Source organism: Streptomyces sp. HPF1205 (assembly GCF_020400825.1).
GTDB lineage: Bacteria > Actinomycetota > Actinomycetes > Streptomycetales > Streptomycetaceae > Actinacidiphila.
Genome location: NZ_JAINVH010000028.1, coordinates 1 through 57,135 on the forward strand (window position 1 = coordinate 1; position 57,135 = coordinate 57,135).

Below are 57,135 nucleotides of genomic sequence, written 5' to 3' on the forward strand. Positions count from 1 at the left end.
CACCACCAGCGGCAGCACTGGCGGGACGACGACGGGCGGGACCACCGGCGGCACGGGCGGCGGCTCCCTGGACGGCAACTACCAGATCACCAACAAGAACAGCGGTCTGGCGCTCGACACCCAGAACGAGGCCACCGCTCAGGGCACGTTGGCCGACCAGGCCACCGGGAACAGCTCGGCCACCCAGACCTGGTCGCTGGTGTCCGCCGGATCCGGCCTGTACAAGATCCGCAACCAGGCGAGCGGTCTGGTGCTGGGCATCACCAACGAGAGCACCTCGGACGGCGGCACCGCGCTGATCTGGGGTGACAACGGCACGCCCGACCACCTGTGGCAGGTGGTGGCGGACGGCACCGGCTACTACAAGATCATCAACAACAACAGCCATCTGCTGCTGGGCGTGCAGAACATGAGCACCGCAGGCGGCGCCCAGGTCCTGCAGTGGGACGACAACGGCACTGCCGACCACCTCTGGAAGCTCAACCCGCGCTGAGCCCCCATGGACGCGCCGCCGGTTGCCTCCCTGGGCGCGGGGAGGCAGCCGGCGGCGCCACGCGTCACGGCCGGGGCGAGGGGCGGCGGGTCCGGCCGGGGCCGGGTCCGGGCCCGATCGGGGGACGGGGAATCCGGCTGCGCCGAGGCCGACGGGTCCGGCCGGGGCGGCGCCCGGTCCGGCCGGCCGCGCCCTGCCGCGCGGACGATCGGGCGGCAGGGGCGACCGGTTCCCTTCCCGCGGACCGGCGTGTCCGGCGGCACTACGCTGGGTCGCGGCGCGGAAGCAAACGGACATTCGGATGGACGGGGATGGCGGCGACTTCACGAGGCGGACCCGGCCCGGCCGTTCGCGGTCCGGCCGGCGACGGCAGGACCAAGGTGACGATCAGGGACGTCGCCGGCCGGGCCGGCGTCTCGGTCGCCACCGTCTCGCGGGTGCTGGCCGGGAACCACCCCACGTCCGCGGCGGCCCGCGCCAAGGTGCTGCGGGCGGTCAAGGACCTGGACTACGTCGTCGACGGGCGCGCCCGCGCGCTGGCCGGCACCGGGCCCAGGACGATCGCCGTGATCGTGCGGTCCGTCGACAGCCCCTTCCACGCCACCGTCGCCCAGGGCGTGGAGCAGGAGGCGGCGGCGCGCGGCCGGTTGTGCATGGTCTGCGGCCACGGCGGCGACGAGGCCCGCGAACTCGCGCTGGTCCAGATGATGCGCGAGCAGCGCGCCGAGTTCGTCGTCCTGGTCGACGGGGTCGTCGAGGACGAGCGCTACCGGGCCAGGCTGACCGAGTACGCCCGCGGGCTGGCCGCCGTCGGCTCCCGGCTGGTGCTGTGCGGACGCCCGGCCCCCGGCCCGCGGACGCCCGTCCTCGTGGTGGAGTACGACAACGAGGCCGGTGCGCACGCGGTGGTCAGCCACCTGCTGGCGGCCGGTCACCGTGACATCCTCTACCTCGGCCGGATGCCCGGCCACACCACGGTCGAGCAGCGCATCGCCGGCTACCGGCGGGCGCTGGCCGACCACGGCCTCGGCCCCGCGGCGGTCAGGACCGCCGGCCTCGGCCTGGGCCGCGCGCCCGGCTACAACGCCATGCGCGAGATACTGGCGGGCTGCGGCGGCCGGCCCGACTTCACCGCCGTGTTCGCCGGCGACGACCTGGCCGCGGCGGGCGCGATCGCCGCGATGCGCGAGGCCGGGCTGCGGGTGCCCGACGACGTCTCGGTCGTGGGCTACAACGACGACTGCGTCGCCCAGGACCTCAACCCCCCGCTGACCACCGTCAGCATCCCCGCCCACGAACTCGGCCGCGAGTCGGTCCGGCTCGCCCTGGCCGAGGAGGAGGCGGGCGGCGCGCGCGGCACCGTCCAGAACCGCCACCTGCTGGGCACGCACATCGTCGTCCGCTCGTCCGTGCGTCCCGTTCGCTGACCGCCGGCGTCGGCGGGCGCCGGCCGAAGCGGGCGCGGGCCGAGGCGGGCGCGGGCCGCCCGACCCGGCCGGGCGGGCATGTGCGCGTTCCGTGCTGATCCTGTGCCGTCGCGGTGACGGCCTGGGGGAACGCCGCGGTCATGTGACAGAGGCACATGCCGAAGTCGCGGCCGGGCGGCGAAGGCGGGGCGGGGGAGGGGCCGGTACCGGGGCCGGTGGCGGGGCGCTTTCTGCGGCTTGCTGACGCTTCGCCCCCCGACCGCACGCGAACGCCCGTGTGCGCACCGCAAATTGATCGAAATTGTGCTGACACTCCGTCTCACGCCGCTGCTGTCCGTGGCTAGGATGACGGGCACTCCCTGCCCATGGCGGGCACGGCGTCCGGTGACTTCTGGTGTCCGCACGCCGTGTTCCGGACCGGTCTGCCGGAAGGCGCGGGCTGCCCGATCGGCGCCGCCCGGGTGTCTCCTCCCTTGCGCCGGAGGCTTCGCCCCGCCCCGGCGCGGTCGCCGTTCTGCGTTCACGAGGATCCGATGACACGACACATACCGGAGGCGGTGTCCTGGTGTATTGCCGCCGGGGCGCTCGCGTGCCTGGTTCTGCTCATCCGTCAGCACCGGATAACCGCCGGCCTGCGCAAACGCCTCGCGGTCGCGGAGGCGGGCCTGCGCGACCGTGACGCCGAGGCCCGGCACCTGGTGGAGGCGCGGCTGACCGCGGTGACGGAGGGCCCCTACCAGCCGGTGCCCGGCCCGCTGGACGAGCGGCTGGCGCGAACGCCCTTCGGGCACAGCATGCAGCAGGCGGTGGACCTGTTCACCGGCGCCGCGCAGGCCGCGCGGACCCGCGCGGACCATTCCGCGAAGGCCGCGCTGAAGTCCTCGATGCGCGCGCTCCAGGCCCTGGCGAACGAGCAGCAGCTGTCCATCTCGGACATGCAGGACCGGCACGACAACCCCCACGTCCTGCAGGACCTGCTGGAGATCGACCACGCCAACGCGCAGTTCGGCCGCCGCGCCCAGGCCATCGCGGTCCTGTGCGGATCGTGGCCGGGCCGGCAGCGCGCCGCCTCCCCGCTGGTCGACGTGGTACGCGGGGCCACGTCGCGCATCCGCGACTACCGGCGGGTGGAGATCCAGCCCGGGCCCGAGGTCGACGTGGTCAGCCGGGCGGTGGAGCCGGTGGTGCTCGCGGTCGCCGAGCTGCTGGACAACGCGGCGCGCCACTCGCAGCCCAACACCACGGTGGAGGTGGGCTTCCGGCCCGCGCACAACGGGATGTCCGTGGTCATCGACGACGCCGGCGTCGGCATGGACGCCGGCGAGATCGAGGAGGCCGGGCGGCGCCTGTCCGGCGACGAGGACGTCGACATCAACCGGCTCGGCGACCCGCCGCAGTTCGGGTTCGCCGTCATCGGGGTGCTCGCCGCCCGGTACGGGTTCGGTGTCACCGTCGACTCCCGCTCGCCGTACGGGGGCGTACGGGCCGTGGTGTTCCTGCCGAAGTCGCTGCTGACGACGGCTTCCGCCCCGGCCGCCGCGGGGGCCGGGCGGCGGCGGGAGACCGCACCGGCCGCGGTGAGCAGCACCGCGTCCCTCGCGTCCGCCGCGCCGGTCGCCTCCGCCGCCTCCGCCGCGTCCCTCGCGTCCGAGTCCACCGCCTCCGCCGCGGCCCCCGAGGTCCCCGCCGAGGCCGCGGCCGGCGGCGTCACGGGGGCGACGGCCGGCGGGCTGCCCAGACGCCGCCGCCGGGCCGCAGCCGAGCCCGCGGCCGCCGCCGTACGGGAACGGGAACCGGCCGCGGCCGCGGGCGAGGCCCAGCAGGCCCGCCCGGCGTACGAGACGGCCACCCGCATGGGCGCGTTCGCCCGCGGCACGCGGAGCGGGCGCGCCGCAACCGATGACGACGAAGGGATCCCCCAGGAATGAACGACCACATGACCAACGAGCTGGGCTGGATGCTCGACGAGGTCCTGAAGGTCCCCGAGGCGCGCCACGCGATCCTGCTGTCCGCGGACGGGATGCTCCGGTCCCACTCGCAGGGCATCTCCCGCGACGAGGCCGAGCGGCAGGCGGCCGCGCTGTCGGGGCTGCAGTCGATCAGCCGCAGCACCGCCGAGTTCTGCGGCGAGGAGTCCTCGCCGTGGCAGCAGACCCTGGTGGAGTTCACCGACGGATACGTGTTCCTGGTCGCCGCGGGCACCGGCGCGTACCTGGCCGTGTCCGCGACCCAGCACGTCGACATGGAGACCGTCACCTACCGCATGCAGAAGCTGGTCGACCGGCTGGGCAAGGAACTGACCAGCCCGCCGCGCCACGACGCCGGCCACGGCCGGCCGGGTGCCGGCGTCTCGTCATGACCCCGCCGTACCGGCGCGAGCGCGGACTGGTCCGGCCGTACGTCGTCACCGACGGCCGGGCGCACCCGACGCGCAACACACTCGACCTGGTGACGCTCGTGACGTCGGCGGGCAGCCGCCCGGTGCACGGGCTCAGCCCGGAAAAGCGCAGGGTCGTGGAGCTGTGCCGGGGAGGCGCCCTGTCGCTCGCCGAGGTGGCCGGGCACCTGGCCCTGCCGATCAGCGTCACCAAGGTGCTGATCAGCGACCTGATCGACAGCAGCCACCTCACCGCCAGGGCCCCCGCCCCGCCGGCCCGACTCCCCGATCCCCGGATCCTGCAGGAGGTACTCGATGGGCTCCGCTCCCGTCTCTGATTCGCGTTATGTCCCGGACACCGTCAGGACCGCCGTGAAGATCCTGGTCGTCGGGCACTTCGCGGTCGGCAAGACGACGTTCGTCGGGACCCTGTCCGAGATCAGGCCGCTGCGCACCGAGGAGGTCATGACGCAGGCCGGGGCGCTCGTGGACGACCTGGCCGGCAGCCCGGACAAGACGACGACCACCGTTGCCATGGACTTCGGCCGCCTCACCCTCAGCCCGAGCCTGGTGCTCTACCTGTTCGGCGCCCCCGGCCAGAAGCGCTTCACCCAGCTGTGGAAGGACATGATGTACGGCGCGCTGGGCGCGCTGGTGCTCGCCGACACCCGGCGGCTCGACCAGTCCTTCGAGATCATGGGCCTGCTGGAGGAGTACGGCATGCCCTACGCGGTGGCCGTCAACCAGTTCGAGGGGGCGCCGGTCTTCCCCGAGGCCGAGATCCGCGAGGCCCTCGACCTGCTCCCGGAGACCCCCCTGGTCACCTGCGACGCCCGCGACGCCGGCTCGTCCACGAAGGCGCTGATCGCCCTCGTGGAGAACATCGGCACCCGAACCCGTACCGCACTCGCACAGGAGCACGCATGAGCACGACCCAGCCGGTCCAGGGCGCGGTGCCGCCCCCGGGATGCCCCGCGCACGAAGGCCACGCCGGCGGCTCCGGCCCGGAACCGCTGTACGGGCCCGCGTTCGCCGCCGACCCCGCGCGTACCTACGCCTCCTTGCGCCGGCAGGGGTCGATCGCCCGGGTGGAACTGGCCCCCGGCGTGCCGGCGTCGCTCGTCATCGGGTACGACACCGCGCTGGAGGTGCTGCGCAGCCCGGAGCGGTTCGCCAAGGACCCGCGCCGGTGGAAGGCGCTCGCCGACGGCACCGTGCCGCCGGACAGCCCCGTCGTACCGATGATGATGTACCGGCCGAACGCCCTGTTCACCGACGGCGACGAGCACGCCCGGCTGCGCGGCGCCATCACCGACAGCCTCGCCCGGATCGACCCCAACGCCCTGCGCGGCTACGTCGAGCACAGCGCGGACTCCCTCATCGACGAGTTCGGCCCGACGGGCGAGGCCGACCTGCGCGGCCAGTACGGCAGCGTGCTGCCGCTGCTGGTGTTCTGCCGGATGTACGGGTGCCCGCCGGACATCGGCGAGAAGCTGGTCGTCGGCATGTCGGGGATCTTCGCCGCCGACGAGAACTCGGAGGCCGCGAACGCGGTGCTCGCCGAGGGCATCGCCGAACTGGTCGCGCTCAAGCGGGCCAAGCCCAAGGCCGACGTGACCTCGTGGCTGATGGCGCACCCCGCGAAGCTGACCGACGAGGAGATGGGCCAGCAGCTCACCCTGCTGATGGGCGCGGGCACCGAGCCGCAGCAGAACCTCATCTGCAACACCCTGCGGCTGCTGCTGTCCGACGACCGGTTCGCCGGCGACCTGGCCGGCGGCAGCATGCCGGTCGAGGACGCGCTGGACGAGGTGCTGTGGAGCGAGTCGCCGATGGCGAACTACGCCGTCCACTACCCGGTGCACGACCTGGAGCTCGACGGCACGCGGCTGCGCGAGGGCGAGCCGGTCGTGATCAGCCTCGCGGCGGCCAACGCCGACCCCCGCCTGGCCGAGGAGCGGCACCGCGGCGGCAACCGCGCCCACCTGGCGTGGAGCGCGGGCCCGCACGCCTGCCCGGCCAAGAGCCCGGCCCGGCTGATCGCCGCGGTCGCCGTGGAGAAACTCCTGGACCGGCTGCCGGATGTGGAACTCGCCGTCGGGGTAGAGCAGTTGGAGTGGCGGCAGGGACCCTTCCACCGGGCACTGGCCGCCCTGCCGGTGCGCTTCCCCCCGGCCACCGTGCCCGCCGCCGCGACCGAGCCCTCTGGAGCCAGCTCATGGAACCCCAGCACCAGCCCGTCGTCATCGACCCCTCCGGTCGGGACATCCACGCAGAAGCAGCCCGTATCCGCGCCCTCGGACCCGCGGCACTGGTGGAGCTTCCTGGCAAGGTGGTGGCGTGGGCGGTAAGCGACCCGGGCCTGCTCAGGAAACTGCTCACCGACCCGCGGGTGTCCAAGGACCCCCGGCAGCACTGGGCCGCGTGGGCGAACGGCGAGATCACCCCTGACTGGCCGCTGTTCACCTGGGTCGCGGTCACCAACATGTTCACCGCGTACGGGGGCGACCACCGGCGGCTGCGCAAGCTCGTCGCCCCCGCCTTCTCCGCGCGCCGCATCGAGGCGCTGCGGCCGCGGATCGAGGCCATGGCGGCCGAACTCCTCGACGGCCTCGCCGCCTCGCCCGCGGGCGAGGCGGTGGACCTGCGCGAGGAGTACTGCTACCCGATACCGATCCAGGTGATCTGTGAGCTGTTCGGCGTCCACGACGAGGACACCCGGGCCGAACTGCGCGAACTGGTGGACAACATCTTCAACACCGCCATCACGCCCGAGGAGGCCGCGGCCACCTTCGCGCGGGTGCACGCCCTGCTGGTCGGCCTCGTCGAGCTCAAGCGCCGCAGCCCCGGCGACGACATGACCACCGAGCTGATCGCGGCAAGGGAGGAGGACGGCTCGCGGCTGTCGGAGCAGGAACTGGTCGACACCCTGCTGCTGATGATCAGCGCCGGCCACGAGACCACCGTCAACCTGCTGGACAACGCTGTCCACGCCCTGCTCACCCACCCGGACCAGCTCGACCTGGTCCGGGCCGGGAAGGCGTCCTGGAACGACGTGATCGAGGAGACGCTGCGGGTCGAGGCGCCGGTGGCCAGCCTGCCGCTGCGGTACGCGGTGGAGGACATCGAGAGCGACGGGGTGCGCATCGCCAAGGGCGAGGCGATCCTCGCCGCCTATGCCGCGGCCGGGCGCCACCCGGGGTTCCACGGCGAGGACGCCGACCGGTTCGACGTCCTGCGCGTCAACAAGGAGCACCTCGCCTTCGGGCACGGCGTCCACTTCTGCCTCGGCGCCCCCCTGGCCCGCATGGAGGCGGCCATCGCCCTGCCGGCCCTGTTCGCCCGCTTCCCCGGCCTGGCACTCGCCGCCCCGGCGGAGGGCCTGCGGCCGGTGGAGTCCTTCATCTCCAACGGCCACCGCGGCCTGCCGGTGCGCCTTTCCTGACCGCGCCGCCGCCGCCCGGTCCTGAAGGGCTGTCAGGACCGGGCGGCGAGGCCCCCGGGGATCAGGCCGGCGGCGGTACGGGCCGGCGCTCCGCCGTCTCCGGTCGCGCGTGGCCCGCCGCTGCGGCGGTGCCGGCCACTTCCGCGTCGACGTCGATGCGGCGGGTCAGCGCCCAGTAGAGCGCCGCCGAGACCGGCAGGCCGACGAACATCGAGATGTCGGCGCCGTGCAGCTTGTGCGCGAGGACACCGGTGTAGAGGGTGCCCACCGAGAAGAACGGCACCATGGCGCCGAATCCCACGAGGTAGGCGACGATGCCGTGCGCGCCCCACCGGCCGTAGATCCCGTGCGGCTTGAAGATCTCCTCGATGACGTACCGGCCGCGCCGGACCACGTAGTAGTCCATGAGGTTGACGGCCGTCCACGGGATGAAGAGGTAGAGCACCAGCAGCAGGAAGTCGTTGAAGTGGGTCAGGAAGTGGGAGGTGGAGGCGAGGGCGCCCACCAGGGACAGCGCGGCGGTGGCGCCGATCGTCACCGCCCGCAGCGGCAGGGTGGGCCGCACCCGGCGCAGCGAGTCGGCGGCGCTGATCAGGGTGAGCGAGCCGCCGTACATGTTGAGCGCCGTCACCGAGACCAGGCCGAGGGCGGCGAAGACCAGCACCACCGCGCCGAATCCGCTGAACACCTTGTCGCCGGCCGCGTTGATCGAGGTGATGGCGTCGAAGTCCTTGCCGCCCGCCCACGCGGCGAGCGCCGCGCCGAGCGTCATCAGCCAGATCCCGCCGACCGCCGAGCCGGCGTAGGTCCAGTAGAAGGTCTTGCGGACGGTGACGTCCGGCGGCAGGTAACGCGAGTAGTCCGAGACGTAGATGGCCCAGCTGATCTGGTAGCCCGCCACCACCCCGAACTGGCCCAGGAACGGCGTCCACTTGAAGGCGCCGAGGTCGAAGGAACCCGCCGGGTAGTGCAGCGTGACCAGGGCCCCGACCGTGAAGAGGCCGAAGACGGCGAGGAACGCGTAGGTCAGCACCTGCTCGGCCCGGTGGATCAGGTCGTAGCCGAACAGCGCGACCACGAAGGCCAGGGCGGTGGCCAGCACCACCCACCACTTCACCGGGCCGTGCGCGGTCTGCCGCATGGCCTGGCCGGCGAGGATGGTGTTGAAGACATTGAAGCCGGCGTACTGGACGTAGGCGAACAGCCACACCATCAGGGCGCCCACGTACCCGAACTGCGGCCGGGACTGGATCATCTGCGGCAGGCCGAGCTGCGGGCCCTGCGCGGAGTGGAAGGCCATGAAGAACGTGCCGGTGAGGGTGCCGGCCACGATGGCGATCAGCGACCAGATCAGGTTGCCGCCGCCGGTGATGCTGATCAGGCCGACGGCCAGGGTGGCGATCTGGGCGTTGGACATGAACCACAGGGGGCCGAGCTGCCACAGTCTGCCGTGGCGTTCGTCCAGGGGCACGTAGTCGATGGAGCGGACCTCGATGCCGGGCACTTTCGCATCTGTCGTCGCCATGACAAGACGATTTCCCCTCCGTCCACCTGGCCGAAACGCGCCGGTCGGCATCGTTTCGGCAAGGCCGGCGGCCGGATCGTGACGGCCCGTCACTCGTACGAGTGAACGGCGGCGTACGACGGGCTCGGCGACCGGCCCGGGACTAGCATGGGACGCCCTTGCGGCGGGCCGGCCGACGGTCCGCGGCACGGGAAGGCCGCAGGGGAGACCCGGGTACGGGTGGGGGAGGCAGTGCGATGGCGCACGGGACGGCGGGGGCCGCACGCGCACGGGGCTCATCGGCCGGGACGGGAGGAGCCGGAGCGGCCGGCTGACCGATGGGGCAGTGGGTGGCACGGCAGCCGGGCGACGACCGGGCGCCGGCCGAACAGGACTTCTGGTCCCTCCTGGACGAGCCCGCACGGCAGCGGGTGCGGGACGCCGCACACATACGGACCTTCGCCGCGCGCACGCACCTGGTGCGCCAGGACGAGGTCTCCGACCACGTGTTCGTCCTGCGGCGCGGCTGCGTGAAGGTCTACGCGGACACCGGGACCGGCTACCAGGCGGTGCTGGCGCTGCGCAACAGCGGCGACCTGCTCGGCGAGCAGGCGGGACTCGACCGGCAGCCGCGCTCCGCCTCCATAGCCGCTCTCATGGAGGTCGAGGCCCTGGTGATCACGGCCGGCCGGTTCAGCGCGCTGCTGCGGTCGGTGCCGGGCGTGGCCTTCGCCGTGCAGCAGGTGCTGTCCCGGCGGCTGCGCGAGGCCGACCGGCAGCGGGCGGCGGTCGGCTCGACCTCGGTCGACGCGCGCCTGGCCGCCCTCGTACTCGACCTCGGCGCCCGCTACGGCAGGCCCGCGCCCGGCCGGGCGGTGCGCATCGAGCTCCCCCTGTCCCAGGACGACCTGGCAGGACTCGTCCTCGGCTCGCGCCGGGCGGTGGCCCGCGCACTGGAGGAGTGGCGCGGGCTCGGGATACTCACCACCGGCCGCCAGACCCTGGAGCTGGCGCCGGGCGGCGAGGCCCAGTTGCGCCACCGGGCGGCCGGCGCGGCCTCCCGCCCCCCGGCCGCGGGCCCCGCGCACGGCTGACCGCCCGGACCACCGCCCCTGCGCCCGCACCCGCGCCGGCCCGCGCCGCCCCGTCCCGCGCCCGGACCGGTACGGGAGGCGGGTCCGCGCCCCGTTCACAACTCGTCCCAGGAGTACGTCGTCAGGCCGTACTGCCGGGCGATCGGGTTCCACTCGGCGACGAAGCGCTGCTTGGCGGCGGTGGCCCGGTCGCTGGCGGCCGTGGCGTCGGAGAAGCCGGGGGCGTTCGCCGTGGAGTCGGGGTCGCAGCCGTTCTCGTCGAGGCCGTTCGCCCACTGGTAGAAGGCGGCGTCCGCGTCGGCGGACGCCGTCCAGGCGTCGCTCAGGTCGGACAGGGCCTGCGCGCCGCCGTCCAGGTCGCTCACGTTCAGGCCGCTCACCTCGCTCACCAGTTGCGCGCGCTGGTCGTGCGCGGCGGAGAAGGTCGAGGCGGCGTCGGACAGCGAGGTGCCGTTCGTGCCGCAGCCCTGCACCGCCTGGACCGCGCTCTGCACGCCGCCGCGGGTGCCCGTCTCCTCCTGGAGCACCTTGTCCACGGCCGCGGCCTCGTCGGCGCCGGGGTCGCCGGCCGAGGGGGAGTCGCCCTGGTCGTCCGGCGTGGAGCCGCCCTGGTCGGAGCCGGAGGAGCCGGAGTCCCCGGGGTCCGTGGACGTGGCGGTGACGCCGGGGGCGGAGTCCGTGCCCGAGGCGGACGAGGAGCCGGAGGAGTGGGCGAGGTGGACGACGAACACGATCACCGCGACCAGGGCGACGAGCCACCCCACGACCGTGCCCGGCTTCACGCCCTTCCCACCCGGCTGCGGCACCGGCACCGGCCCGCCCCGCCCCGGCCCGGGGGCGCCTGCCCGCGGGGCGCCGGCCCGGGGCGCGCCCGCCGTGCCCGCGCCCGCTCCCGTACCCGCCGCCGACGTACCCGGGGCGGCTCCCGGCGCGGGGCCGGACGCCGTCCCCGGCGCCTTCCCGGGCGCGGCGTTCCGGGCCGCCGCCGGCCGCGAGGCCACCAGCGCCAGCGCCTCCTCCAGCCCGCTCTGCCACTCCCGCAGCGGGGGCCGTTCGGCCGGGGTGTCCGACAGGCCCAGCCGGGCGAGTTCGGCGAGCCGCGGGGAGACACCGGTCAGCGCGCCGGTGTCGCGGCCGTCCTGGTCGCCCATGAACAGCCGCACCGAGAGCAGGCTGTACTTGAACCGGTCGCTCGCCGGGGTGGCGAGCTCCTCGCCGGCCGGGATCTCCCAGCCCGGCGTCTCGGTCTGCTTCAGGACGCTGCGCCCGCGCAGCCGCATCGCGTCGCAGTCGATGAAGAAGCACGACGGCGTCGGCCGCAGCGTGAACAGCAGGTTGTTGGGGGACAGGTCGCCGACCGCCACGCCCAGCCGGTGCAGCCGGTCGAGCAGGTCGGCCAGATCCCGCAGGAGCAGCAGGCGCTGCCGGTCGGTGAGCGCGATGCCGACCCGGTTCAGGTACGGCGCCGGGTTGAGCAGGTACTGGAAACCGGCGATCACCGGCTTGTCCGGCTGGGTCGCCAGCCGGATCACGTACTCGTCGGGCACCTGACGCATCAGGAAGCCGAGCGCCCGGCCGCCGGAGTCCCCGACCAGCGCGGCCGGCCAGGCGCTGTGCTCGCACAGCCAGCGGCCGACGGCGGCCTCCAGCGACGGGACGAACCCCACCATCGCGTCGAGCGCGGCCATGTCGGCCGCGCGCAGCGACGTGGGGGAGTACTGCTTGTAGGCGATCGGCCATTCCTTGTTGATCAGGCGGTCCCTGATCGCCCACACCTCGCCCTGCCCGCCCTTGCCGAGCTGCCGTTCCCGGTCCAGGGAGGCGACGTCGACCGGTGGCGCCGTCCCGGTCACCGGTCCGGCCAGGTCAGCAGGTGGCGCGGCCACACGGCCAGCAGGGTCCGGTCGTCGTCGAACGTCTCGCGGGAGAAGTCCAGCAGATGGGCCAGGCCCCGCGCGGGCGGCGGATTGCGCAGATGGGTGTGGAACAGCCGGCCCACCGCGCCATGGCCGTCCCCGAGCGGGTCGCCGAAGCCGTCGGTGCCCACCAGCAGCACCGAACCGGGCGTCAGCTCCCTGCGGACCGCCCGCACCGGCGACGGCACCCGCGGCAGCGGGCTGACCTTGGAGGAGATCAGCGGGCCGCCGGCGGTGGTCTTGGTGGCCACCAGCGGCTCGTAGCGGCCGCTGCCGCGGTCCAGCAGCCAGGCGCCCGAGTCGCCCACCTGGACCAGCGACACCGACAGTACGCCGTGCTCACCGGCCCGTACCGTACCGGCCACCAGCGTGGTGGCGTACCGGCGTTCGGCTGTTTCGCTGTCGGCGAGGGTCGGCTCGCGGCCGCCCGCGACACGTGCCACGAGCTGGTACGCGGCCGAGTCGACCACGTGCTTCCAGTCCACCGCCGGCACCCCGGAGTCGAGCTGGCCGAGCAGGTCGTCCACCGCGCCGCGGCAGGCCAGCGCCGCGCCCAGGTACGACTGCTCGGCGGCCGACACGCCGTCGGCGACCGCGAACACCACCGTCCCGCTGGGCGCGTGGACCGCGACGGCCACGTCGTCCTCGCGCGGTGTGCCGCGGAAGCGGTGGGTGTAGCCGCGCACCGACGCCAGCCGCACGGTCACCAGGTCGGTCGACCACCCGTCGTGCACGGTGTCCGGCCGGTACAGCGCGGCGGTGGGCGGCCTCGGCTCGAAGCTCTCGCCCGGTTCGCCGACCGGGATCTCCGACCAGCCGTACGGGGAGGGGTCCGGGGCCCCGCGTCCGGCCGACCCGGGCCCCGACCCGGGCGCGGCAGCGGCATAGGGCGCGGGCGCGGCACTTGAGTCGGGCGCGGCATAGGGCGCGGGCGCGGCATACGAGTCGGGCGCGGCATAGGGCGCGGGCGCCGGATAGGAGGCGGGCGGGGGCGGCGCGGCCGGCCCCGGGCCGGGCGGCTCGGCGGGGAACACCTGGACCCCGGGCCGGGTGAGCTCCTCGCGCGAACCGACGCCCGCGGAGTCGGGCCAGTCGTTCACGTAGTCGCCCCACCACCGGTCGTCCCCGGTCGCACCCGTGTCGTGCGGCTGCGGCATCTCAGATCACATCGATCGCCATGGTGAAGCCCTCGGGCCGGTCGACGATGAGCTGCGCGTCGCCGGAGGCCAGGCTGCGGCCGGATTCCACCACGCTCTTGGTCAGCGAGGAGCAGAAGGTGGAGATGGACTGCCCCAGGTCGGTGCCGGGCACCGACACGAAGGCGAACTGCGGGTCGGTGGCCACGCTCAGGATGGTCGACGCCTCGGCGTCGCCGATCCCGCAGGAGATGATGTTCGGCGCGCCCTTGGTCACGGACCGGTCGGTCAGCTTGCGGTGGGCGCTTCGCCAGTCCTCGTTGTTGGGCACGCCGTCGCTCATGAAGAACACCGCGGGGCGGTGCACCTGGTAGCCCTCGGCCTTCAGCGTGGCGATGTCGTTCGGCAGCCGCTCCAGCAGCGCGGTGAACGCGGCCAGGTAGCTGGTGGTGCCGCGCGCGCTCAGCAGCGGCAGCTCGTTCTCGTGCCGCAGGTCGGCCAGCGCGAGGCGGACCACGACGTCGTCGGCGAAACCGAGTACGGAGAAGCGCACCTTGGCCGCCGCCATGGGCTCGCCGAGCAGAGTGGTGTGCAGCGACCTCAGCCCGGCGTTGAGGTCGTCGATGTGGCCGGCCATCGATCCCGATTCGTCGGCGAGCACGTAGACGGGGAGCAGGTTCCCGCGGTTGTCGAGCACTGGATGATCCTTTTCCTGGTGAGCGCGGGTGGGCGCGTCACCGCTCGGCCGCGGGCAGCAGGCCCTGCGGGCAGTCGGCGACGAGGTCGGGCCGGCCGGAGAGCACGCCCCTGCCCAGGTGCAGCAGCGTGGACTGCAGCAGCGCGGACAGCGGTGCGGTCTGGGCGGACGGGTGGGTGCCCGGGGCGGCCACGAAGGCGAGCCGGGGGCTGGAGGCGATGCGCAGCATGGTGCGGCCCTCGGCCGCGCCCAGGCCGCAGGCGACCACGGTCGGTGCGTAGCGGTGCGCGGCCAGCCGCTGCTGGGCCTGCGGCCACTGGGCGCCGTCCCGCGGCGTGGTGGTGGCGGCGAAGAACACCACCGGGCGGTGCACGGTCCCGCCGTCCCGCTTGAGCCGGTCCACGTCCTCGGGCAGCACGTCCAGCAGGCCCTCGAAGGCGGCGCCGAAGCGGCAGTCGCCGTGCGCCGGCAGGTGCGGCACGTTCGTGGCCCAGGCGAACCGGGTCAGCGGCAGCCGCATGTCCGGCTGCTCGCCGAAGCCCAGGACGCACACCCGCAGCGCCCCCGCCACGTCGGGGCTGGTGGCCAGCGCGGTGTGCAGCGACCGCAGGGCGTCGTTGAGGCCGTCGGTGAAGGGCGCGGCCTCCTGGGAGGTGTCGAACACCAGGTAGACCGGCATGGTCGCGGTACGGGGGCCGCCGCCGGCGAGCGCCCCGCCGGCCGCCGCGGCGCCCGCCGCCGTACCCGCCCCCGTACCGCCGCCGCTGTGGCCGGGCGTCACCGTGCCGCCCCACGAGACCGGGGCGGGCTGCGCGGGAGCGGAGCCGACCGCGGACGCGGCGGCCGGCGGCAGGCCGACCGGCGGCACCTGCTGGTTCAGCCCGCCCAGCACGCCCTCGCGCAGCAGCAGCAGGTCCGGGCTGCGCAGGATGTCCTTCTCCACCAGGAACTTGAACATCGCGTCGTGCCGCTGGACGCCCAGCTCGGCCCTGGCCACCTGGGTGGCCTCCCACTCGGTGAGCAGCTGCGTGGCGCGCACCGTGTCCTCGGGGTGCTGCACCAGGTGCCGCCGGATCAGCCCCTCGATGTTCAGCGGCATGCCCGCGAGCGCCGCCTCGCGCTGCCTGCCGCGCTGCAGCTCCCCCTCCTGGCGGATGTCCTCGATGGCCTGCCGGGAGCGTTCGGCCGCCGCCGCGCTGTCGTGCCGGTTCCTGCCGAGGGTGCGCTCGCGCTGGTCCCTGGCCAGCGTCCTGATGTACGCGCGGGCGTCCTCGTCCGGCTCCACGCCGACCGTGCACGAGAAGATGGTGATGCCCTCGGCGAGCCGCACCTCCTGGGCGAAGGCCCGGTTGATCTGCTCCTCGGCGCGGGCCGCCTCGTCGATCGCGAACCGGCGGGCGTACATGCGGATCGTCGGCACGACATAGCCGTAGACGACCGCCAGCGCGTCCGTGACGTTGCGGTGCACCACCTCCGCCGGGTCGTGCACCCGGAAGCCGATGTCGAAGGTCGCCTCGAAGCGGTGAGCCTGGTCGCTGCACGGCAGCGGGGTGTTGCGCAGGGCCGCCTTGCGACGGTGGTCGCTGAGGTCCACGGCGTAGCGCGTGCCGCCCTTGCCGCGCAGCTTGTCCCACAGCGTGGCCGGTGACCTGGTGCCGACGGTCAGCCGCCCGTCGGCGGTCCGGTGGACGATGGCCACGCTGCGGTGCTCGTCCCACCAGGCGGTCCGCTCCTGCGGCGGCACCGAGTCCACGTTGAGGATCAGGGGGAGCGTCGGCGTCGCCATCTCATACCTTCTCTCGTTCGAGCACCTTGCCCACCTCCCACGCGACGACGGGCAGCGGGGCGAGCTCGTCGCGGCCCGTCCAGTCCCGCGCGCACATCCGGACGATCGCGGCCGACCGCTGGTCGCCGTGCACGATGCCCGCCACCATCGCCATGAAGGTCTCGCGCAGCTTGTCGTCGGCCTCGGCCAGGCCCGCCCAGGTCCGCAGCACTCCCTGCGCCTGCTTGTTGAAGTACGCCTGCGACAGCGCCTCGCGCCACAGCACCAGCAGCGGCTCGCGCAACCCCGGCTGATCGGCCGTCAGGTACAGCAGGGCCGGCCAGCCGTCGCCGTCCGCCATGTCCGGCCGGGTGCCGTCGACCACCAGCGAGGACGCCACGATGAGGAAGGCCAGCAGGCAGGTCGGCCGGGCCGGCGGGTCGCCCGCGCCGGACCGCAGCACGCTCAGCACCAGCGGCGCCAGCGCGTGGTCGGCGGCGATCATGTCGGAGTAGCTGTCGCCGATCGCCACCGCGACCTTCATGTGGTCCACCACCGACAGCCGGGCCAGCGCGGCGATGTTCCGCCCGTGGCCGGCGGCCGGCCGGCCGAGTCCGTACACCCGGGCCGCCGTCGCCTGCCCCAGCGGGCGGGTGCGGTCGGCGAACCAGGAGTCGGTCAGCGCCTCGATCTCCGGCCGCAGCCCCGGATCCCGGCCGCCGGTGGCCAGCGCGTACCCGGCCGCCTCACGCAGCCGGAAGTCCTGGTGGAACGCCCAGTCCGACAGCAGCCCCTCGGTGAGGTACGGCAGCGACGTGCGCAGCAGCCCGCCGAGCGCCACCGCCGCGTACACCCGGACCTGCTCCGAGCGCTCCCGCACCAGGTCGCCGAACCAGTCGAGGAGCACGTCCTGGATCGCGTACTGCGACCAGAAGTGGGCGATGACCTGCCGCGGGTAGGCCGGGTCCTGGTACTCCAGGCACTGCGTGCGGTCCTGGCCCTGCGACCGCGTACCGGGACCGCCGACGCCGGCCGGCCGCGCCGTCACCGCGGTGCCGCGGGTGCGCCCGGCGCCCACCCCGTCGCCCGGGCCGCCCTGCCCGGCGCCCGAACCCGTGCCCCCGTTCCGGCCCGCCACCCGCCGGGCGTGCAGCCGCACCAGTAGCTTGCGCATCGGCAGCGCCAGCAGGTCCCGGGGCGCGACGGACTGGTAGCGGGGCTCGCCCGGCGCGGGTTCCGCCGGCGACAGGCCGGCGTCCATCCGGCGCAGCAGCGCGCGGGCGGCCGCTGCGATGTCGTCCTGCGGCAGCCCGTTGAGGACCGCGAGCGCGAGGGCGAAGGCGCGGACGAACGGATCGGTCAGCCCCTCCGCCCAGATCTCGAAGGTCTCCAGGCCCTGCCGGGCCAGCCGCTCGCGGATGCGTCCGGCGTCCAGGCCGCCGTACTGGTACTCGTCCGCCATGGCGGTGGCCAGATCGGCGGCGGCCTTGCACGACGTCCGCCCGTCCACCCGCTCGGCCAGCAGCTTCTCCACCTCGGGATCGGCCAGCAGCGCGGCGGCCTCCTGGGCGCCCAGCCGCCACGTCAGATAGCGCCGGACCAGGGCCCGCGGGGCGGGCGGCCGGGTCAGGTCCACCACGCCGGACAGCAGGTCGCTGTCGGCCAGATCGGTGTCGGCGACCGTGACGACCATGGTCGCGCCGGCCGCCATCAGCGCGGTCTGCAGCCGGTCGTGGATCTCCCCGCGCAGGTTCGCCGCGTCGGCCGGCCGGTCCAGCAGGAAGCCGGCGCCCGGTTCGATCCCGCTGCCGGTGTCGCCGGAGCCGGAGCCGGAGCCGCCGCCGGAGCCGCCGCCGGCCGCGTCCAGCCGATCGGCGAGCGAGCCGAGGCCGGCGCCGCTGTCCAGGTGGTAGACCGGGCCCCGGCACACGCCGATCAGCAGCCGCGCGGCCATGGCGGTCTTGCCGATGCCGGCCGGGCCGCGCAGGATGACGATCCGCTGCCGGCGCAGGGCGTCGCGGGCCTCGTCCGCGCCGGGCGCCTCCTCGTACGCGAACCGCACCCGCTCGGCCAGTACGGGTGACAGCGGCCACAGCCGTTCGGGCCCCTCGCCGAACAGGAAGACGTTCTTGTCCCGCCCGACCACGTCGCCGTCGACGTTGGCGTACGCGGCGCGCAGGTGCCCGTAGCGCTGCGAGCCGTGGCCCAGGCGGCCGGTGGCGGCGGTGGCGTCGTCACCGGGCCCGATCCGGTCGTCGGGCGGGGCGGACGGGTCGGCGTGCGGCGCGGCGGGAGCCCCGGGCGGCTGCGGCTGACCGTCCGGCTCGGGGCCGGACGCGGGGCCGGGGCCGGCGGCGGCAGGACCCGGGCCGCCGGGCGCGGGCTGCGGTCCCGCGGGGGGAGGACCCCCCACGGGAGCGGCGGCCGGGGCTGCCCCCTGCGGCCCCGCCGCCGCTCCCGCGCCCCCTGATCCCCCTGGCGGTGGCTGTGGTGCCGGGCTGCTCACCGGCGTTCCCCGCGGTGGATGGTGACGTTCTTGTCGTGGCCGACCACGTCGCCGCGGGCGACGCCGATGTGGAAGACCGGCCCCGCGGAGGCGGGGGAGGGCGCGGGCGCCGCCGCGCGGTCCGCGCCCTCCCGCGCGTCCGCCGCGGCGCCCGCGCCCGAGTCGGAGCCCCCTCCCGGCTCCAACCCGGGTTCGGCCGGCGGCGGTACGGGAGGCGCGCTGTAGCCGGGCACGGTCACCCAGGCGCCGACGCGCTCCCCATGCTTGGTACGGAAGCTCATCGGGGCGTACGCGGCCGGGTCGACACCGCGGTGGCCGTGGCGCACCACCCCCTCGTACACCGAGGAGGAGACGGCGAAGACCATGTGGCCCAGCTCGGCGGCGTGCAGTACGTCCCGCAGCGGCTGGGCGTCCACCAGGCGGCTCGCGGTGTTCACCGCGTCGCCGGACCAGCCGTACTCGTCGCGGGTCGCCAGCCCCTGATGCATCGCCAGCCGCAGCCGCAGCGCGTGCCGCGGACCGAAGTACGCGGCCTTCTCCCGCAGGCCTTCGTCCAGGGCCCGGACGAACGGCCCGGCCAGCCGCACGGGAGAGACCGTGGGCGGCACCAGCACGAGGACGCCGTCGCCCCGGTCCTCGGTCACCACGCCGTGGCCGTTCAGCCCGGCCTGCCCGAAGGCGGTGGTGAACACGTCGTACATGGCGGTGCGCAGGGACCGCTGGACCGGGTCCGAGCGGGTGCTGTACCGCTCCACGTCGAGCACCAGGATCCAGTGGTGCAGCGCTTCGGATGTCATCGAGCCTCTCCCCCGTGCTCCCCCGTGCTCCCCCCTGGGTTCGCCAGGGGGTCCCCGGCCGATCGCTCGGCTGGTCATGTCCTACGGCACCGCTCGCGGCCCGTCTACGCCAGATGGCGCACATCGCGGCGGCACCCGCTCACGTCCCCGCCCGGCGCGTCCGCGGGCGCCCCGCGCGACGCCCCGCGAAAGGCCCCGGGAAAGGCGCCGCGGAACGCCCCGCGCGGCGACAGCGCGCGTGCGAGGTGTGTGACATCGGTCCCATCGCGCCTGTCCTGGCCGAAAACGCCCCCCACCCCCGCCGTGCGTGGTTAGGTACGCCTAAGCTAAGTTGTCGATCGCGGCGCGGACGGCGGGCCGCCGACGACGGGGCGGGCCCGGGGAGGACAACGACATGTGGGACGACGCGTTTCCGAGCTTCCTGATCGGGCTCAGGGAAGGTCTCGAGGCCGGACTCATCGTCTCCATCCTCGTCGCCACCCTCGTGCGGGGTGACGCCAAGTCCCGGCTGCCGCAGGTCTGGACGGGCGTGCTGGCCGCCATCGCCCTGTCCATGAGCTTCGGCGCGATCCTCACCTTCACCGCCGCCAACCTGTCGCAGACCGCGCAGGAGGCCTTCGGCGGCACGCTGAGCGTCGTCGCCATCGCCTTCGTCACCGCGATGGTGTTCTGGATGCGCCGCTCGGCGCGCAACCTGTCCGGTGAGATCAGGGAGAAGGTCACCGCCGCGCTCGCCATGGGCGGGGGCATGCTCGTACTCACCTCCTTCCTCGCGGTGGGCCGCGAGGGGCTGGAGACCGCGCTGTTCCTGTGGACCACCGGCCGCGCGGCGGGCGAGTCCTCCGGGCCGCTGCTCGGCGCCGGGATCGGCCTGGTGCTGGCGGCCGGCCTGTGCTGGGGCCTGTACCGGCGGGTGCTGAGGATCAACCTCACCCGGTTCTTCACCGTCACCGGCATCGTCCTGATCGTCATCGCGTCCGGCGTCCTCGGCTACGGCCTGCGCGACCTCCAGGAAGGCGGCGTCCTGCCCGGCAAGGGCGCCTTCGCCTTCGACCTGAGCGCCCACGTCGACGCCGGATCCTGGTACGCCGCCCTCCTCCAGGGCGTCCTCAACCTCACCCCGCAGATGACCTGGCTCCAGGTCGCCGGCTACGTCCTCTACCTCGCGGTCGTGATGACCCTGTTCGTACGGGGGGTGCGCACGCCCGCGGCCAAGCCGGCACCCGCCGCGTCCCCCGAGGTCCGGGTCTCCCAGGAGGCGCCGGCGCGGGCGGAGGCGCCGGCGGCGGCCACCGCGGCGCGGGCGGCGGACGAGCCGGGAACGGACGCGGAGCCGACCCCCCGGGCCCCCGCCCCGACGCCGTCCGGCGACACCCGGACCGTACGGCGCCCGCGGCCCGCGTGGGTCGTCCCGGCCGCGGTGGTCGCCGTCCCGGCGCTGGCCGCGGGCCTGGTGGTGGCGTTCAGCGGCGGCAAGCCCGCGGCGGCGCAGACCGTGGCGGTCTCCGAGAAGGACTGCGGCAAGGGCTTCAAGGCGCCCGAGCCCGGCCGGCAGACCTTCCAGATGCGCAACACCGGCGACAAGGCGTCCGAGGTCTACCTCATCGACCCGTCGAGCAACGCCGTCTACGGGGAGATCGAGGGCCTGGCCCCCGGCACCACCCGCGACCTGGTGGCCACCGTCGGCAGCGGCACCTATGCCTGGCGCTGCGTGCCGACCGGCGGCCGGGCGGTCACCTCGGCGTCGGTGCGCGTCAGCGGCGGCGGCTCCACCAAGGCCGTGCTCCCGCTTGCCGAGTCCGAACTCCAGGCGCCGCTCGCGTCGTACAGGGCGTACGTGGACGCGGGACTCGCCACCCTGCAGGACCGGACGGCCGCGCTCCAGGCCGACCTCAGGGCCGGCGACCTGGCCGCCGCCCGCACCGACTGGCTGAGCGCGCACCTGACGTACTCCTCGCTGGGCGCGGCGTACGGGACCTTCGCCGACTTCGACGCGAAGATCGACGGACGCAAGGACGGCCTGCCCGGCGGCGTGTCCGACAAGGACTTCACCGGCTTCCACCGCATCGAATACGGCCTGTGGCACGGCCAGTCCGCCGCCGTCCTGCGGCCGTACGCCGACCGGCTCGCGGCCGACGTGACGGGCCTGCGCAAGGCGTTCCCCACCCAGGACTTCGACCCCTCGGACCTGCCGCTGCGCACGCACGAGATCCTGGAGAACACCCTCCAGTTCGAGCTGACCGGCGACACCGACGAGGGCAGCGGCACCAACCTGGCCACGGCGAACGCCAACCTGGCCGGTACCAAGGAACTGCTGTCCGTCCTGCGCCCGCTGATCACCGAGCGCGCCCCGCGGCAGCTCACCGCCGTCGACGCCGGCATCGACCGCCTCCAGGGCCTGCTGGACGCGGCCCACCGCGACGGCCGCTGGACTCCGGTCGGCTCCCTCGACCCGATGGCCAAGGCGAAGATCGACGGCGCCACCGGCCGGCTCCTGGAGGACCTCGCGCCGATCCCCGATCTGCTGGAGATCCGGAAGTCCGCCTGATGCCCGGCCGCGCGACCCCCTCCCGCCCGGACGACCGACCCGCCCGTAACGACCGACCTGACCGTAACGACCACGACCACGACGAAGGGAACCCGCACATGTCCGCCGACTTCCGCCCCGAGGGCCACCCGGCACACGAGGGCCTGGGCGGCACCTGCCCGTTCGGCGCGGGCCGCAGGTCGTTCGTGAAGACGGCGCTGGGCGCGGGAGCCGGCGCGGCCGTGCTGGCCGGCGGCGGGGTGGCCCTGACCTCCGCGGCCGGCGGGAGCACCGCGCACGCCGAGGACTCCGGCGCCCGCGGCCAGGCGCCCGCGGTCGCCTTCCACGGCGCGCACCAGGCGGGCGTCACCACACCGGCGCCCTCGGCCGCGACCTTCGTGTCGTTCAACGTCATCGCGGACAACCGCGCGGAACTCGCCGACCTGTTCCGCACCATCACCGAGCGGGCCCGGTTCCTGACCGCGGGCGGCACCCCGGCGGACCTCGGCGTCGGCGCCCCGCCCTCCGACAACGGCATCCTCGGCCCGACCGTCCCCGCCGACGCCCTCACCGTCACCGTCGGCGTCGGCTCCTCCCTCTTCGACGACCGCTACGGGCTGGCCGCCGCCAAGCCGCGCCGCCTCGCCCCGATGCGCACCTTCCCGAACGACAACCTCGACCCGGCCGAGTGCCACGGCGACCTCAGCCTGCAGATCTGCGCCGGCAGCACCGACACCGTGCTGCACGCCCTGCGCGACATCGCCCGGCACACCCGCGGCGGCATGCAGATCAAGTGGCGCGTCGACGGCTTCCAGAACGCCCCGCGCCCGGCCGGCGCGCAGCGCAACCTGCTCGGCTTCAAGGACGGCATCGTCAACCCCGACGTCACGTCCTCGCGCGAGATGGACCGGCTGGTGTGGGTCAACGGCGCGCTGGGCGAGCCCGCGTGGGCCACCGGCGGCAGCTACCAGGTGATCCGGATCATCCGGATGCTCGTGGAGTTCTGGGACCGGGTCTCGCTGACCGAGCAGGAGAAGATGTTCGGCCGCCGCAAGGACACCGGCGCCCCCCTGGACGGCGCGAAGGAGACCGACACGCCGGACTACGCCAAGGACCCGCACGGCGACGCCATCCCGCTCGACGCGCACATCCGGATGGCCAACCCGCGTACCCCGGGGACCGCCGACTCCCGCATCCTGCGCCGGGGCTTCAACTACGACCGCGGTGTCGACTCCGTCGGCAACCTCGACATGGGCCTGGTCTTCTGCTGCTACCAGCAGGACGTGGTGCGGCAGTTCGAGGCCACCCAGACCCGGCTCATCGACGAGCCGCTGGTGGACTACATCTCCCCGACCGGCGGGGGCTACTTCTTCGTCCTGCCGGGCGTGCGGGACAAGAGCGACTGGCTCGGCCGCGGGCTGCTGGCCGGATAGTCCGGGAGGCGGCCGGCCGCGGCGCCCGGGCCACCCGGCCGGCGGCCCGCCGGAGTTACCGGGCAAAGCCGTGACAAGCGGAAACCCGGGGTTTTGCCGCGGCGCGCCCGTCCCCTAAGGTCCCTGCGTCATGGACTACTGCTACGCCTGCCGGCGCCACCTCAACGGCGCCTTCTCGTGCCCGGGCTGCGGGACGCCCGCGGACGAGCTCACGGCGCCCGGCGCGCCCGGCGCGGCGCGACCGGCGGCCGCCGGCGAGTCGCGGGCGCAAGGCGGCGGGGGAGCGTACGGCGGGGGAGCGTACGGCGGGGAAGCGTACGGCGAGGAGCCCGGCGGGCGGGCCGCCCAGCGGGAGAAGCGGCAGCGGGCACGGGCCCGCCGGGCCCGGCGCGGCCGCCACCGGGCGGCGGTGTTCGGGGTCGGCGCCGTCGCGGTGACCGGCGCCGTGGCCATGTTCTCGCTCGCGGCCCTGTCCGGCGGCGCCGGAGGCGGCGGTGTCCCTTCGCGCGGCGTGCCCGACCTCCCGCCGCCGCCCACCGGAACGGCCCCACCCGACGCCGGGGGAGCGCCCACGGCGGCGTCCGCCGGGCACCACCGGCCGCCGCACTCGGCCTCCCCCTCCCCGTCCGCCCCGCCGTCCGCCACGGCGACCGCGACCCGTACCCGCCGGCCCGCCCCGCCGCAACCGACCGCCACCGGCACGGTCCGGCCGCGGCCCACCACCGCGCCGCCCACCACCAGCGCGCCACCCTCGCCGACCCCGTCGCCGACCGCGACGCACTGCAAGCAGGTGCTGTGGTGGTGCCAGTAGCGGGCCGCCGCCGGTAGGCGCCGCCGCGCGGGTCAGTCCGCCGGCCGGGGGTCGATCACGCGTTTGAGCAGGTCCCGCAGCGCGCGCCGCTCGTGCTCGGACAGCGCGGCCAGCGGCTCGCGGGCGAAGTCCAGCGACTCGCGCAGCCGCGTCGCGGTGTCCCGCCCGGCGCCGGTCGCCACGGCCAGCTTGACCCGGCGGTCGGCGGGGTCGGACCGCCGCTCGGCCAGCCCCTGGGCCTCCAGCCGGTCGATGATCCCCGTCACGTTGGACGGCTCGCACTTCAGCCGCTCGGCGATCCGCCGCATCGGCATCGGCCCGCCCGACACCAGCGCCAGCACCCGGGCCTGCGCCCCGGTCAGGTGGTGCACCGCGGCCGCCGCGTCGTACTCCTGGTGGAAGCGCTGCACCATCGTGCCGATGAGGTCGACGACCTCGGCGGTCAGCGGGTCCATCCGGGGGGTCTCGCGCCCAGTCATGGGGACCAGGCTACTCGCTTACTTGACAGCATGAAACATCAAGGTTCATGGTTAATTAAGTATCTGAACCTTTTCGCGGTGCGGCCGGTCCGGTCGGGACGACGGGCCTCCTCGCGCCGCGCCCGGAAGGAGCGCGCCCGCTCATGCCCCGCAGCCGCGAATGGCACCTGACCGCCCGCCCGCAGGGCTGGCCGGTGCCCGACGACTTCGCCCTGGTCGAGACCGAGGTCCCCGAGCCGGGACCGGGCCGACTGCTGGTCCGCAACATGTACGTGTCGGTCGACCCGTACATGCGCGGCCGGATGAACGACGTGAAGTCGTACACCCCGCCGTATGAGCTGGGCAAGCCCATGCTCGGCGGCGCGGTCGGCCGGGTGGTGGCCTCGGGGGCCGAGGGCTTCGAGCCGGGGCAGTACGTGCTGCACGGCCTCGGCTGGCGGGAGTACGCCCTGGTGGACGCCGCTCACGCGGTGGCCGTCGACCCCGGCGCCGCCCCGCTGTCGGCCTACCTCGGCGTGCTCGGGATGACCGGGCTCACCGCCTACGCCGGCCTGCTGCGGATCGGGGAGTTCACCGAGGGCGAGACCGTGTTCGTCTCCGGCGCGGCGGGCGCGGTCGGCAGCCAAGCCGGGCAGATCGCCCGGCTCAAGGGCGCCGCCCGCGTCGTCGGCAGCGCTGGCTCGGACGAGAAGGCGGCGCTGCTGAAGGACGAGTACGGGTTCGACGCCGTCTTCAACTACAAGGACGGCCCCGTCGCCGAGCAGTTGGCGAAGGCGGCGCCCGACGGCATCGACGTGTACTTCGACAACGTCGGCGGCGAGCACTTGGAGGCGGCCATCGGCGCCCTGCGGCAGGGCGGCCGGGTGGCGATGTGCGGCGCCATCGCCCAGTACAACGCCACGAAGCCGACACCCGGTCCGCGCAACCTCGCGCTGGCCATCGGCAAGCGGCTCACCCTGCGGGGCTTCATCGTCGGCGACCACTACGACCTCCAGCCGGAGTTCGTCCGCGAGGTCGGCGGCTGGCTGCGCGAGGGCAGGCTGCGCTACCGCGAGACGGTGGTGACCGGGATCGAGAACACCCTCGACGCGTTCCTGGGCATGCTGCGCGGCGAGAACATCGGAAAGATGATCGTCGAACTCCCCGAGTGACGGCACGTCACCGCCCCGCCCGGCGCGAAGCCCGTGCCCGTACGTGCGCCCGGCGCCTCCCCCCGGGCCCGCCGGGGCCCTAGGGTTGCGGGCGAGCCCGTAGCCGGCAGGGAGGACCGACCATGACGGGGGACCGCGAGGACGAGCGGGAGCGCGCGGTGGAAGCCGCGCTGCGCGGACTCGGCCTCGACGACAAGGCGCGGCTGCTGGCCGGGCGGGACATGTGGTCCCTGCCCGGCCTCCCCGCGATCGGGCTGGCCCCGCTGGTGATGTCCGACGGCCCGGTGGGGGTGCGGGGCAGGCGCTGGACGTCCGCGGACCCGTCGGTGGCGCTGCCCAGCCCGACCGCGCTGGCCGCCTCCTGGGACCCGGATCTTGCCAGGCGGGCGGGCCGGCTGCTCGCCCAGGAGGCTCACCGCAAGGGCGTCCACGTACTGCTCGCGCCCACCGTCAACCTGCACCGCAGCCCGCTGGGCGGCCGGCACTTCGAGGCGTACAGCGAGGACCCGCTGTTGACCGGCGCCATCGGCACCGGGTACGTGCTGGGCGTGCAGGACGGCGGCGTGGGCGTCACCGTCAAGCACTTCGTCGCCAACGACGCCGAGACCGACCGCTTCACCGTCGACAACCGGATCGACGAGCGCGTGCTGCGCGAGCTGTACCTGGCGCCCTTCGAGGCCGTCGTGACCGGCGCGCGGCCCTGGGGCGTGATGGCCGCGTACAACGCCGTCAACGGCACGACCATGACCGAGCACGACGCCCTGGTCAACGGCGTGCTGCGCGGGGAGTGGGGCTTCGACGGCGTCGTCGTCTCCGACTGGCTGGCCGCCCGCTCCACCGCCGGCGCCCTGCGCGGCGGCCTCGACATCGCCATGCCCGGCCCGAGGACCGTCTACGGGGAGGCGCTCGCCGCCGCGGTACGCGCCGGGGAGGTCGACGAGGGCCTGGTCGACGCCGCCGCCCGCAGGGTGCTGCGGCTGGCCGCGCGGGCCGGCCTGCTGTCCGGCGCCCCGGCCGCGGTCCCGCCCGCCGACCGCCCCGCCCCCGTCGACGGCGACGCGCTGGCCCGCGAGGTCGCCCGCCGCGGCTTGGTCCTTCTGCGCAACGAGGTGCGCGGCCGGGCGCCCGTCCTGCCGCTGCGGGCACCGTTCTTCGGCGCGGGCGGCGTCGCCGTCATCGGCGCGGCCGCGCGCGACGCCCGCGTCCTCGGCGGCGGTTCCGCGCTGGTCTTCCCCGACCACGTCGTCTCCCCGCTCGACGGCCTGCGGGCCGCGCTGCCCGACCGGGTCCCGGTCACGTACGCCCTCGGCGCCGACCCGAGCGACGAACTGCCGCCCGCGGCGGCCGGGTTCCGGCTTCGAGCCGTCGCGCGGGACGCCGGCGGCCGGGAGCTGGGCGTGCCCGGCGGCGAGGAACTGCCCGGCGGCCAGGTGCAGTGGCTCGGCGAACTGCCGGACGGCGTCCCGTACGAGGCCCTGGACAGCGTCGAGATCCGCGGCGAGTTCGTCCCGCGGGTCAGCGGCGCCCACCGGTTCGGCACGCGCGGCCTGGGCGCCTTCCGGCTGACCGTGGACGGACGGGTGGTCTACGAGGGGCAGGAGGCGCCGGACGCGGACGGCGACCCCTTCGAGGTGTTCTTCGGCGCGCCGCGCGAGCGCGGGAGCGTCGACCTGGTGGCCGGCCGGCCCGTCGAGGTCGGCCTGCGCTGTACGCTGCCGCGCGGCCTCGGCCTGCCCTTCCCCGCCGTCTCGTTCGGCCTGCTGCACGGCGACCCCGAGCGCGATCCGGAGGAACTGCTCACCGAGGCCGTCGCCGTCGCCCGCGCCGCGCACACCGCCGTGGTGGTGGTCGCCACCACCGAGCGCGTCGAGTCCGAGGGTTTCGACCGCGCCGACCTGCGGCTGCCCGGCCGCCAGGACGAACTCGTCGCCCGCGTCGCCGCCGCCAACCCCCGTACGGTCGTCGTCGTCAACACGGGCGCGCCGGTCGAACTGCCCTGGCGCGAGGAGGTGGCGGCGATCCTGCTGTCCTGGTTCGGTGGCCAGGAGGCGGGGGCCGCGCTCGCCGACGTACTCCTGGGCGACGAGGAACCGGGCGGCCGCCTCCCCACCACCTGGCCGGCCCGGCTCGCCGACGCCCCGGTCACGGCGGTCACCCCCGTCGACGGCCGGCTGGTGTACGAGGAGGGCCTGTTCATCGGCTACCGGGCCTGGCAGCGGGCCGCGGCCGCCCCCGCGTACCCCTTCGGCCACGGCCTGGGCTACACGACGTGGGAGTACGAGTCGCTGGCCGTCGAGCCCGCGGGACCCGAGCCGGGTCTGCCGGCCACCGTCCGTGTCCGGCTGCGCAACAGCGGCGCCCGCGAGGGCCGCGAGACCGTCCAGCTCTACCTGGCGCCCGACGAACCCGCGACGGCATTCGGGCCGCGGCCGGACCGGTGGCTCGCGGGCTTCGCCGTGGTCCGCGCGGAGCCGGGCGGGACGGCGGAGGCGCGGATCGCGCTGCCCCGCCGGGCGGCCGAGACCTGGACGCCTTCCGGCCGGCGGCTCGTCCCCGGCTCCTACACCGTCGAGGCCGCCCACTCGGTGGCCGACATCCGCCTGACCGCCCGCCTGGAGGTCCCGGAGGAGGCGCAGCAACGCGCCGTAGCGACAGCGGAGGCGCACATACCCCGAGACGGTCGGAGGTGCCTTCGCCGAGGCGCTGAGCGGGGCGGACGCGCTGCTGTTCGGGCGGCGGACGTGGCAGACGATGGCCGCCGCGTGGCCCGAGCGGGGCGAGGACGGCGTGCGGCGCCCGCTGGAACTCGTCTCCACGGTCACCAGCGGCACGGGCGTGCACGTGTCCACGTACCGCCCGGCCGGCGGGCCCGAGCGGGGACGGTGAGCGGGCGGGGTGCGGGCGGCGCCGGGGCCGCCCGCGCCGGGGACGTTTACGAGGGGTCCGGGCCGAACGCCACCGCCGACAGGATGCGGGCCAGTTCGGTCTGCCCCTTCTGGTTGGGGTGGAACCAGTCCCACCTGCTCAGCTCGTCGGCGGTGAACCGGTAGCCGAAGACGGCGCCGCCGTCGTACCGGCAGCGTGTGTAGGCCGCGCACACCTGGCGGAGCACCGTGTTGTACGCCACCACCCGGTCGCGCACCTCGGTGCGGCGGTGCTCGGCGGACGCGGTGTGCGAGTCGGGGTCGCCGAGCATCGAGGGGCACAGCCCCAGCCGCCACAGCTGCTTCTCCAGCGGGTCGGTCACCCCGACCGAGTACAGCCGCAGCAGGTCGGGGATGCTGGCCACCAGCACCTGGGTGCCGGGCAGCACCTTGTGCAGATACGCCATCGTGGTCCCGAAGGCGGACCGGAAGCCGGCGACCGACGTCATGCCGTCCGTGTCCGCCGCGCAGGCGTCGTTCGCCCCGATGAGCACCGTGACCATGGCCGGCTTGTGCACGGCGGCCGCGCGCGCCTGGGCGGGCAGGTCGGCGACGCGCGCGCCGGTCTCGGCGAGGTTCCAGCTGCGGGTGGCCGGCGCGCCGGCCACCAGGTGCTGCGCGAGGCTGCCGATCTTCCCCCGGGACCCGGTCGCCCAGGACACCTCGGGGCAGTCGGCCAGCGGGTCGCAGGCGTTGAAGCCGCGGGTGATGGAGTCGCCGAGCGCGACCACGGAACCGGGGTGGACGTTCCACGGGCGCGTCGGCCTGACCACTTTCGGGGGTTTCGGGGCTTTCGGCGCGGCCCGCCGCCGGCCGTCCGCGGAGTGCCCGACGTGCCCGCCGGCCGTCGCCCGCCCGCCGTCCGGCGGCGACCCGGCCAGGCCGCAACCGGCCAGGAGAGCGGCGCCCACGGTCAGCACGAGGCCGCGGCGCAGTAGCTGTCGCATTCGGTGCTTCCCTCCGACGAGTGGGTGACATCTGCCGTCAGCCCGACCGTACGCCACTCCCCCGAAGACGCCGCACGGTAGCTTTTAGCCTGACACCCGCGGAAACTGACGGGAGGCCACACTGACCACGCGTCAAATGTGTTCCTTGTCCTGTTTGACCCACTTGAGATGAATACTGCAGAATGCTGAATGTTGCCCCTGGTTCTACCAGCTCACGGGTGAGGCCGCTGGGGAAGGCGAACCTCGTCCCACACTGGAGGTACCGGTGACGACACGTGGAGTTCTGTACGTGCACGCCGCGCCGCGCGCGCTCTGCCCGCATGTCGAATGGGCCGTCGCGGGCGTCCTCGGCGTGCGCGTGACACTGGACTGGATCCGCCAGCCGGCCGCCCCCGGCACGTGGCGGGCCGAGTTCTCCTGGCAGGGCGAGCCCGGCACCGCCTCCAAGCTCGCCTCGGCACTGCGCGGCTGGCACCTGCTGCGCTTCGAGGTCACCGCGGAGCCCTGCGCCACCGCCGAGGGCGAGCGCTACAGCGCCACTCCCGAACTGGGCATCTTCCACGCCGTCATCGGCATGCACGGCGACATCCTCATCCCCGAGGACCGGCTGCGCGCCGCCATGCTGCGCGCCCGCAAGGGCGAGGCCGACCTGGAGGCCGAACTCGACCGGCTGCTGGGCAAGCCCTGGGACGACGAGCTGGAGCCGTTCCGCTACGCGGGCGAGGGCGCGCCCGTGCGCTGGCTGCACCAGGTGGTGTGAGCGCCGCGGGCACGCATAGCCTGCGGGTATGACTTCCGCCACCACGACTCCGCTGACCGTCGCGCTCCTCGGCACCGGCATCATGGGCGCCGGCATGGCCCGCAACCTCGCCGCCGCCGGCCACCGGGTCCGCGCCTGGAACCGTACGAAGGCCCGTGCCCAGCCGCTGGCCGGGCACGGCGTCACGATCGCCGACGAGGCCGCCGACGCCGTACGGGACGCCGACGCCGTGATCACCATGCTGCTCGACGGCCCCAGCGTGCTCCAGGTGATGGAGGCCGCGGCCCCGGGGCTGCGGGAAGGCGCCGTCTGGGCGCAGACCAGCACGGTCGGGCCCGAGGCGCTGGGCTCGCTCGCCGCCTTCGCCCGCGAACACGGTCTGCTGTTCCTCGACTCGCCCGTCCTGGGCACCAAGGCCGTCGCCGACTCCGGGAACCTCACCGTCCTGGCCGCGGGCCCCGCCGCCGCCCGCCCGGTCGCCCAGCCGCTCTTCGACGCGATCGGCGCGAAGACCATGTGGCTCGGCGAGGACGGCACCGACGGGCCGGCCAGCCGGCTCAAACTGGTGCTCAACGGCTGGGTGCTGGCGGTCACGCACGCCACCGGCGAGGCGATGGCGCTGGCCGAGGGGCTGGACGTCGACCCGGACCGCTTCTACGAGGCGCTCGACGGCGGCGCGCTGGACCTGCCGTACCTGCGCATGAAGGGCGCCGCCATCCGCGGCCGCGACTTCGCCCCGAGCTTCACGGTGGACGCGGCCTTGAAGGACGCGCGCCTCATCGTGGCGGCGGGCGAGAGCGCCGGGGTCCGCCTCGACCTCGCGGCCGCCGGCGCCGAGCGCTTCCGCCGCGCAGCCGCCCAGGGCCACGGCGGCGAGGACATGGCGGCCAGCTACTTCGCCAGCTTCGACGGCGGGTGACGGCGTCCGGGGCCCGCCCGGACGGGTGAGGGCCCGGACGACCGAGGGGCGCCGGACGACCGAGGGGCGCCTGACGACAGAGGGGCGCGGGAACCCGGAAGGTTCCCGCGCCCCTCGCGTGCCGCCCGGCACGGGAGCAGCTCGCGCGGCTCAGCCGATCGTGCGGAACGCCAGGACCACGTTGTGGCCGCCGAAGCCGAAGGAGTCGTTGAGCGCGACGATCGTGCCCTCGGGCAGCGGCCTGGGCTTGTCGCCGACGATGTCGGCGTCGGCGTCCGGGTCCTGCCGGGCGAGGTTGATCGTCGGCGGGGCGAGCCGGTGGTGGAGCGCGAGCACGGTGGCCACCGTCTCGATGCCGCCCGCGCCGCCGAGGAGGTGGCCGGTCATCGACTTCGTGGCGGAGACCGCCATGTGGTCCACGTCGTGCCCGAAGACCTGCCGCAGCGCCTTGATCTCCGCGATGTCGCCCTGTGGGGTGGAGGTGGCGTGCGCGTTGACGTGCGCGATCTCCGCGGGCTTGAGGTCGGAGGTGTCCATCAGGTGCTGGAGGGCGGCCGCGATGCCGCGACCGGTCGGCTCCGGCTGCGTGATGTGATGCGCGTCGGACGAGATGCCCTGGCCGACCGCCTCGCAGTACACCCGGGCGCCGCGAGCGGCCGCGTGCTCGGCCGACTCCAGGATGACCACACCCGCGCCCTCGCCCATCACGAAGCCGTCCCGGCCGGCGTCGAAGGGCCGCGACGCGCCCTGCGGGTCGTCGTTGTTCTTGGACATCGCCATCATGTTGCCGAACGCCGCGATGGGCAGCGCGTGGATGACCGCCTCCGTACCGCCGGCGACCACCACGTCGGCGCGGCCGGTGCGGATCATCTCGATGCCGTAGCCGATCGCCTCGGCGCCGGACGCGCAGGCGCTGACCGGGGTGTGGGTGCCGGCCCGGGCGTTGACGTCGATGCTGACGTTCGCCGACGGGCTGTTGGGCATCAGCATCGGCACGGTGTGCGGGGACACCTTGCGGAAGCCCTGCTCCCGCAGGATGTCGTACTGGGCGAGCAGCGTGGTCAGGCCGCCGATGCCGGAGGCCATCACCGCGCCGAGCCGGTCGGGGTCGACCGACGGGTCCTCGCCCGCCTTCGCGGTGAAGCCCGCGTCCGCCCATGCCTCCCTGGCCGCGATGAGCGCGAACTGGGCGCTGCGGTCGAGCTTGCGGGCCTGCGGACGCGGAATGACCTCGCCGGGCTCCACGGCGATCCGGGCGGCGATCCGCACCGGCAGCGTGGCGGCCCACTCCTCGTCGAGGAGCCGTACGCCGGAGCGCCCGGCGGTCAGGGCTTCCCAGGTCGACGCGCTGTCGCCACCCAGCGGTGTGGTTGCTCCGATACCGGTGACGACCACGGTGCGATTGGTCGGGCTCACAGGGATTGTCTCTCCACGTCTAGAAGGGCGGGCGACAGGCGCGTCGTCCGGGATGGTACGAACGGACTGCCCGACGGACCGGGCGGTCCGGCACAGCCGGGGCAGCCGCGGATCAGGCGGGCTGCTGGGCCTTGAGGATGTAGTCGACCGCGTCGCCCACCGTCTTGAGGTTCTTGACGTCGTCGTCCGGGATCTTCACGTTGAACTGCTCCTCGGCCGCCACCACGACCTCGACCATCGACAGCGAGTCGACGTCCAGGTCGTCGGTGAAGGACTTGTCCAGCTTCACGTCCTCGGTGGGGATACCGGCGATCTCGTTCACGATGTCGGCGAGACCGGCGACGATCTCTTCCTGAGTGGCCATCTGCGGCGCTCCTTGTCGGTGGTGGTTCTTCATATCGGTATCGGTGTTGCGGGTGGTAACGCCGTGCGCCGCGTCGCGGTACGGGTACCGAGTGCGGGGCACTGCCTAGGGGAGCGTAACGACCGTCGCCGCGTACACCAGACCCGCCCCGAAGCCGATGACCAGCGCGGTGTCCCCGCTCTTGGCCTGGCCGGTGGCGAGCAGCCGCTCCATCGCCAGCGGGATGGACGCCGCGGAGGTGTTCCCGGTCGTCTCCACGTCACGGGCGATCGCCACGTGGTCCGGCAGTTTGAGGGTCTTCGTTATCGAGTCGATGATCCGCATGTTCGCCTGGTGCGGGATGAAGACGTCGAGTTCCTCGGCCGTGATGCCGGCGGCGTCCAGCGCCTCCTGGGCGACCTTGGCCATCTCGAAGACCGCCCAGCGGAAGACCGACTGGCCCTCCTGGGTGATCGCCGGGAAGCGGACCTCGCCGGGGGCGGCGTCGCGGTAGGCGTCCCAGGACACGGTCTGCTTGATGGTCTCGGACTTGTCGCCCTCGGAGCCCCACACGGTCGGGCCGATGGCCGGCTCGGCGGACGGGCCGACGATCACCGCACCGGCGCCGTCGCCGAACAGGAAGGCCGTCGAGCGGTCCTCCTTGTCCGTCAGGTCACTGAGCCGCTCCACGCCGATCACCAACACGATGCTCGCGCTGCCGTCCACGATCATGCTCTTGGCCAGCGTCAGGCCGTAGGTGAAGCCCGCGCAGCCCGCCGAGATGTCGAAGGCGGCCGGCGTGCCCGCGCCGATCCGGTGGGCGATGTCGGTGGCGACGGCCGGCGTCTGCTTGAAGTGCGAGACGGTCGCCACGACCACGGCCTCGATCTCCGAGGGCGCGATCCCGGCGTCGGCGATCGCCTTGCCCGCCGCGGCGAGCGACATCTCGGCGACGGTCTCCTCCGGGCCCGCCCAGTGCCGCGAGGCGATGCCGGAACGGGACCTGATCCACTCGTCACTGGAGTCGATGTGCTCCAGGATCACCTCGTTGGGCACCACCCGGGTCGGCCGGTATCCGCCGACGCCGAGGATCCTCGCGTACGGCGCGCCCTTGCTTGGCCTGATCTTCGCTGTCATCCCGCTCACGAGCTCCTATTCGGCTTCGGCTTGCGCGGTGCCGGCCTCGCCGACCTCCGCCACCAGGGCGCGCGCCGCGTCGAGGTCGTCGGGCGTCTTGAGCGCCACCGTCCGTACCCCGGGCAGCGCCCGCTTGGCCAGACCGACCAGCGTGCCGCCGGGCGACACCTCGATCATCGCGGTGACGCCACGCGCCTTGAACGTCTCCATGCACAGGTCCCAGCGCACCGGGTTGGACACCTGGGCGACCAGCCGGCGCACCACTTCGGTGCCCGCACTGACCACCTGCCCGTCGCTGTTGGACACATACGGCAGTTTCGGGTCGGAGACCGCCAGCGACGGTGCCAGCGCCTCCAGCGTCGCCACGGCGGGCGCCATGTGCGCGGTGTGGAACGCCCCGGCCACCTTCAGCGCCACCACGCGGGCCTTGTCCGGCTTGTCCGCGGCGAGCGCGGCCAGTTGCTCGGCGGTGCCCGCGGCGACGACCTGCCCGGCCCCGTTCACGTTCGCCGGGGTCAGCCCGAGCCGCTCCAAGTGGGCCGCCACCTCGTCCGGGTCGCCGCCGAGTACCGCGGACATGCCGGTCTCGGTGACCGCGGCCGCCTCGGCCATGGCCCGGCCGCGGGCGGCCACGAAGGTCATGGCGTCGCGCGCCTGGAGCACCCCGGCCAGGACGGCCGCGGTGATCTCGCCGACGCTGTGCCCGGCCACCACGTCGGGGCCGGCGTCCGGCGCGACCGAGGACAGCAGTTCGCCGGCGGACAGCAGCCCGGCCGCGACCAGCAGCGGCTGGGCCACCTTGGTGTCGCGGACGGCGTCCGCGTCGGCCTTCGTGCCGAAGTGGGCGAGATCCAGTCCGGCCGCGGCCGACCAGTCCTCGATGCGGTCGGCCGCACCGGGCAGTTCGAGCCAGGGAGTCAGGAAGCCGGGCGTCTGAGCGCCCTGGCCGGGAGCGACGAGTACGAGCACCTTCACACTCTCTCTCGCGGGCGGCGGTGACCGCCCGTGGGGACAGGGACCAAGAACTGTCAGGCGATTTGTGGGTGTCCAACAAAAACTCAGGGCGAGCGGTCCGAATCGGACAGTCGACCCAGGATGAGCGCGATGCGCAGCGTGAAAGCGGATCGTACATCGGAGGGTGACCATCCGGTGACGTCCGTCACACGTCGCAGCCGGTAGCGCACCGTGTTGGGGTGCACGAACAGCATCCGCGCCGCCCCTTCGAGGGACGAGGCCTGCTCCAGGTAGACACTCAGCGTTTCCAGCAGCGCGGAGCCTGCCTCTTCGAGCGGCCTGTAGATCTCCTCCACCAACTGCTCGCGCGCGTAACGGTCTCCCGCCATCGCGCGCTCCGGCAGCAGGTCGTCCGACATGACGGGCCTGGGCGCGTCGGGCCAGGCCGCGCACGCCTTCAGCCCGGCCGCCGCGGCCTGGGCCGAGCGCGTCGCCGACAGCAGGTCGCCGACCACCGGCCCGGCCACGACGGGGCCCGGCGCGAACGGCCCGATCAGCGCCTTGGCGACCCGCAGCGGATCGCCGTCGCCGCCCGCGATGACGACCAGGCGCTCGCCGAGCACCCCGGTGAGCACCTGGAGCTTGGCGTGGCGGGAGGCGCGGCGGATCGCATCGACGGTCAGCTCGCTGTCGCCGTTGGGCGCGGTGCCCAGCACCACCACGATCTTGTCCGGCGAGTTCCAGCCCAGGGCGGCGGCGCGGGACAGCACGCCCTCGTCGGCCTCGCCGGACAGCACCGCGTTGACCACCAGCGACTCCAGCCGGGCGTCCCAGGCGCCGCGGGCCTCGGCGGCCTGCGCGTACACCTGCGCGGTGGCGAAGGCGATCTCGCGGGCGTAGACGAGCAGCGCCTCGCGCAGGACCGATTCGTCACCCGGCGCCGCCACCTCGTCGATGGCCGCCTCCATCACCTCGATGGTGGTGCGGACCATCTCCACGGTCTGCCGCAGCGAGATCGCCCTGGTCAGCTCGCGCGGCGCCGTGCCGAACACGTCGGTGCTGATCGCCTGCGGCGCCTCGGGGCGCCGGAACCACTCGGTGAAGGCGGCGATGCCCGCCTGCGCCACCAGGCCGATCCAGGAGCGGTTCTCCGGCGGCATCGCCCGGTACCACGGCAACTGCTCGTCCATCCGCGCGATCGCGTGCGCGGCCAGCCGGCCCGCCGACTTCTCCAGCCGGCGCAGTGTCGCGGAACGGTCGCCACGGCCGTTCGCGGCGGGCGGATGCGGGGATCGCGAGGGTTCGGCCACGGCACTAGCCTGCCTCATCACGGCCGCCGCGCGGTGCGCGGGTGCGAATAAGGCCGGCGTCTCGCGCCACGCCCAGCCGGGCGGTGCCGGTACGGTGGCCCGGTGATCGACGTACGGCGTGGCGGGGACCGGGCTCGCGGCGGTGAGCCCGAGGCGGGCATCGAGAGCCGGCATGCGTTCTCGTTCGGCGCGCACTACGACCCCACCAATCTACGGTTCGGCCTCCTTCTCGCCTGCAACGAGGAGCGTCTCGCCCCGGGAGCGGGATTCGCGGAACACGCGCACCGGGACACGGAGATCGTCACCTGGGTGGTGGAGGGCGAGCTGGAGCACCGCGACTCCACCGGGCACACCGCGGTGGTGCGCCCGGGGCACGCGGGACTGCTCAGCGCGGGCCGCGGAGTGCGCCACACCGAGCGCAACACGGGCCCGGCCCCGGTCACCTTCCTCCAGATGTGGCTGCACCCGGCGGCCTTCGGCACCGACCCGGCCCACACGGTGCGGTCCGGCACCCGTTTCGTCCCGCCCGGCCAGCCGGGAGCGCGGCTGCTGGTGCTGCGCGAGAGCGGGGACCTGCCCGCCTCGCCGTACGTGTACGTCCACGTCGTACGCGGCCGGGTCCGGCTGGACGGCCACGGCCTGGCGCCCGGCGACGCGGCGCGGATCACCGGGGAGCCGCGGGTGCGGGCCGAGGCGGGCGAGGACGCCGAGTACCTGGTGTGGGCGATGAGCGGCGAGCCCTCGTACGGGTGACGTCGGCGCCGGTTCGGCTGACGTCGGGGCCGCGCGGCCCTCCCTCGACCGGCCGACCCTCGGGCCGGGCCGCGCCAGGTCAGCCGGCCCGCAGCTCGGCCAGGACCGCGTCCGTCAGCTCCGGCCAGCGCGGGTGCGCCCACTCGCCGAAGTCGCGGTCGGTCAGCACCGCGCAGGCCGCGCCGGCGACCGGGTCCACCCACAGATAGGTGCCCGACTGGCCGAAGTGGCCGAACGTCGCGGGGGAGGAGCCGGCGCCCGTCCAGTGCGGGGACTTGGCGGCGCGGATCTCGAAGCCCAGGCCCCAGTCGTTGGGGTTCTGCGAGCCGTAGCCCGGCAGGACTCCCTTCAGCCCGGGGAAGGCCACCGAGGTCGCCGCGGCCACCGTGGAGGGGTGCAGCAGCCGCGGCGCCTGCAGTTCGGCGGCGAACCGCAGCAGGTCCGCCACCGTCGACACGCCGCCCGCCGCGGGCGAGCCGGGCAGCGAGGTGCCGGTCATGCCCAGCGGCTCCAGCACCGCCTGCCGCAGGTACTCGCCGAACGGCATGCCCGCCGCCTTCGCCAGGGTCTCGCCCAGCACCTCGAAGCCGGAGTTCGAGTACAGCCGGCGGGTGCCGGGCGCGGCCACCACCCGGTGCTCGTCGAAGGCCAGCCCGGAGGCGTGCGCCAGCAGGTGCCGCACGGTCGAGCCCTCGGGGCCCGCCGGGTCGTCCAGTTCGAAGACGCCCTCCTCGTACCCGACCAGCACCGCGTACGCCGACAGCGGCTTGGTCACCGACGCCAGCGGGAAGGGGCGGTCCACCTCCCCGTACGTCCCGGCGACGGAGCCGCCCTGCCGCACCACTCCCGCCGCCGCGTTCGGCACCGGCCATGTCCTGATCAACCCGAGGCTCTCCACACGCCCGAGCCTATCCGCGCCGCGCGGCGGCCCGGCCGGGCCCGGTCCGCCCGGTCCGCGGGACGCCCTTGCCTGGAGTGCACTCCAAGGTTTTAGCGTGGTGGCCATGACGGTCGCGAGGATGGCACAGAGCACCCAGGAAGCGGCGGGTCGCGGCATCGGCGCGGCGCGCAGCAAGCCCAGCAGGACGCGCAGTTGCGAGGACGTCGTGGTCCACCCCCGGCCCCACGGGCGGGACCAGTACACCATCAGCGAGGTCGCGGCCTTCACCGGCCTGAGCGCGCACACGCTGCGCTGGTACGAGCGGATCGGCCTGATGCCGCACGTCGACCGCTCGCACACCGGCCAGCGCCGGTTCACCAACCGCGACCTGGACTGGCTGGACTTCGTCGGCAAGCTGCGGCTGACCGGCATGCCGGTCGCCGACATGGTGACGTACGCGGAGCTGGTGCGGGCGGGCGACCACACGTTCCCCGAGCGCAGGGCGCTGCTGGAGGCGACCCGGGTCGACGTGGCGCGGCGGATCGCCGAGCTCCAGGAAACGCTGACGGTCCTCGACGGAAAGATCAGTACGTACGCGGGCGCCGCGCGCGCCCAGGAAAGGACAGGCGCCTGATGGCGGGCGACAACGAGAAGATCGGCACCACCCGGCTCGGCACCGACGGCCCGCTCGTCGGCGTCCAGGGCCTCGGCTGCATGGGCATGAGCGAGTTCTACGGGGCCACGGACGCGGCCGCCGCGCGCGAGACCCTGGAGACCGCGCTCGACCTGGGTGTGACCCTGTTCGACACCGCCGACGTGTACGGGATCGGTGCCAACGAGGAGTTCCTCGCCCCCTTCGTCCGCGCGCACCGCGACGAGATCACACTGGCCACCAAGTTCGGCATCCTGCGCCGGGCCGAGGACCCCTCGTGGCGGGGCATCAGCAACGACCCGGTGCACATCCGCCGGGCCGTCGAGGCGAGCCTGAAGCGGCTGGGCACCGACGTGATCGACCTGTACTACATGCACCGCAGGGACCCCGAGGTGCCGCTGAGTGAGTCCGTGGGCGCCATGGCGCAGCTCGTCGCCGAGGGCAAGGTCCGCCACCTCGGCCTGTCCGAGGTCACCGGCGCGGAGATCCGCGAGGCCCACGCGGTGCACCCCATCACGGCGGTGCAGTCCGAGTGGTCGCTGTTCAGCCGGGACGTCGAGATCTCCGCGGTCGGCGCGGCCGCCGAGCTGGGCATCGCCGTGGTGCCGTACTCGCCGCTGGGCCGGGGCTTCCTGACCGGCGCCTTCCAGGACGCCTCCCGCGAACTGTCCCCGGGCGACTTCCGGCGGGCGCAGCCCCGCTTCTCCGGGGACAACGCCCGCCGCAACGCCGATCTCCTGGACCCCGTCCGCAAGGCGGCCAAGGCGCACGGCGCCACCCTCGGCCAGATCGCCCTGGCCTGGGTGCACGAGCGGGCCCGCGTCCACGGCCTGCCGGTCGTGCCCATCCCCGGCACGCGCCGGGCCGAGCGGGTCCGCGAGAACACCGCGGCCTCCCGGCTCACCCTGAACGAGCTCGAACTCGAATGGCTGGACCCGATCGCCGCCGCCGTCGCGGGCGACCGCTACCCCGACATGCGCGGGACGTCCACCTCCCGCGAGTAGGCGGTACGGGGGCGCGGACGCCCGTGCCCGGCCGCCGCTCAGGCGGCCGGGCCGCGGGCGCGGATCGCCGCGAGGACCGCGGCGGCGAACGGCAGCGACTCGTGCACCGGCCCGTAGCCGAGGCCGAGCACCACCGCCGCCGGGTCCTGGTCGGCCACGACGGGCGGGTCCGCGGGGGCCTCGCCGGGGGAGCCCGGCCGCTTCCGGAGCAGCCGCAGGTGGCCGTGGGCCAGCTCGGGGGAGCGCCAGTCGACGCCTGCCAGCGACTCCACCGGGAAGGTCTGGTCGCCGGCCTTCCACTTGGCGGTGGACGCGCCCGTCCAGAACCACCGGAAGGTCACCGTGCGCCCGTCGAAGAAGGCCTTCGCGTCGTACGCCTTGAACGAGCGCGGCACCGATGGGGCGGCCACCAGGTAGCGCTCCGGCGGCCCGGTGCGGCCCGCCGCCTCGACCGCGGCCCGCAGTTCGTCCCGGTAGAACTCGCCGAGCACCCGGTTCTGCTCCGGCAGCACCAGCCGGTACGGGTCGGCCGTCTCCCGCAACTGCCCGTCCGCCGCGTCGATCAGCGGATCGGCGCCGGGCCACGGCACCGCCCGCAGGACCGCCGTGCCGCGGCGCCCTTCGACCAACTCGACGTCGCGCAGGGCCGTGTGCGGCACGACGACCTCGCCGAGCACCTGAAGCAGCCGGGAGCCGCGCACACTTCGGCTGTACCGGATCACCACGGCGTCGGGTTCGAACTCCCACACGGCGTTGCTCCCGGCCAGCACCTCACCCATAAGGGTCAGCTTAGGGCGTGTCACCCCGGTGGGCGGGGGATGCGCTACGCGCGTCGTCGAACGCCCGTACCGACCTCTTGGGGGCGGTGCGCCGCCACGCCTCGGTGACCAGCTCGGACAGCTCGCCGGGGTCGACGGTGGCCAGGGCCACCCGGACCCAGCCGAAGCGGCCCACGTAGGGCGCCACCGAGAAGGTGTCCGGGTCGGCGGCCAGCAGCTCGCTCTGGTCCTCGCGGGACGCCTTCAGCGACACGTGCGCGGCCTCGGGCGCGCCCATCGTGAAGATCTTCTCGCCGACGCGGAAGGTGTGCTCGCTGCCCCACGTGATCCGCTCGTGGGCGCCGGGCAGCGCCAGTGCCATCGCCGCGTACTCCTCGAAACCGACCATGACGCCAGGGTAGGGCGGGGGTACGACAGCGGCTGCGGGAGCCGGGCCGCGGCGGCGGCGGGCGTCAGTCCAGCCCCGCCGTACAGCCGTTCCCGTGCCGGCAGATCACCGCCGGGTAGTCGCCCAGGGCGATCCGGGCGAAGTTGGCCAGGCTGGTGGTGCCGGGGGCGAAGTAACCGGGGTGGCCCTTGGCGCCGGCCGCGCTGATCACGCGGGCGCCGAAGGAGCCGGCCACCGGGTCCTGGCCGTGGCCGAGCCCGGCGAACTCCAGGTGGGGCACGTCGCCGATCCAGTCGCTGCCGTCCCTGGCCGCCCAGATGTGCGCGCTCGTGCCCAGGTCGGAGGCGTGCCGGGCGCGCATGCCGGGGCTGCCGAAGACCGCGATGTCCGAGACCTGGCCGGGCCGCAGGCCGGACGCGGCGAGCCCGCACAGCACCGACCCGTAGGAGTGGCAGAACAGCGCGACGTCGGCGTGCCGGGGGAGCGCGGCCAGCAGCGCCTTCAGCCGGGTCGCGCCGTGCTCGGCGAGCGCCCCGGTGGACGCGTCCAGGCCGACGCCGGTGGGCGTGGTGTAGTCGGCCCAGGCGATGACCGCGGTGCGGGCGGCGGGTGCGTCCGCCCGCTCGGCGCCGTACAGCGCGCGGGCCATGCCGACCGGGGCCGCGTAGGCCTTGGAGGTGCGCTCGAAGGTGACCAGGTCGGTGTCCACGCCCGGCACGACGATGGCGACGCGGGTGGCGGTGGACAGGTCGCCGAGCACCTCGGCGACGCGGCCGGAACCGGTCGGGTCGAAGGCGAGGATCTGCCGGCCGCGGTCGAGCAGCGAGTCGTAGCGGTGGGCCAGCCGGGCCGCGTCATGGCGGCCGGCCGGGGTGAGCTGGTCGCTGGTGGCGCGAGTCAGCTCCAGCTCCCGGGCGTGCGCGAGCGCCAGCCGGTTGGCCCGGTAGCGCAGCGCGATCGGGGCCCCGTTGAGGTTGCCCACCACCAGCGGGTAGCGGTCGGCCAGGCGGAGCCGCTGGGCGCCGGTGAGGGAGGAGAAGAAGCGGACGATGGTGCCGGCCGCGCCGTCCGGGTCGGGCAGCCTGCGGCTGCCGATCGAGCCGTGCATCCACGCCGACAGGGCGACCGTGCGGGCGTCCCCGCCGCGGCCGGGCCGCAGCGCCGTCCACCCCGTGGTGGCGAGCATGACGAAGACCACCGCGAGGGCGAGCAGGGTCTTCAGGTACGTGGGGTTCAGGCGCGCGTCAAGAAAGGTCACTCGCAGATGCCTCGCGAAATCGTCCCGGGGTCAAGCGGAGCGGCCGGGTATACGGGAACGTGTGCCGTCGGCTGACGGGGTGTCCGCCCTACACACTAGAAGACGCGTGGCCCGGGCCGAAGCAACGGTGATTCAGATCACGTTTTGAAACCCGGAAACCAGGAATACGCTCCGCCGGCCGTACGAAGGGGCCCCGGCCGGTGCCGTGCACCGGCCGGGGCCCCTTGTCGCGAGCGCCCGCGGCGCTCCCGTGCGCCGCTCACCCGAGGCGTCCCGAGGCGTCCCGAGGCGTCCTGAGGCGTCCTCAGCCGTCCTTAGCCGTTCTCAGGCGTCGCCACCCGCGGTGCCGGGGTCGGCCGCGGCCACGTCGAGCAACTGGTAGCGGTCGACGGCCTGCTTGAGCGCGGACCGGTCGATCTTGCCGTCCCGGGCCAGTTCGGTGAGCACGCCGAGGACGATCGACTGGGCGTCGATGTGGAAGAAACGGCGGGCGCCGCCGCGCGTGTCGGCGAAGCCGAAGCCGTCCGCGCCCAGCGAGGCGTAGCGGCCGGGCACCCAGCGGGCGATCTGGTCGGGCACCGAGCGCATCCAGTCGGAGACGGCCACGAACGGCCCCTCGGCCCCGGACAGCTTCCGCGTCACGTACGGGACGCGCTGCTCCTCCTCCGGGTGCAGCAGGTTGTGCTCCTCCGCCGCGACGGCGTCGCGCCGCAGTTCGTTCCACGAGGTGGCCGACCACACGTCGGCGCGTACGTTCCACTCCTCGGCGAGGATCCGCTGCGCCTCCAGCGCCCACGGCACCGCGACACCGGACGCCATGATCTGCGCCGGGATCGAGCCGCCGTCGCCGCGCCTGAAGCGGTGGATGCCCTTGACGATGCCCTCGACGTCGACGTCGGCCGGCTCGGCAGGGTGCCGGATCGGCTCGTTGTAGACGGTCAGGTAGTAGAAGACGTCCTCGCCGGGCCTGCCGTCGGCCGTCTCGCCGTACATCCGGCGCAGGCCGTCCTGGACGATGTGCGCGATCTCGAACGAGAACGCCGGGTCGTACGCGACGCACGCCGGGTTGGTCGACGCCAGGAGCTGGGAGTGGCCGTCGGCGTGCTGCAGACCCTCACCGGTCAGGGTCGTGCGTCCGGCGGTCGCGCCCAGGACGAAACCGCGCGCGAGCTGGTCGCCCATCTGCCAGAACTGGTCACCGGTGCGCTGGAAACCGAACATCGAGTAGAAGACGTACACCGGGATCAGCGGCTCGCCGTGCGTGGCGTAGGCCGAGCCCGCCGCGATCAGCGAGGCCGTGCAGCCCGCCTCGGAGATGCCGTCGTGCAGCATCTGCCCGGTCGGCGACTCCTTGTACGCCAGCAGCAGCTCGCGGTCCACCGACTCGTACTGCTGGCCCAGCGGGTTGTAGATCTTGGCGCTCGGGAAGAACGCGTCCATGCCGAAGGTGCGGTACTCGTCGGGCGCGATCAGCACGAACCGCTTGCCGATCTCCTTGTCCCGCATGAGGTCCTTCAGCACGCGGACGAACGCCATGGTGGTCGCGACCTGCTGGGCGCCGGAGCCCTTCTTGGCGGTCGCGTAGGCGGCGTCGCCCGGCAGCGCCAGCGGCTTGGCCCGCACCACCCGGGTCGGCACGTAGCCACCGCAGGCCTTGCGGTGGTCGTGCATGTACTGGATCTCCTCGGAGTCGCGCCCCGGGTGGTAGTACGGCGGGTAGCCCTCCTCCAGCTGCCGGTCGGTGATCGGCAGGTGCAGCCGGTCCCGGAACCGCTTCAGGTCGTCGACCGTCAGCTTCTTCATCTGGTGGGTGGCGTTGCGGCCCTCGAAGTTGGGGCCGAGCGTCCAGCCCTTGATCGTCTGGGCCAGGATGACCGTCGGCTGGCCCTTGTGCTGCAGCGCCGCGGTGTAGGCCGCGAAGATCTTGCGGTGGTCGTGGCCGCCGCGCCCCAGGTGCAGGATCTGGTCGTCGGTGAGGTGCTCTACCATCGCGCGCAGCCGCACGTCGTCGCCGAAGAAGTGCTCGCGGATGTAGCCGCCGGTCTCGGTGGCGTACGTCTGGAACTGGCCGTCCGGCGTGGTGTTCATCTTGTTGACGAGCAGGCCGTCGCGGTCCTGGGCCAGCAGCGGGTCCCAGGAGCGGTCCCAGATCAGCTTGATGACGTTCCAGCCGGCGCCGCGGAACTGCGACTCCAGCTCCTGGATGATCTTGCCGTTGCCGCGCACCGGGCCGTCCAGCCGCTGCAGGTTGCAGTTGACCACGAAGGTCAGGTTGTCCAGGCCCTCGCGGGCGGCGATGGAGAGCTGGCCCAGCGACTCGGGCTCGTCCATCTCGCCGTCGCCGAGGAACGCCCACACGTGCGAGCGCGAGGTGTCGGCGATGCCGCGCGCCTCCATGTAGCGGTTCATCCGCGCCTGGTAGATCGCGCTGATCGGGCCCAGGCCCATGGAGACGGTCGGGAACTCCCAGAAGTCCGGCATCAGCCGCGGGTGCGGGTAGCTGGACAGGCCGTAGGGGGCCTTGGACCTCTCCTGCCGGAAGGCGTCGAGGTGGGCCTCGCTCAGCCGGTCGAGCAGGAACGCGCGGGCGTAGATGCCCGGCGAGGCGTGGCCCTGGAAGAAGACCTGGTCGCCGCCGGTGCCGTCGTCCTTGCCGCGGAAGAAGTGGTTGAAGCCCACGTCGTACAGCGACGCGGAGGAGGCGAAGGTCGCGATGTGGCCGCCGACGCCGATGCCGGGGCGCTGCGCGCGCGAGACCATGACGGCCGCGTTCCACCGGGTCGCGTTCAGGATCTTGCGCTCGATCTCCTCGTTGCCGGGGAAGAACGGCTCGTCCTTGGTCGCGATGGTGTTGACGTAGTCGCTGCTGCGCATCTCGGGGACCGCGACACGCCTCTCGCGGGCCCGCTCGATGAGGCGGAGCATCAGGTAACGGGCTCGCTCCCGGCCGCGCTCGTCGATGGCGGCGTCGAGCGAGTCGAGCCACTCCGCCGTCTCCTCGGGATCGAAGTCCGGGACCTGGCTGGGAAGGCCGCCAATGATGATCGGGTTGCGATCGGATCCGGAAGCCACGCTGTTCCTTCACTGAATAGGCTGAACGAAAGGTGCTCTGCTGGGGTCGCGCCGCATCCATCGTGTACCGCCGTGTTCGATACGTCATCTCTACCGAGCGGTAACCGCTGGGGCCGCGAAGCGGGCGGGATGGCGGTCGGCGTGGCCGAACCCGAACTCTACGCCCACCCGGTGCCACCACCGGCGCCACGGGGCCAATCGTCCACAACACCGGCAAACCGGAGTGATCTGCGTCACCATGGGAGGTACGGGTTGCGGGGAAGACGGTCGAATCATCACCGTTTCGGCGGTCTCGTACGCCGGGTACTTGCGCGATCCGCCGCGCCCGTGTGGACTACCGCCAATACGCCCGCACCGTCGCGGGCACCAGAAGACCCAAGAGAGTTCCCATGACAGGAGGCAAAGCGTGAGCGCGACCGCGGACCACGCGGAGGAGCGGACCAACCCGGCGAGCCGGCTTGGTTTCGAGCCCGGACAGGTGGTCCAGGAGCTCGGGTACGACGAGGACTGCGACCAGGAGCTCCGCGAGGGTATCGAGGAGCTCACGGGCGAGGATCTCGTCGATGAGGAGTACGACGACGTGCCCGACGCCGTCCTGCTGTGGTTCCGCGAGGAGGACGGCGACCTCACCGACGCCCTCGTCGACGCTTCGTCGACCGTCGACCCCGGCGCCCCGATCTGGCTGATGACGCCCAAGACCGGGCGCGACGGCCACGTCGAGCCCAGCGAGATCGGCGAGGCGGCGCAGACCGCGGGGCTGGCCCAGACCAGCAGCGTGAACGCGGCGAAGGACTGGACCGGCAGCCGCCTGGTCACCCCGAAGACCGCGCGCGCCGGCAAGCGCTAGCCTCCGGCGGTTCACCGGGCCGCCCCGGGCTCGCCCGCAGCGTGCCCGGGCCGCGGCGCGCGCCGCGGCCCGCCAGGGCCGCACCCCCGGGTTTCCCGGCGAACCGCCGGACGTTCCCGCGCCCCTTCGGGGGCGCTCCGGGCGAGCCCCGCGGCGGCAGCCGCAGACCACTACGGAGGGACCGGAGGGACCGTGGACCTCGAAGGCCGGCCCGCCCCGGGCTTCGCGCTGCCCGACCAGCACGGGCGGACCGTACGGCTCGCCGATTTCCGCGGGAAGAAGGACGTCGTGCTGATGTTCTTCCCGTTCGCCTTCACCGGGGTGTGCACGGGGGAGCTGCGCGCGGTGCAGGCGGAGCTGGCCGCCTTCCAGGACGACAGCACGCAGGTGCTGGCGGTGAGCTGCGACTCCATGCACGCCCTGCGGGTCTTCTCCGACGCCGAGGGCCTGGACTTCCCGCTGCTGTCCGATTTCTGGCCGCACGGGGCGGCCTCCCGCGCCTACGGCGTCTTCGCCGAGGACAAGGGCTGCGCGCTGCGCGGCACCTTCGTCGTCGACCGGCGCGGCACCGTCCGCTGGACCGTCGTCAACGGCCTTCCCGACGCCCGGGACCTTCATGAGTACGCAAAGGCGCTCCAGGCCCTGCGTACGGAGGGAACCGGTCACTAAGCTCGGCTCGTTGATCCGGCACGTACAGCACACGACGCGGCCCGGCGGGAGCCCGGCCGCACCGAACGGACGGGAGAGGACTCGTGGGAGTCAGCCTCAGCAAGGGTGGCAACGTCTCGCTGACCAAGGAGGCGCCGAACCTCACCGCGGTCATGGTCGGCCTGGGCTGGGACGCCCGCACCACCACGGGCACCGACTTCGACCTGGACGCGAGCGCGCTGCTCACCGACGAACAGGGCAAGGTCCTGTCCGACCAGCACTTCGTGTTCTTCAACAACCTCAAGAGCCCCGACGGCTCGGTCGAGCACACCGGCGACAACCTCACCGGTGAGGGCGAGGGCGACGACGAGGTGATCAACGTCAACCTGGCCGCGGTGCCGCAGCAGGTGGCCAAGATCGTCTTCCCGGTCTCGATCTACGACGCCGAGCCGCGCCAGCAGAGCTTCGGCCAGGTGCGCAACGCCTACATCCGTGTCGTCAACCAGGCCGACCAGCGCGAGCTGGCCCGGTACGACCTGACCGAGGACGCCTCCACGGAGACCGCCATGGTCTTCGGCGAGCTGTACCGGCACGGCGGGGAGTGGAAGTTCCGGGCCATCGGCCAGGGGTACGCCTCGGGCCTGCGCGGCATCGCGCAGGACTTCGGCGTCAACGTCTGACCGCCACCACCTGACGGCCACCACCTGACCGCCACCACCTGATCGGGCCGCCGATCGCGCCAGCAGCAACCGGGGAGGACACAACCACATGGGCGTCACGCTCGCCAAGGGAGGCAATGTCTCCCTCTCCAAGGCCGCGCCGAATCTCACCCAGGTGCAGATCGGCCTGGGCTGGAGGGCCCGCTCGACCACCGGAGCCGACTTCGACCTGGACGCGAGCGCGCTGCTGTGCGCGAACGGCCGGGTACTGGGGGACGAGTACTTCGTCTTCTACAACAACCTCAAGAGCCCGGAGGGCTCCGTCGAGCACACCGGCGACGAACTGGTCGGCGGTACCGGGGGCGACGACGAGACGATCCTGGTGGACCTCACCTCCGTCCCGGACCGGGTGGACAAGATCGTCTTCCCGGTGTCGATCTACGACGCCGACACCCGGGCGCAGACTTTCGGCCAGGTCAGCGACGCCTACATCCGTGTCGTCAACCAGTCCGACGGGTCGGAGCTGGCCCGCTACGACCTGACCGAGGACGCCTCGACCGAGACCGCGATGATCTTCGGCGAGCTGTACCGGTACGGCGGGGAGTGGAAGTTCCGGGCCGTCGGCCAGGGGTACGCCTCCGGTCTGCGCGGCATCGCCCTAGACTTCGGGGTCAACGTTTCGTAAAGCCGCGTACCGCGCGGGGGACCCCGTGGTCATGAACGATTGGGTGGGAAGCACGTGCTCCTGAGAACATTCGGCTGGTCGTTGGGCGTCACGGCCCTCGGCCTGGCCGCGGCCGGCTATTTCTGGCAGGGCAAGGGGCTCGCGCTGGTCGCGATTCTCGCCGTCCTGGAGATCTCGCTCTCCTTCGACAACGCGGTGGTCAACGCCGGCATCCTGCGCAAGCTCAACCCGTTCTGGCAGCGGATCTTCCTGACCATCGGTGTCCTGATCGCCGTCTTCGGCATGCGGCTGATCTTCCCGATCATCATCGTGGCGGTGACGGCCAAGCTCAGCCCGTGGGAAGCGGTCAAGGTCGCGGTCAACGACCACGACCGGTACGAGACCCTGGTCACCAACGCCCACCCGGCGATCGCGGCCTTCGGCGGGATGTTCCTGCTGATGATCTTCCTCGACTTCATCTTCGAGGAGCGCGAGATCACCTGGCTGTCCTGGCTGGAGAAGCCGCTGGCCAAGCTGGGCAAGCTGGACATGCTCTCGGTGGTGGTCGCGCTGGTCGCCCTGATCATCGCCGGCACCACGGTCGCCACCGGGGTCCCGCTGCACGGCGCGGGTCTGCACGGCCACGTGGACAAGGCCGAGACCGTGTTCCTGTCCGGGATCGCGGGCCTGGTCACGTACCTCGTCGTCGGCGGCATCTCCGGCTTCTTCGAGGAGCAGCTGGAGGACGAGGACGAGGACGGGGACGAGGAAGGCGCCCGGGACGAGGCGGACGGCGGCGAGGACGGCGCCCCGGCGAAGCGGCCGATAGGTGCCGCCCGGGCCGCGGGCCTGGCGGGCAAGGCCGCGTTCTTCATGTTCCTGTACCTGGAGGTCATCGACGCCTCGTTCTCCTTCGACGGCGTCGTCGGCGCCTTCGCGATCAGCAACGACATCTTCCAGATCGCGCTGGGCCTGGGCATCGGCGCGATGTACATCAGGTCGCTGACCGTCTTCCTGGTCCGCAAGGGCACCCTGGACGACTACGTCTACCTCGAACACGGCGCCCACTACGCCATCGGCGCCCTGGCGGTCATCCTGCTGGTCACGATCAAGTACGAGGTCAGCGAGGTGGTCACCGGCCTGGTCGGGGTCGTCCTGATCGTGGCCTCGTACTGGTCCTCGGTGGTACGCAACCGGCGGCTCGGGGAAGGATCCGAGCAGTCGGACGACGACAAGGCGGAGATGGCGTCCCGGGTCTGACCCGGCCGCCGGCTTTCGTACGCTGCCCCCGCCGTCCGGTGGGGGCAGCGCCGTATCTCGACAGGGGAGGGTGAACGGCAGATGGCCTGGTGGCGGTTCCTGCGGCCCAGCGGTGTCCAGCAGCTCGACGTCGCCAACGCGCACTCGGTGGAACTCACCAAGCGGCACCCGGTGATATCGCTCACCAAGCAGGGCGCCGCGGTCGGCAACATGCGGGTCAACCTGTCGTGGTCGATGCGCACCTCCGACACCGGCGGCTGGACCGCGGACCGCCCCGGCTTCCTGCGCCGCCAGCTCGAACTGTTCCGGCCCCAGGTGGTCCAGGCGGCGGGGCCGGCGATGGTCAACGTCGACCTGGACCTCGCCTGCCTGTACGAGCTGGCCGACGGCACCAAGGGCGTGGTCCAGCCGCTCGGCAACTTCCTGGGCGACCTGGACCAGCCGCCGTACATCCAGATGAGCGGCGACGACCGGTTCGGCAGCGGCAGCGGCGAGACGCTCTTCATCAACTTCGACCAGCGCGAGAAGTTCAAGCGGCTGCTGGTCTTCGTGTACATCTACGACGGCACGCCCGCCTTCGACCGCACCCACGCGAAGGTCGAGATCTTCCCCGGCTCCGGCCCCCGGATCGAGATCCCGCTCACCGAGCGGGAGCCGCAGGCCCGGTCCTGCGCGGTGGTCCTCATCGAGAACAACAAGGGCGAGCTGACCGTGCGCCGCGAGGTCAAGTACGTCTACGGCTTCCAGGCCGAGATCGACCGGCTGTACGGGTGGGGTCTGCAGTGGGGGCGGGGCTACAAGACGAAGGTCTGAGGCGCCCCGCCGCCCGCGCGGGGCCGGTCCGCGCCCTCAGCGTCCCGGCTGGAACTGGGGGCCCTGCGGGGGCAGGACGAAGGCCGGCTCCGCCTGCGGGACGGGGGCCGGGACGGTGGCCGCCACCGGCTGCGGATAGCCGTAGGCCGGCCAGCCCTGCTGGGGCTGCTGGTGGACCGGGGGCGGCACGGGTGCCGAGACCGGCTGCGGGTAGCCGTACGCGGGCTGGGCGGGCACGTGGCCCGGCTGCGGAGGCGGCAGCGGGTAGCCGTACGCCGCGGCCGGGACGGGCCCGGCGGGGGGCGGCGGCGCGGCGGGGAACGGCGGGTGGTGCGGTGCGGTGCGGCCGGAGGCGGTGCCGGAGTCCGGGGCCTCGGCGCCCCCTCCGGGCCGCACGCCGCCCGTGTTGTCCGGCCCGGCCGCGCTCCCGCCGGAGGCGCCGTCCATGCCGTCGACGTCGTCCACCGCGATGCCGAACTCCGTGGCCAGCCCCACCAGGCCCGAGGTGTAGCCCTGGCCGAGCGCGCGGAACTTCCAGCCGGCGTCCTTACGGTACAGCTCGCCGCAGATCAGGGCGGTCTCCTCGCCCGTGTCCGGGACGACCTCGAAGGTGATCAGCGGGGCCGCGTGCGCCGGTCCCGTACTCTCGTAGAGGGACAGGCCGAGGTCGCGGACGAGGCGGAACGGGCCGCCGTCGCAGGAGGCGGCGATCACCACCCGGTCGACGGAGGCGTCGAGCTTGGCCAGGTCCACCTCGACGGTGTCGGTCAGGCCGTCGGGGACGCGCTTCTTGGGCAGATGGCGGGCCAGGCCCGAGGGGTGGCGGGGTTCGTTGTAGAAGACGAAGTCCGCGTCGGAGCGGACCCGCCCGTCGGGACCCACCAGCAGCATCGAGGCGTCCACGTCGGGTGCCCCGGGACCGGGGCTCCAGCGCAGCACGGCCCGGACGCCGTGGGCGTCCAGCGGGAGGTTCGACCCCTTGACCATCCGTTGCGTCATAGCGGCCATCCTGCCCCTCCGGCCGGGTGGCAGACAACGCGGCGGTACGCGGGGGGCCGGCGGCCGGGTGTGACGGTCACGCCATGGACCTGCGCCGGTTACCTGTTCTTCATACGCGACGGGAACCTGTACCGCACACTCGTACGTACGATAATCGGCCAGATGTGTTCCAGCCCACGATCCAGAAAGGGGGCGCATGCGCCACTTCGGACACCTCACTTCGGACCTCAGAAGTGAACTGTTCCACCAGGAGCCGCAGGAGTTCACCGCTGACTCGCCTGCCGCCACGCTCGCTGTCGCGCTCGGCGCCACCCTCTACAGCCCCGCCACCCGGGAACGGCTCGCCGAGGACATCCTCAAGCAGGCCCGCCGGGGCGTGGTGTCCATGGTCCTGTGCCTGGAGGACTCCATCGACGACAAGGATGTCGTCGCAGGTGAGGCCAATCTCGTGCGGCAGTTCGCCGATCTGGCCGCCCGCCCGGACGCCGCCGCCGCGCTCCCGCTGCTGTTCATCCGGGTCCGCACCCCCGGCCAGATCACCGATCTCGTGGGCCGGCTGGGCGCGCACGCGGCGCTGCTGTCCGGATTCGTACTGCCGAAGTTCACCGAGGAGACCGGCGTCCCCTTCCTGGAGGCCCTCACCCTCGCCGAGGCCGCCGCCGGGCACCGCCTGTTCGCCATGCCGGTCCTGGAGTCGCCGCAGCTGATGCATCTGGAGAGCCGGGTCGGAACGCTCGCCGGCATATCCCGCACGGTGGACAAGTACCGCGAGCGGATCCTCGCGCTGCGGCTGGGCGTCACCGACTTCTGCTCCTCCTACGGGCTGCGCCGGGCCCCCGCGATGACCGCGTACGACGTCCAGATCGTGGCCTCCGTCATCGCCGACGTCGTCAACGTCTTCGGGCGAGCCGACGGCAGCGGCTTCACCGTCACCGGCCCGGTGTGGGAGTACTTCCGGCACCACGAGCGCATGTTCAAGCCGCAGCTGCGGCTGAGCCCCTTCCGGCCCGAGGCGGAGGACCTGCGCGACGCGCTGATCGAGCGGGACATGGACGGCCTGCTGCGGGAGATCGAACTGGACCGGGCCAACGGGCTGCAGGGCAAGACCTGCATCCACCCCACCCACGTGCCCGTGGTGCACGCGCTGAACGTCGTCACCCACGAGGAGTTCTGCGACGCCGCCGACATCCTCCACGAGGACCGCAGCGGCGGGGGAGTGCTGCGCTCGGCCTACACGAACAAGATGAACGAGGTGAAGCCGCACCGCGCCTGGGCCGAGCGGACCATGCGCCGCGCCGAGGTCTTCGGTGTGGCCCGCGAGGAGATCGGCTTCGTGGAACTCCTCGCGGCCAGCCTGCCGCAGTCCTGAGCGCGGGCGGCCCTCCCGTACCGCCCCCGCCGTGTCGTCCGGAAGAACGGAAACCATTCCCGCATGCCAACGAAAGCGCCCTGGCCAGGACAGTGGGTCGCCGACCGGCTGGGCGTCGCCCTGCACGGCGAGGGCCTGCACGCCCTGCTGGGCCTCGCGCTGCGCCGCAACCCCAAGCGCGCGCACCTGCTCGTCTCCAGCGTCCTGGGCAAGCACGTCCCGCAGCACCCCGACCGGGTGTACGCGGCCGGGCACGGCCTGGGCGGCGAGGTCGGGGCGCTGCTCGGCGACGAGGCGGGCGACGCCGTCGTCCTCGGCTACGCGGAGACCGCGACCGGGCTCGGCCACGCGGTCGCCGACGGCCTCGGCACCGCCCCCTACCTGCACTCCACCCGCCGTGAGGTGCCCGGTGTCGTGCCCGGCGGCGGCTTCGAGGAGGAGCACAGCCACGCCACCGGCCACCTCCTCCTCCCCGAGGACCCGGACCTGCTCACCCGGCCGGGACCGCTCGTCCTGGTCGACGACGAGTTCTCCACCGGCCGCACCGTCCTGAACACGATCCGCGAGCTGCACGCCCGGGCGCCGCGCGCCCGGTACGTCGTCGTCGCCCTGACCGACATGCGCTCCCCGGCCGACCGCGCCCGCCTGGACGCGTTCGCCGCCTCCCTCGGCGCCCGCATCGACCTGGTCGCCCTCGCCACCGGTACGGTCACGCTGCCCGACGGCGTGCTGGACCGCGGACGCGCCCTCGTGGAGGCGCACACCACCCCGCCCCCGGCCCCCGCGCCCTCCTTCACCGCCACCCGCGTCGCCCTGCCCTGGCCGCCCTCCCTGCCCGACGGCGGCCGCCACGGCTACCTCCCCGGACACCGGGCCGCCCTGGAAGCGGCCCTGCCCTCCCTGGCGGCCCCCGTCGCCGCCGCCCTCCCCCCGGCCGCCGCCCGCGTCCTGGTCCTGGGCACGGAGGAGCTCATGTACACGCCTTTGCGGCTGGCGCGGGCACTGGCGGAGGCGGTGGGGCCCGGCACGGAGATACGGTTCTCCACCACCACCCGTTCCCCCGTCCTCGCCGTCGACGACCCCGGCTACGCGATCCGCACCCGGATCGCCTTCCCGGCCCACGACGACCCGGCGGACGCGGGCTCGCGCGAGCGCTACGCCTACAACATCACCGGCTTCGACGCGATCGTCTGCGTCGTGGACTCGGCCGGGGACACCCCGCGGCTGCACGCCCCCGACGGGCTGCTGGCCCATCTCGCCGCCCACACGCCGGCCGTGCTGCTCGCGGTGGTGCCGACCTACCGCCCGCCCGCGGTTCCGGCGACCTGGGCGGACCGGGCACACCAGGCGGGCCGACCCGACGCGGCCCGAGAGGACGAGGCGCGGCCCGACGCGGACCGACCCGACGCGGACCGACCCGACGCGGCCCGACAGGACAAGGAGACCCCCCTTCGCATGACGCGCGACCCGAAACCGCTCGCCGAGCCGCTGCGCGGCCCGCACTTCTCCTCGTACGCCCCCGAGGAGGTGGGCTGGCTGCTGAAGGACCTGTCGGGGGTGGAGCTGGAGGCGCCGACCGAGGAGCGCGAGGAGGCCATCCAGAGCGGGGGCGCGCACTACGCCGAGTCGCTGCCGGTGGAGTACCAGCCGAGCGCGGAGTACCAGGAGCTGTTCCGCTCGGCGCTGGCCGCCTCGGCCACCCGGATCGCCCGGGCCGTCGGCGCCGTCACGGAACTGGTCCTGGCCGAGCGCGGCCCGGACGCCGTGCTGGTCTCCCTCGCCCGGGCCGGCACGCCCGTGGGCGTCCTCATGCGACGCTGGGCCCGGTACGCCCACGGACTGGAGCTGCCGCACTACGCCGTCTCGATCGTGCGCGGCCGCGGCATCGACGGCAACGCGCTGCGCTGGCTGGCCGCGCACCACGACCCGGCCGACGCGGTCTTCGTGGACGGCTGGACCGGCAAGGGCGCGATCACCCGCGAACTGGCCGCCGCCATCGAGGACTTCGGCGGGTTCGACCCGGACATCGCGGTCCTGGCCGACCCCGGCGGCTGCGTGTCCACGTACGGCACCCGCGACGACTTCCTCATCCCCTCGGCCTGCCTGAACTCCACGGTCTCCGGCCTGGTCTCCCGCACGGTGCTGCGGGCCGGCCTGATCGGCCCCGACGACTACCACGGCGCGAAGTACTACCGCGGCCTGGCCGGCGCGGACCTGTCGGGGATGTTCCTCGACACCGTCTCCGCCGCGTTCGAGGAGGCCGGCGACGCGGTGGCCGAGGACGTCAAGGCGCTGCGCGCCCAGGACCGCACGCCCACCTGGGCGGGATGGCGGGCCGTCGAGCGGATCAGCGAGGAGTACGGGATCCACGACGTCAACCTCGTCAAGCCCGGGGTCGGCGAGACCACCCGGGTGCTGCTGCGCCGCGTCCCCTGGAAGATCCTCGCGCGCCGCGGGGCGGGCACCGACCTGGACCACGTGCGCCTGCTCGCCGCGCAGCGCGAGGTGCCGGTCGAGGAGGTGGACGACCTGCCGTACTCCTGCGTCGGGCTCATCCACCCCCGCTTCACCCGCGGGGCGACCGGTGTGGACGGCAAGGCGGTGGGTGCCAAGTGATCGGCGGGACCGGGCCGACCGGGCGCACCCTCGTTGCCAGCGACCTGGACCGGACCCTCATCTACTCCACGGGCGCGCTGGCGCTGTCCGTGCCCGACGAGCGCGCGCCGCGGCTGCTGTGCGTCGAGGTGCACGAGGCCAGGCCGCTGTCGTACCTGACCGAGGCGGCGAGCCGGCTGCTGGGGGAGCTGGCCGACACGGTGCGGTTCGTGCCGACGACGACACGCACCCGCAAGCAGTACCGGCGGATCAGCCTGCCGGTGCGGCAGCCCCGGTACGCCATCTGCGCCAACGGCGGGCACCTGCTGCTCGACGGGCGGACCGACCACGACTGGAACGCCGAGATGCGGCGGCGCCTGGCCGACGGCGCGGCGCCCCTGGCGGAGGTACGCGCGCACCTGGCGGCCGTGTCGGACCCGCGGTGGCTGCGCAAGGAGCGGGTGGCCGAGGACCTGTTCGCCTACCTCGTGGTCGAGCGCGAGCTGCTGCCCGCGGGCTGGGTCAAGGAACTCGCGGCATGGGCCGAGCCGCTCGGCTGGACGGTGTCCCTGCAGGGGCGCAAGGTCTACGCCGTGCCCAAGCCGCTGAGCAAGAGCGCCGCGCTGGCGGAGGTGGTCCGCCGCACCGGCGCCGACCGGATCCTGGCGGCCGGCGACTCGCTGCTGGACGTCGACCTCCTGCTGGCCGCGGACATCGGCTGGACCCCCGGCCACGGCGAACTGGCCGACACCGGCTGGACCGCCCCGCACGTGGTGCGGGTTCCGCAGGTGGGCGTCACGGCCGGCGAGGAGATCCTGCGGCGCATGGTCGCACACGCCTCCGCGTGACCCGGAGGGTCCCGACCCGCAGGGGCCGGGTGCCCACGGCGTCCGCCGCCCTACGCCGGCTCGCTCCGCGCCGGCTCGTCCTCCGCGCTGATCACGCGGGCGCACAGCGGCCGGGCGGCGGCGACGCGCCGGGCGTTGGGGCGCTCGCTCGACGCGATGAAGGCCAGCGCCTCCTCCCGGGTGCGGCCGCCGCTCACGTGGCGGCCGACCAGGCGCTCCTCCCGTATCCGCGGCGGGGCGTCCACGTACCAGATCTCGTCCAGCAGGTCGCGCAGCGGCAGCCACGCCGGGTCCGGGTCGGCGAGGTAGTTGCCCTCGGTGACGACCAGGCGGGCGCCGGGGGGCACGACGAGGGCGGCGGCCACGGGCTCGTCGAGGGCACGGTCGAAGTCCGGCGCGTAAACCGGCCGCAGGCGCTCGGTGCGCAGCCGCCCGAGGAGCTGGACGTAGCCGTCGACGTCGAACGTCTCGGGCGCCCCCTTGCGGTCGCGCAGGCCCAGGCGGTCGAGCTGGGCGTTGGCGAGGTGGAAGCCGTCCATCGGGAGGTACGCGGCCGTGCCCGGGCCGAGCCGGGCGTCGACGGCCGCGACCAGACGGCGGGCGAGGGTCGACTTGCCGGCGGCCGGGGGGCCGGCGAGCCCCAGCATGGACCTGCGACCTGGAATGCTGGGCACCAAGGCGATCACGTCATCGACGAGCACGTGGACACCCTAAGCGCGACGCACGGGAGAAGACCCATGAACGAGAGCAAGAACCCGCAGCTCACGCCCGAGCTGTACGCATACGTCCTGGACCACAATCCCCCGCTGGACCCCGTTCAGCGCGCGCTGGTGGACACCACGCACGACAAGCTCGCCGACGTGGCCGGCCTGCAGACCGCCGAGGAGCAGGGCCCGCTGCTGGCGTTCCTGGTCCGCCTCACCGGCGCCCGCAGGATCGTCGAGGTGGGCACCTTCACCGGCTACTCCACGCTGTCCATGGCCCAGGCCCTGCCCGAAGGCGGCAGCCTCCTGGCCTGCGACGTGTCGCGGGAGTGGACGGACGTCGGGCGCGAGGCATGGGCGGCGGCCGGGGTCGCCGACCGCATCGACCTGCGGATCGCGCCCGCCCTCGACACCCTGCGCGCCCTGCCCGCCGAGCCCTGGATCGACTTCGTCTTCCTCGACGCGGACAAGGAGAACTACGTCAACTACTGGGAGGAGCTGGTGCCGCGGCTCACCCCGGGCGGGCTCATGGTGGTCGACAACACCCTCTACCACGGCCAGGTCGCCGACCCGGACGCGGGCGGCGCGGCGGCCGCGATCCGGCGGTTCAACGACCACGTACGGGCCGACGACCGCGTCGACGACGTCCTGCTGACGGTGGCGGACGGGCTGACC

The 57,135-nt window shown here is 73.8% G+C and carries 49 protein-coding genes and 2 pseudogenes (1 of these 51 only partly in view); 30 read left to right on the top strand and 21 right to left on the bottom strand.

The genetic code is table 11. The annotated features are described in order from the left end of the window. From K7G61_RS26360 to K7G61_RS26395, 8 genes are all read left to right on the top strand, one after another. The coding region (locus tag K7G61_RS26360) for an RICIN domain-containing protein (protein WP_225849484.1) at positions 1–493 on the top strand (493 nt) is incomplete at its 5' end. A gap of 380 nt (positions 494–873) precedes the next feature. Next, on the top strand, positions 874–1,920 hold the full coding sequence (locus K7G61_RS26365) for a LacI family DNA-binding transcriptional regulator (RefSeq protein WP_225849485.1): 1,047 nt from the start codon (positions 874–876) through the stop codon (positions 1,918–1,920). Between the two features lie 533 nt (positions 1,921–2,453). Continuing rightward, on the top strand, positions 2,454–3,848 hold the full coding sequence (locus tag K7G61_RS26370; protein WP_225849486.1) for an ATP-binding protein: 1,395 nt from the start codon (positions 2,454–2,456) through the stop codon (positions 3,846–3,848). Next, positions 3,845–4,279, top strand: coding sequence for a roadblock/LC7 domain-containing protein (locus K7G61_RS26375; RefSeq protein WP_225849487.1), 435 nt, complete (start codon positions 3,845–3,847; stop codon positions 4,277–4,279). Before K7G61_RS26370 ends, K7G61_RS26375 begins: the two co-directional genes overlap by 4 nt. After that, positions 4,276–4,635, top strand: coding sequence for a DUF742 domain-containing protein (locus K7G61_RS26380; RefSeq protein WP_225849488.1), 360 nt, complete (start codon positions 4,276–4,278; stop codon positions 4,633–4,635). Before K7G61_RS26375 ends, K7G61_RS26380 begins: the two co-directional genes overlap by 4 nt. Continuing rightward, a complete protein-coding gene (locus K7G61_RS26385) occupies positions 4,613–5,224 on the top strand; it encodes an ATP/GTP-binding protein (RefSeq protein WP_225849489.1) in 612 nt (203 codons plus the stop codon). Before K7G61_RS26380 ends, K7G61_RS26385 begins: the two co-directional genes overlap by 23 nt. Continuing rightward, entirely contained in the window at positions 5,221–6,648 is a 1,428-nt protein-coding gene (locus tag K7G61_RS26390; protein ID WP_225849490.1) for a cytochrome P450, read from the top strand. The genes K7G61_RS26385 and K7G61_RS26390 overlap by 4 nt, the downstream gene beginning before the upstream one ends. Continuing rightward, a complete protein-coding gene (locus K7G61_RS26395) occupies positions 6,630–7,742 on the top strand; it encodes a cytochrome P450 (protein WP_225849569.1) in 1,113 nt (370 codons plus the stop codon). Before K7G61_RS26390 ends, K7G61_RS26395 begins: the two co-directional genes overlap by 19 nt. 61 nt (positions 7,743–7,803) lie before the next feature. On the opposite strand, the gene K7G61_RS26400 is transcribed toward K7G61_RS26395, so the two are convergent. Then, entirely contained in the window at positions 7,804–9,267 is a 1,464-nt protein-coding gene (locus K7G61_RS26400) for a cytosine permease (protein WP_225849491.1), read from the bottom strand. A 329-nt stretch (positions 9,268–9,596) separates the two neighbouring features. Here K7G61_RS26400 and K7G61_RS26405 point away from each other — a divergent pair, with 329 nt between their 5' ends. Then, positions 9,597–10,340, top strand: coding sequence for a Crp/Fnr family transcriptional regulator (locus K7G61_RS26405; protein ID WP_308190709.1), 744 nt, complete (start codon positions 9,597–9,599; stop codon positions 10,338–10,340). A 95-nt stretch (positions 10,341–10,435) separates the two neighbouring features. Here K7G61_RS26405 and K7G61_RS26410 read toward each other — a convergent pair whose 3' ends face one another. From K7G61_RS26410 to K7G61_RS26435, 6 genes are all read right to left on the bottom strand, one after another. Continuing rightward, positions 10,436–12,226, bottom strand: coding sequence for a hypothetical protein (locus tag K7G61_RS26410; RefSeq protein WP_225849492.1), 1,791 nt, complete (start codon positions 12,224–12,226; stop codon positions 10,436–10,438). Further along, positions 12,190–13,413, bottom strand: a complete 1,224-nt coding sequence (locus K7G61_RS26415) for a protein phosphatase 2C domain-containing protein (protein ID WP_225849493.1) — start codon at positions 13,411–13,413, stop codon at positions 12,190–12,192. Before K7G61_RS26415 ends, K7G61_RS26410 begins: the two co-directional genes overlap by 37 nt. A gap of 1 nt (position 13,414) precedes the next feature. After that, positions 13,415–14,089 carry a hypothetical protein gene (locus K7G61_RS26420; RefSeq protein WP_225849494.1) on the bottom strand — a complete coding sequence of 225 codons (675 nt, stop codon included), beginning with the start codon at positions 14,087–14,089 and terminating at the stop codon, positions 13,415–13,417. 37 nt (positions 14,090–14,126) lie between these two features. Then, a complete protein-coding gene (locus K7G61_RS26425; RefSeq protein WP_225849495.1) occupies positions 14,127–15,875 on the bottom strand; it encodes a hypothetical protein in 1,749 nt (582 codons plus the stop codon). Position 15,876: 1 nt separating this feature from the next. Further along, the gene (locus K7G61_RS26430; RefSeq protein ID WP_225849496.1) at positions 15,877–18,267 is read right to left on the bottom strand and encodes a hypothetical protein; all 2,391 of its coding nucleotides are present in this window, start codon (positions 18,265–18,267) and stop codon (positions 15,877–15,879) included. 89 nt (positions 18,268–18,356) lie between these two features. Beyond that, on the bottom strand, positions 18,357–19,157 hold the full coding sequence (locus tag K7G61_RS26435; RefSeq protein WP_225849497.1) for a hypothetical protein: 801 nt from the start codon (positions 19,155–19,157) through the stop codon (positions 18,357–18,359). Between the two features lie 394 nt (positions 19,158–19,551). On the opposite strand from K7G61_RS26435, the gene efeU reads away from it, so the two are divergent. The 3 genes from efeU (at position 19,552) to K7G61_RS26450 (ending at position 23,928) form a co-directional block, all read left to right on the top strand. Then, positions 19,552–21,705: an iron uptake transporter permease EfeU gene (gene efeU, locus K7G61_RS26440; protein ID WP_225849498.1), complete on the top strand. Its 2,154-nt coding sequence runs from the start codon at positions 19,552–19,554 to the stop codon at positions 21,703–21,705. 98 nt (positions 21,706–21,803) lie between these two features. After that, the gene (gene efeB, locus K7G61_RS26445; RefSeq protein ID WP_225849499.1) at positions 21,804–23,117 is read left to right on the top strand and encodes an iron uptake transporter deferrochelatase/peroxidase subunit; all 1,314 of its coding nucleotides are present in this window, start codon (positions 21,804–21,806) and stop codon (positions 23,115–23,117) included. A gap of 130 nt (positions 23,118–23,247) precedes the next feature. After that, positions 23,248–23,928, top strand: a complete 681-nt coding sequence (locus K7G61_RS26450; protein WP_225849500.1) for a hypothetical protein — start codon at positions 23,248–23,250, stop codon at positions 23,926–23,928. Between the two features lie 32 nt (positions 23,929–23,960). Here the strand turns inward: K7G61_RS26450 and K7G61_RS26455 are convergent, their stop codons facing one another. Then, positions 23,961–24,407 (bottom strand): MarR family winged helix-turn-helix transcriptional regulator, encoded by a 447-nt coding sequence (locus K7G61_RS26455; protein WP_225849501.1) that lies wholly within the window; start codon positions 24,405–24,407, stop codon positions 23,961–23,963. A gap of 143 nt (positions 24,408–24,550) precedes the next feature. Between K7G61_RS26455 and K7G61_RS26460 the strand changes: the two genes are divergently transcribed. The 3 genes and pseudogenes from K7G61_RS26460 to K7G61_RS37375 all read left to right on the top strand — a co-directional run. Next, entirely contained in the window at positions 24,551–25,558 is a 1,008-nt protein-coding gene (locus tag K7G61_RS26460; RefSeq protein ID WP_225849502.1) for an NADP-dependent oxidoreductase, read from the top strand. A 122-nt stretch (positions 25,559–25,680) separates the two neighbouring features. Continuing rightward, positions 25,681–28,179, top strand: a pseudogene (locus tag K7G61_RS26465) (glycoside hydrolase family 3 protein); the annotation flags it as partial. Positions 28,180–28,228: 49 nt separating this feature from the next. After that, positions 28,229–28,342 (top strand): annotated as a pseudogene (locus tag K7G61_RS37375) (dihydrofolate reductase); the annotation flags it as partial. A gap of 148 nt (positions 28,343–28,490) precedes the next feature. Here the strand turns inward: K7G61_RS37375 and K7G61_RS26475 are convergent. Continuing rightward, complete coding sequence (locus K7G61_RS26475; protein ID WP_225849503.1) at positions 28,491–29,429, bottom strand: SGNH/GDSL hydrolase family protein; 939 nt, start codon at positions 29,427–29,429, stop codon at positions 28,491–28,493. Between the two features lie 265 nt (positions 29,430–29,694). On the opposite strand from K7G61_RS26475, the gene K7G61_RS26480 reads away from it, so the two are divergent. Further along, positions 29,695–30,189: a DUF3145 domain-containing protein gene (locus K7G61_RS26480; protein ID WP_225849504.1), complete on the top strand. Its 495-nt coding sequence runs from the start codon at positions 29,695–29,697 to the stop codon at positions 30,187–30,189. 28 nt (positions 30,190–30,217) lie between these two features. Continuing rightward, a complete protein-coding gene (locus K7G61_RS26485; RefSeq protein WP_225849505.1) occupies positions 30,218–31,108 on the top strand; it encodes an NAD(P)-dependent oxidoreductase in 891 nt (296 codons plus the stop codon). Positions 31,109–31,258: 150 nt separating this feature from the next. On the opposite strand, the gene fabF is transcribed toward K7G61_RS26485, so the two are convergent. The 5 genes from fabF to K7G61_RS26510 form a co-directional block, all read right to left on the bottom strand. Then, positions 31,259–32,524 (bottom strand): beta-ketoacyl-ACP synthase II, encoded by a 1,266-nt coding sequence (gene fabF / locus K7G61_RS26490; protein WP_225849506.1) that lies wholly within the window; start codon positions 32,522–32,524, stop codon positions 31,259–31,261. A 112-nt stretch (positions 32,525–32,636) separates the two neighbouring features. Beyond that, complete coding sequence (locus K7G61_RS26495) at positions 32,637–32,888, bottom strand: acyl carrier protein (RefSeq protein WP_225849507.1); 252 nt, start codon at positions 32,886–32,888, stop codon at positions 32,637–32,639. Between the two features lie 105 nt (positions 32,889–32,993). Then, positions 32,994–34,004 (bottom strand): ketoacyl-ACP synthase III, encoded by a 1,011-nt coding sequence (locus K7G61_RS26500; protein ID WP_225849508.1) that lies wholly within the window; start codon positions 34,002–34,004, stop codon positions 32,994–32,996. A 15-nt stretch (positions 34,005–34,019) separates the two neighbouring features. Then, positions 34,020–34,973, bottom strand: coding sequence for an ACP S-malonyltransferase (locus K7G61_RS26505; RefSeq protein ID WP_225849509.1), 954 nt, complete (start codon positions 34,971–34,973; stop codon positions 34,020–34,022). 89 nt (positions 34,974–35,062) lie between these two features. Further along, positions 35,063–36,268 (bottom strand): CdaR family transcriptional regulator, encoded by a 1,206-nt coding sequence (locus K7G61_RS26510; RefSeq protein WP_225849510.1) that lies wholly within the window; start codon positions 36,266–36,268, stop codon positions 35,063–35,065. A 102-nt stretch (positions 36,269–36,370) separates the two neighbouring features. On the opposite strand from K7G61_RS26510, the gene K7G61_RS26515 reads away from it, so the two are divergent. Beyond that, on the top strand, positions 36,371–37,021 hold the full coding sequence (locus K7G61_RS26515; RefSeq protein ID WP_225849511.1) for a pirin family protein: 651 nt from the start codon (positions 36,371–36,373) through the stop codon (positions 37,019–37,021). A 79-nt stretch (positions 37,022–37,100) separates the two neighbouring features. On the opposite strand, the gene K7G61_RS26520 is transcribed toward K7G61_RS26515, so the two are convergent. Then, positions 37,101–37,919 (bottom strand): serine hydrolase, encoded by an 819-nt coding sequence (locus K7G61_RS26520; protein WP_225849512.1) that lies wholly within the window; start codon positions 37,917–37,919, stop codon positions 37,101–37,103. 121 nt (positions 37,920–38,040) lie between these two features. Here K7G61_RS26520 and K7G61_RS26525 point away from each other — a divergent pair, with 121 nt between their 5' ends. Together K7G61_RS26525 and K7G61_RS26530 are read left to right on the top strand one after the other, a co-directional pair. Then, positions 38,041–38,535: a MerR family transcriptional regulator gene (locus K7G61_RS26525; RefSeq protein ID WP_225849513.1), complete on the top strand. Its 495-nt coding sequence runs from the start codon at positions 38,041–38,043 to the stop codon at positions 38,533–38,535. Beyond that, the gene (locus tag K7G61_RS26530) at positions 38,535–39,557 is read left to right on the top strand and encodes an aldo/keto reductase (RefSeq protein ID WP_225849514.1); all 1,023 of its coding nucleotides are present in this window, start codon (positions 38,535–38,537) and stop codon (positions 39,555–39,557) included. Before K7G61_RS26525 ends, K7G61_RS26530 begins: the two co-directional genes overlap by 1 nt. 38 nt (positions 39,558–39,595) lie before the next feature. Here K7G61_RS26530 and K7G61_RS26535 read toward each other — a convergent pair whose 3' ends face one another. The 4 genes from K7G61_RS26535 to aceE all read right to left on the bottom strand — a co-directional run bounded on the left by K7G61_RS26535 (position 39,596) and on the right by aceE (position 45,054). After that, entirely contained in the window at positions 39,596–40,336 is a 741-nt protein-coding gene (locus K7G61_RS26535; protein WP_308190710.1) for a DUF4429 domain-containing protein, read from the bottom strand. A gap of 10 nt (positions 40,337–40,346) precedes the next feature. After that, complete coding sequence (locus tag K7G61_RS26540; protein ID WP_225849515.1) at positions 40,347–40,724, bottom strand: MmcQ/YjbR family DNA-binding protein; 378 nt, start codon at positions 40,722–40,724, stop codon at positions 40,347–40,349. Positions 40,725–40,788: 64 nt separating this feature from the next. Then, complete coding sequence (locus K7G61_RS26545; protein WP_225849516.1) at positions 40,789–41,982, bottom strand: alpha/beta hydrolase; 1,194 nt, start codon at positions 41,980–41,982, stop codon at positions 40,789–40,791. A 324-nt stretch (positions 41,983–42,306) separates the two neighbouring features. Further along, entirely contained in the window at positions 42,307–45,054 is a 2,748-nt protein-coding gene (gene aceE / locus K7G61_RS26550; RefSeq protein ID WP_225849517.1) for a pyruvate dehydrogenase (acetyl-transferring), homodimeric type, read from the bottom strand. A 406-nt stretch (positions 45,055–45,460) separates the two neighbouring features. On the opposite strand from aceE, the gene K7G61_RS26555 reads away from it, so the two are divergent. The 6 genes from K7G61_RS26555 to K7G61_RS26580 all read left to right on the top strand — a co-directional run bounded on the left by K7G61_RS26555 (position 45,461) and on the right by K7G61_RS26580 (position 49,945). Further along, positions 45,461–45,901, top strand: coding sequence for a DUF3052 domain-containing protein (locus K7G61_RS26555; protein ID WP_225849518.1), 441 nt, complete (start codon positions 45,461–45,463; stop codon positions 45,899–45,901). Between the two features lie 192 nt (positions 45,902–46,093). After that, positions 46,094–46,570: a peroxiredoxin gene (locus K7G61_RS26560; protein WP_225849519.1), complete on the top strand. Its 477-nt coding sequence runs from the start codon at positions 46,094–46,096 to the stop codon at positions 46,568–46,570. An 83-nt stretch (positions 46,571–46,653) separates the two neighbouring features. Next, the gene (locus K7G61_RS26565) at positions 46,654–47,229 is read left to right on the top strand and encodes a TerD family protein (protein WP_225849520.1); all 576 of its coding nucleotides are present in this window, start codon (positions 46,654–46,656) and stop codon (positions 47,227–47,229) included. An 88-nt stretch (positions 47,230–47,317) separates the two neighbouring features. Continuing rightward, positions 47,318–47,893, top strand: coding sequence for a TerD family protein (locus K7G61_RS26570; protein WP_225849521.1), 576 nt, complete (start codon positions 47,318–47,320; stop codon positions 47,891–47,893). Between the two features lie 54 nt (positions 47,894–47,947). After that, positions 47,948–49,132, top strand: coding sequence for a DUF475 domain-containing protein (locus K7G61_RS26575; RefSeq protein WP_225849522.1), 1,185 nt, complete (start codon positions 47,948–47,950; stop codon positions 49,130–49,132). A gap of 81 nt (positions 49,133–49,213) precedes the next feature. Next, positions 49,214–49,945, top strand: coding sequence for a Tellurium resistance (locus tag K7G61_RS26580; RefSeq protein ID WP_225849523.1), 732 nt, complete (start codon positions 49,214–49,216; stop codon positions 49,943–49,945). A 36-nt stretch (positions 49,946–49,981) separates the two neighbouring features. Here the strand turns inward: K7G61_RS26580 and K7G61_RS26585 are convergent, their stop codons facing one another. Next, positions 49,982–50,944 (bottom strand): TerD family protein, encoded by a 963-nt coding sequence (locus K7G61_RS26585; RefSeq protein ID WP_225849524.1) that lies wholly within the window; start codon positions 50,942–50,944, stop codon positions 49,982–49,984. Between the two features lie 196 nt (positions 50,945–51,140). On the opposite strand from K7G61_RS26585, the gene K7G61_RS26590 reads away from it, so the two are divergent. The 3 genes from K7G61_RS26590 to K7G61_RS26600 all read left to right on the top strand — a co-directional run bounded on the left by K7G61_RS26590 (position 51,141) and on the right by K7G61_RS26600 (position 55,756). Beyond that, complete coding sequence (locus K7G61_RS26590) at positions 51,141–52,313, top strand: HpcH/HpaI aldolase/citrate lyase family protein (protein WP_225849525.1); 1,173 nt, start codon at positions 51,141–51,143, stop codon at positions 52,311–52,313. A gap of 63 nt (positions 52,314–52,376) precedes the next feature. Continuing rightward, positions 52,377–54,929, top strand: a complete 2,553-nt coding sequence (locus K7G61_RS26595; RefSeq protein WP_225849526.1) for a phosphoribosyltransferase — start codon at positions 52,377–52,379, stop codon at positions 54,927–54,929. Next, the gene (locus tag K7G61_RS26600; RefSeq protein WP_225849527.1) at positions 54,926–55,756 is read left to right on the top strand and encodes an HAD family hydrolase; all 831 of its coding nucleotides are present in this window, start codon (positions 54,926–54,928) and stop codon (positions 55,754–55,756) included. Before K7G61_RS26595 ends, K7G61_RS26600 begins: the two co-directional genes overlap by 4 nt. A gap of 50 nt (positions 55,757–55,806) precedes the next feature. Here K7G61_RS26600 and K7G61_RS26605 read toward each other — a convergent pair whose 3' ends face one another. Beyond that, a complete protein-coding gene (locus tag K7G61_RS26605; RefSeq protein WP_225849528.1) occupies positions 55,807–56,457 on the bottom strand; it encodes a nucleoside/nucleotide kinase family protein in 651 nt (216 codons plus the stop codon). 36 nt (positions 56,458–56,493) lie between these two features. On the opposite strand from K7G61_RS26605, the gene K7G61_RS26610 reads away from it, so the two are divergent. Beyond that, positions 56,494–57,135, top strand: the 5' portion of a protein-coding gene (locus K7G61_RS26610; RefSeq protein ID WP_225849529.1) for an O-methyltransferase. It continues 18 nt past the right edge of the window; the window shows 642 of its 660 coding nt (coding positions 1–642); its start codon is at positions 56,494–56,496; the stop codon falls past the right edge of the window.

Coding starts and splice junctions, on each gene's coding strand:
- K7G61_RS26370 (WP_225849486.1), top strand. CDS start 2,454: ATGACACGACACATACCGGAGGCGGTGTCCTGGTGTATTGCCGCCGGG.
- K7G61_RS26375 (WP_225849487.1), top strand. CDS start 3,845: ATGAACGACCACATGACCAACGAGCTGGGCTGGATGCTCGACGAGGTC.
- K7G61_RS26380 (WP_225849488.1), top strand. CDS start 4,276: ATGACCCCGCCGTACCGGCGCGAGCGCGGACTGGTCCGGCCGTACGTC.
- K7G61_RS26385 (WP_225849489.1), top strand. CDS start 4,613: ATGGGCTCCGCTCCCGTCTCTGATTCGCGTTATGTCCCGGACACCGTC.
- K7G61_RS26390 (WP_225849490.1), top strand. CDS start 5,221: ATGAGCACGACCCAGCCGGTCCAGGGCGCGGTGCCGCCCCCGGGATGC.
- K7G61_RS26400 (WP_225849491.1), bottom strand. CDS start 9,267: ATGGCGACGACAGATGCGAAAGTGCCCGGCATCGAGGTCCGCTCCATC.
- K7G61_RS26415 (WP_225849493.1), bottom strand. CDS start 13,413: ATGCCGCAGCCGCACGACACGGGTGCGACCGGGGACGACCGGTGGTGG.
- K7G61_RS26425 (WP_225849495.1), bottom strand. CDS start 15,875: ATGGCGACGCCGACGCTCCCCCTGATCCTCAACGTGGACTCGGTGCCG.
- K7G61_RS26435 (WP_225849497.1), bottom strand. CDS start 19,157: ATGACATCCGAAGCGCTGCACCACTGGATCCTGGTGCTCGACGTGGAG.
- efeU (WP_225849498.1), top strand. CDS start 19,552: ATGTGGGACGACGCGTTTCCGAGCTTCCTGATCGGGCTCAGGGAAGGT.
- efeB (WP_225849499.1), top strand. CDS start 21,804: ATGTCCGCCGACTTCCGCCCCGAGGGCCACCCGGCACACGAGGGCCTG.
- K7G61_RS26450 (WP_225849500.1), top strand. CDS start 23,248: ATGGACTACTGCTACGCCTGCCGGCGCCACCTCAACGGCGCCTTCTCG.
- K7G61_RS26455 (WP_225849501.1), bottom strand. CDS start 24,407: ATGACTGGGCGCGAGACCCCCCGGATGGACCCGCTGACCGCCGAGGTC.
- K7G61_RS26460 (WP_225849502.1), top strand. CDS start 24,551: ATGCCCCGCAGCCGCGAATGGCACCTGACCGCCCGCCCGCAGGGCTGG.
- K7G61_RS26475 (WP_225849503.1), bottom strand. CDS start 29,429: ATGCGACAGCTACTGCGCCGCGGCCTCGTGCTGACCGTGGGCGCCGCT.
- K7G61_RS26485 (WP_225849505.1), top strand. CDS start 30,218: ATGACTTCCGCCACCACGACTCCGCTGACCGTCGCGCTCCTCGGCACC.
- K7G61_RS26495 (WP_225849507.1), bottom strand. CDS start 32,888: ATGGCCACTCAGGAAGAGATCGTCGCCGGTCTCGCCGACATCGTGAAC.
- K7G61_RS26500 (WP_225849508.1), bottom strand. CDS start 34,004: ATGACAGCGAAGATCAGGCCAAGCAAGGGCGCGCCGTACGCGAGGATC.
- K7G61_RS26525 (WP_225849513.1), top strand. CDS start 38,041: ATGGCACAGAGCACCCAGGAAGCGGCGGGTCGCGGCATCGGCGCGGCG.
- K7G61_RS26530 (WP_225849514.1), top strand. CDS start 38,535: ATGGCGGGCGACAACGAGAAGATCGGCACCACCCGGCTCGGCACCGAC.
- K7G61_RS26535 (WP_308190710.1), bottom strand. CDS start 40,336: ATGGGTGAGGTGCTGGCCGGGAGCAACGCCGTGTGGGAGTTCGAACCC.
- K7G61_RS26540 (WP_225849515.1), bottom strand. CDS start 40,724: ATGGTCGGTTTCGAGGAGTACGCGGCGATGGCACTGGCGCTGCCCGGC.
- K7G61_RS26570 (WP_225849521.1), top strand. CDS start 47,318: ATGGGCGTCACGCTCGCCAAGGGAGGCAATGTCTCCCTCTCCAAGGCC.
- K7G61_RS26580 (WP_225849523.1), top strand. CDS start 49,214: ATGGCCTGGTGGCGGTTCCTGCGGCCCAGCGGTGTCCAGCAGCTCGAC.
- K7G61_RS26585 (WP_225849524.1), bottom strand. CDS start 50,944: ATGACGCAACGGATGGTCAAGGGGTCGAACCTCCCGCTGGACGCCCAC.
- K7G61_RS26590 (WP_225849525.1), top strand. CDS start 51,141: ATGCGCCACTTCGGACACCTCACTTCGGACCTCAGAAGTGAACTGTTC.
- K7G61_RS26595 (WP_225849526.1), top strand. CDS start 52,377: ATGCCAACGAAAGCGCCCTGGCCAGGACAGTGGGTCGCCGACCGGCTG.